Here is a 57,671-nt window from a genome sequence, read left to right as displayed (position 1 = left end):
ACAATTGATTTGGAACATACATCAATTGATTATAATGAGCTGCAAATACTCATCGGTTTTATACAATCGCATAATATGGCCGCGCTGGTAAGGGTTAGTAAAAACGAAGAGGTGGTAATAAAAAGGGCCCTTGATGCAGGTGCTGATGGTATAATTGTACCCATGATATGTTCGGCAGAAGAAGCAAAAATGGCTGTTGAGTTTGCAAAATACCCACCTGTAGGCAAACGTGGTGTTGGTTTAAACCGGGCACAACGATATGGTTATAATTTTGAAGGCTATAAAGAGTGGGTAGATAAGCACCTGGTAGTAATTGCACAAATAGAACATATTGACGGCGTGAAAAATATTGATGCCATTATATCTACACCCGGAATTGACGGAATTATAATAGGGCCGTATGATCTGTCAGGCTCTTTAGGTATACCAGGGCAATACAATGAACCTGTTGTGCAGCAAGCACTTAAAAAAGTAGAACAAATATGTAACGACAGAAAATTCTCGATGGGATACCACGTAATTGACCCTAAAATAGAATTGGTGAAAGAGAAAAACGCTGCCGGTTATAATTTTATAGCCTTTAGTACTGATTTCTTTTTTATGGGCAGAAAGGCGAGCGAAGAAATGAGCAAAATATAATCACTCTTTTTTATAAAGTTGAAAAATAAACAATTAAATTTTAACAGAATATGGAATTCAACTACTTTAATGACGTGGTTGAGTTATTTTGCTAAATCGGGTAGTTTACTTTTAGTATTACCATTAGTTCTTAAAAAGCTCTCAACACCGGAAATTGCCGTATGGACGTTCTTTTCTGTAATACTATCCATGGCTGGTCTTGCTGATTTTGGTTTCAGAAACACTTTTGTCCGTTTATTTGCACTTGCACGCGGAGGTGCAAAAGATATAGGAGTTTTTAAATTAGAAAAAAAACAACCTGCAGAGAATTTAAAACCCCAAGCAAATTGGGATCTTATCGAAAAATTGTACTCAGCAATGGAAAAGATATATTTAAATGTATCTGTTATATTGCTCGTGGTACTATTAAGCGCGGGTACATTTGCCATTATTACTCCCATTTCACATGTTGTAAACAAGCAACAAGCCTGGATATCCTGGGCGTTAGTTGCCGCCTCTATAGCTTATGATTTTTACGGAAAAACATACAGCAATTACCTGGAAGGAATGAATGAGATAGCTCTATCAAAAAGAGTAGAGTTTTTATCTAAAGTAGGATTGATAACTACCAGTTTTTTGGTATTGGTTTTTGCTCCCACCCTGCTTAATCTTATAATATCTAACACGTTTTGGATGGTGTTTAATGTAATAAGAGATTACTATTTATGCCGTTATATTGCAGATGGCAGATATAAAAACTTTAAAAAGCATCCATTTGAGAAACAGTTTTTTTTGAAGATATGGCAGCCGGCGTGGCGGGGAGGAATATCCGGACTAATGTCACAAGGGTTAACTAATTTATCAGGAATATTATATGCACAAGTAGGAAATCCTGCAGCTGTTGCCTCGTATATGATCGGATTACGGATTATTACCGAGATAAGAAACGTATCAAACGCACCTTTCTACAGCAAAATACCGCTTATGGCAAGGCTACGTGCCGAAGGCAATTATGTAAAATTAACACAAGTTGCACAACGCGGCATGCGTATGGCACATTTAGTTTATATAGGCGGAGCTGTGTTTGTAGGTTTGTTTTTTAATTTATTTTTAACCGTAATTGGCAGCCATATACATTTTGTTGACCCTAAGCTTTGGTTGATGCTCACCTTTGCTTTTTACATACACCGTTATGGTGCGTTACATATGCAACTTTATAATACCACCAATCACATCATATCACACATAGTTGATACTGTAGCTGGTGTAATTTTTATAATAATGGCATTGGCTCTTATTAAACCAATGGGAATTTATGCCATACCGGCTGGTATGCTGTGTGGATATTTAGGGTTTTACGCATGGTATGCAGCTATGCATTCCTTAAAATCGTTGAACGTTAACTTTTTCAAATTCGAATTTAAAGTTTCCGCTATACCGGCCGGGATATTTGTGCTTTACACTGCTTTTCAATTAATAATTAAAACATAAATTATATCACATTAATTTGAGTATTAATATATGGCATCAATAATAGTTCGGGGTTATAAGCTCTTAGATAAACATATTAAAGAAATTGGAATAGGCGGCACATTTATAAAGCTGTTCAAACAAAAAACTTTTAATCATGTAAAAAAAAGTGTTACCCGTGAATTGACAATGAATAAAAGAAGCCTGCGTAACTGGAAAACCCTAAAAGGTAAGTATGCCGGCAAAAGAGCTTTTTTACTAGGTAACGGCCCATCGCTTAACAAAACCGCGCTATACCTCTTAAAAAATGAGTATACTATTTGTTTTAACAGATTTAATATCATGTTTGAACGATTATCATGGAAACCAACCTTTTACATGAATATTGACCCTTTGGTAGCGCAGGATATGGCCAATGAGATAAACGAAATCACCCCTCAGGTCAAAATAGCATTCTTTCCGGACATCCATACTAATATGCTTGATTTTAGAAAGTTTATAAAAGACCGCGAAAATGTTCAGTGGATGTTTCCGCAATATAAGGGGTTTTATTTTGATCTTCCAAGGGTAGGTTTAGGTGGCACAGTGGCTTTCCCGGCATTGCAGGTACTAACTTACCTGGGCTTTTCTGAGATTTATTTAATTGGGGTTGATATGAATTATCAAATACATAAAACCGTTAAAGATATAGCAGGAACTGATGTTGCTTCAACTAAAGATGACGATCCCAACCATTTTGACCCTCGTTATTTTGGAACAGGCAGAAAGTATCATCAACCGGTTCCGCAGATTGTAAATAACATTATGAACTCATTTGAATTTGCGGCAGATAAAATAAAACAGAACACTATTACTAAGGTTTATAATGCCGGAATAGGAAGCAAGGTTGAATGCTTTGATAAGGTGAAATTTGAAAACCTTTTCAACTTTAATGAGGAGGAGATTTACCGGCTTTTCTCCCTTTCAATTTCAAATAAATGTTCCCCCGAAAAGGTAAAGGATTACCTTACGGCAAACCAGCCAGAAGTTGAAATTAATGCTGATATAGCAAAGGAGATATTTATACTTGAAGGTGAAACAGCAATATCTTTTATACCTAAACTTGTTATGAGGTATTTACCATACGGCCCAATAGAAGGCAAGCATCTTTTTATTCGCAGGGATGTTTGGGATAAAGTAGTAAGAGAGAAATTAACAAATTAAATATATGGCAATCAAACTTAGTTGTTTGCAAAATAAAAGCATGAAAAGACTTAAATCCTTAGAAATTTTAAAAGATCAGGGACTGACAGAGTTTTTTAAACTTTGGAAAAATATTTTCACTACTAAAATAAAAAACAAGTTCTATTACAATAAGTATAAAAGCGACTGGAAAAATCTGAAGAATCTGTATCATGGAAAAAGAGTTTTTTTAATAGGCAATGGCCCCAGTTTAAATAAAACCCCATTATATTTATTGAAAAATGAATATACTTTAAGCTTTAACAGATTTAACATCCTCTTGGAAAGATTAAACTGGCTGCCTACTATGTATATGTGTGTTGATGGTCTTGTAGCTGAAGATATGGCTAACGAAATTAATCAAATGACTGATTTAGTTAAGCACTCATTTTTTACTACATCCTCTTTAACAACCAATACTGATTTTACTCAATTTGTAGAGAATAAAGCTAATGTACATTGGATGCTTCCCAAGGGAGTAAACAGTCCGTTTAACTTTGATCTGCCTTACGTAAATGTTGGTGGCTCCGTAGCTATTGCCGGCTTGCAGGTTTTGCGATACCTGGGTTTTAAAGAAATTTACCTGCTTGGTATTGATATGAACTATAAAGTACATGAAACCGCTGAGGTTATAAAAGGTAATAATATAAAATCAAAGGATGATGACGATCCTAACCATTTTGATCCCCGTTATTTTGGTGCAGGCAGAAAATATCATCAACCCAAAAAATCCATTGTAGATACCATCCTTGGCTCGTTTGAAAGAATAGCAGGAATTTTTAAACAAACTGATACCAAAGTTTATAATGCAACAGTGGGCGGTGTTTTGGAAAGTTACGAACGTAAGGAATTTAATTCCCTGTTCAACATTACCGCTACAGCAAAAAAGGATATGTTTATTGATAACTTACAATGCAAAACAACACTTAACAATATACTTAATTTACTAAACACCCCTGCAAACAATGATTACAGTGAAAGTGATGATGTAATTATATTAAATACTGATAAAGGCTGTAGTTTATTAGCAAAGCTGATATACACACATATTCCGTTTGGGCCATATAATCATAACATTTATTTTATAAATAGATCTTTTTTAAAAAACTAAATAAACTACTGTTGCATGAATTTTATTACCAGGCAAATATTCAAATCCATTAATGTATTTAAAAGTGTATTTAGTTTGGATACTAATACCCAAAAATGGAACTTACTAAAGGATAAATATAAAGGCAAAAGAGTATTTTTAATTGGCAACGGACCAAGCTTAAATGAAACCCCGCTTTATTTATTGGAAAACGAGTATACACTTTGCTTTAACCGTTTTCATTTACTTTATGAGCGCCTGAATTGGAAACCATATTTTTATATGTGTATTGACCCGGAAGTATTGCCTGATATTGCAGACGAAATTAACGCTAACCTTAATAATTATCATTATGCATTTTTTCATGCATTGCATTCATCTAAAATAGAGGATAGAGAAAACGTACTGAAAATGCATCATGTGATACAAGTGCCTTATTTCTCTAAAAGGTTGCCTTTATTCGGCTCGGGGGGTACGGTTGCTTACGCGGGCTTGCAGATGCTGTTTTACATGGGATTTTCAGAGGTTATACTTGCCGGAGTGGATCAGAATTATGTAATACACCAAACAGCCAAAAAAACCAGCGGAATAAGGATTGAGTCGCAGCAGGATGATGACCCTAACCATTTTGATCCGAGATATTTTGGAAAAGGCAGAAGATACCATCAACCCGTACCTGCAACGCAGGTTAGAATGATCAGGGCTTTTACCAAAGCTAAACAGGTAGCCGGATATTTGGGCATAAAGGTTAAAAATGCAGGTATAGGCGGCAAATTGGAGGTTTTTGAACGAGTAAACTTCAACGCTCTTTTTCATTATACAACCGAGCAGGTTTATAAACTATATGCAAAATCAATTTCAATTGAATGTTCATGGCAAAAAGTTAAGCTCTTGCTGGAAAACACCCCAAAAGCAACCATGGTTTCTGAAGACATTTCGTGCGATTATTTTGTAACTGACAAGGCTATTGGTTTAGGGACTATTCAAAAATTAATTCTTGTTTATATTCCTTATGGCCCTATTGATGAAAAATATCTTTTTATTAAGCGTTCGGCAAAAAGAAAAGTTATAGATAATTTATTAACATAGCAAAAGCTTTGTTATGTAATGCTTTAAAAGCATCATTAAATACTATTTTTGAAATTATATTTACTTCTTTAAAAAGTAACAAATCTAAATTTATTTATTTATATGCAGCCGAATTATAAGTACGCCAGTTATATAATGTTCTTTTTTCCGGCAATAATATATTTAATGCCCTTTTTTAACCGCCTGAATGTTAATTTAATGCTTATTGCATTGTTGCCATTAGCAAGTGTTGTTTTAATTAACTTCAGATTAAGTTCTGAACTAAAAACATATACCTTACTGCATATGTTTGTTTTATCAAACATGCTATACTCAGTCAAGACAAAATCTATACAAGGTCTTGCAGTAATGGCGGTTTTAATTATATATCTGCACGCTACCACCTCGTTTCCTAACATGACCTTTAATAAATTCAACAATTTATCTAAACGATTTTGTTATGGATTAGCTTTTATGTATATATTCCTTATATATATACCTCTGTTATCCCGTTACTCCTATACATTTGCGTCATGGTATCTTATCGCGTCTGGAGAAATACCACTATTGCAAACAACCATGGACGGCCCACTTCTAATAATTCTATTATCAACCCTGGTTTTCATTAGTTTAAAATTTAAATATAAAAATGTATTTGAAGCTATTTTATTGACATCAATTTTAATGATAGGCTTTTATACTTTACTGGTTTTCAATCGCAGGACTATTATTCTAATGTTTTTATTACTGCCTTTTTATATTCTTTTAAATAAACAAAAAGGTAATGCGGTACCATGGCTTTTATTTATAGGTACATTTTTAGTGCCACTAAACTTTTTGCTGATCATTAAATATGCTGCCTCCATTTCAAACACATCGCTTTTTGTTGACTTAATGGGTAGATCAAATGACTTGAATGATAAAAATGGAAGATTGGCGGGCTGGATATTGGCTACCAACGCTTATACAAATGATTTTTCGTTCAGTCGCGACTTTTTTGGATATCATGCAAATCTGATACGTAATACTGACGAACGTTACAACCACTTTCATAATGGTTTTATACAACTATACTATGAGCAGGGAATTTTCGGATTCACAACAACGGTTGCTTTGTTAATCCAGTTAGTTAGGCGCGTTAAATATTTTAAGTTATTAGATCTGAAAAGGTTTAAATACACCTACATTTTTGTATTTATGTTTACTGTGTTATTAATTTTACTGAATACAGAATCTATCTTCCGCAAAACATCTATCTTCTGCGTGTTTTTTGTAATATGTGCATTTTTTATTATCAAATTAAGCAATCAATTAAAACGTACTATTACTGTGGCAATAACAACTACTGAAGATGAAGTTACTACAATTGAGGATGTTGATTCAAACACTGATACTAGTAATAAAATATCCAAATGATCCCTATACTTAACAAAGGAATAAGTACGATAAAAAATGACGGATTGATAGTTTTTGCATTAAGAACTTTCAATTTTTCTATCGTTAAGTTCAAGCGTCTTATTGGTAAAGGAGGAAATATAGATTACAAAAAATGGGATAATCTGAAAGATCGCTATAAAGGCCAGAGAATATTTATCGTGGGTAATGGGCCCAGTTTAAATAAAATGCCTTTATATCTATTGAAAGATGAATACAAAATGTGCTTTAACAGATTTAACCTGATGTATGACCGGTTAAACTGGAAGCCGGATTTTTATACAGTTATAGATGACCTGGTGGTAAAGGATAATTATAAAGAAATAAATGAAGAAATACTTCCTTATGTAAATGAGGCCTTTTTTCCTGATATACATCCTTCCAATGTTGATTTTTTCAGATATATTGATAATCGGCCAAATGTAAATTGGTTTATAGCAGATGAACCGAAGTTTCATGCGGATTTGCCCAAATGCGGGCATAATAAAACAGTGGTTAATGCCGGACTACAGATTGCAGCGTGGTTGGGATTTACAGAGATTTATCTGATAGGAGTTGATATGACCTTTGGCGAGCAAAAAGTTAAAAAGCTAAATTCACGGGACTGGGAAGCCGGAGAAGACGACCCCAATCATTTCGATCCCAGATATTTTAAAAAGGGCCGTAAATACCATAATCCAACTGTACATGAAATGATTGAAAAATTTGAAGATGCTAAAATATTCTTTGATCAGCTTGGTGTAAAGGTTTTTAATGCAGGCGTTGGAGGTAAATTGGAGGTTTTTCCGCGAGTGGAATTTAACTCTTTGTTTAATTATACAGATAGCCAATTAATAGATTTGCTTAACTCCATTGAGAATTTGAAAAAAATTGGCAAAACGTTCACGTATATCGAGCAAAACACTGAGCATTATAAGTCTATCGAAAGTTTACCAGATATGTTTAAAACAGGAACTGATATCGGTGCTAAATTAATCCCCCAATTAATTGGAAAATACAACCCAATTGGACCGTATAAAAACCTCTATTATTTTGTAAAGGCCGAAAGTAATATCCAATTATAACTATTTGTAACCAGAAATAATTAATCTTAAGATCATAGTGCTTTAATAATATTCGTCACCTATAAAGAGAGGTGACATTATTAAACACTTTAAAAATTAATGATAGTAAAAAAAGCTTCCTTAGGCTTTAAGCCTGCTCCAAATATATATGGATAATTTCTTTTATTAAGCTTCTTTTCTAAAAAAGTTTTTCCAATTCCATCATCTATTCCCCAAAACGTAACACCCTTTACCACATCATGATTTTTCCTTAAAATTTCGAAAATATCGCCATAAATACGAGCTTGCCTATCCTCTAAATCCTTTGAATATTTATCATTGGTATGAAGTACACTTTTTATTGTAGCATTTCTGTTAAAGGTAGAAACATCTAACTCTGATATCTGAACGTCAAGCCCGAGCGATTTAAACGCATCTATATCCTGTTGAATATCCTCTTTGCTTTTACCTTCAATCCCTAGATGGTATTGAATACCCATTCCATCAATTGGAACCCCTTTTACTTTCAATCGCTTAATCAATTCATAAAATTTTTCACGTTGCTTGGTATTGTAAACACCATCATTATAATAAAGTTTAGCCTGAGGATCAGCTTCATGAGCAAATTCAAAAGCCTTCTCTATATATTCTTCTCCTAATAATGCAAAAAGTTTATCAGTGGGTCGTTCAGCCTCGTTTACCACATCCCAACTGTAAACCTTACCTTTATAACGGCCCATAACTGTAAAAATGTGTTTTCTCATCCTTTCCAGTACTACCTCCTTTGATGCAGGCTTATTTCCATCTTTCAAAAACCAGGCAGGCATTTTCAAATACCATATCAGGCAATGCCCGCGTACTAACAAATTATTTTTTTGAGCAAAATCAACTAAACTATCAGCCTTAGCCCATCGGTATTCATACTCTTTAGGATGTATCCAGGCGGGTTGCATAGCTTGTTTACCAGTTAAACTTGAGAATTGTTCCTTAATAAATGTAGTGGTTTTGGAATCTTTAAAGTCGGTCTCAGGTCGCACCGCAGCACCAATAGGGAAATAATCTTTATAAGCACCTTTTAACGTTTTATCATCTTGCTTTAAATTATAAATTTCGGTTGATTTACTTTGCCCGGATGTACGTTTATAATTAACCGCAAAAAACACACACGATAAAATAACCACAGGCAATATTACATTCCATATAAATTTCATCATATCCTTATAAATACCTATCCATAACGTTAATGCGAATTATCTATTTTATGCAAGTCAATTATTTATTAATCATATCAATATTTTTACATATAGTTTATGTATTTAATTTTAAAGATTAATACTAAACGTCAACCTCACGTTAAATGAAATTTAATTAATATTCAACTCTAGTTGTTTAAAAATGTTTAAATTTATGCCAGAAAAGTAGAAATTTTAATAATAAATAGTTGCCTATAAATTAGGATGTTATTAGTTATTAATCATATAAATGGAAATAAAACATAGTTACCGCCTAAATGCCTTTCGCTTTTTTAATGAGGCATCTTTAATTACTTTAAGCTTTGCTTTAGCCTGTTCATTACTTCAATATATTTTTCATACCAATTTACATCTGATAAATTTATGGATGTTGCCAATTCTAATTATTGGTTGGTATTTCTCATCGCGCTCAAAAAAAACCGAAGATTTAAGTACTCGTGGCATTTTGCTTGGCTTGTATAAAACTGCCAATAGTATTTTTATACAATTTTGCCTGGTAATATTATTTTTCTTTTCAGCTCATCAAACCTATAACACCCGCCGTTTCATCATAATTTATATCGGCTTATTAAGTATACTCATCCCGCTTGAAAAAATAATTTATCGCCGAATAATGCTTTTTTTGTACAAAAAGGGAGTCAACAAAAAACGCATACTTATTATAGGCGCAGGTAAATTAGGGATTGAATTCTCTAACATAATTACCCGCAACAAATATTTAGGCTATGAAGTGATTGGATTTTTAGACGACGAGCAAAAACCCAATCTTAACGGCCAGTATTTAGGTAAAACAGATATTATTGACGAATTTATTACAAATAATATTACAACCTTTGATGAAGTTGTAATAGCATTACCTAATAAAGCCCATAAAAAAATAAAAAATATAGCCGAAAAAGTAAGCAATCATGCAGTTAAGCTTCGAATAATACCTGCTTATCATGATTTTGTGACCTCCCAATATAAGGTAGGCATGTTTAATGGGTTACCGGTTATTACTATCCGGAACGAGCCGTTAGATGATATACACTTACGTGCAATTAAGCGGTTATTTGACGTGATATTTAGTTTAGCTGTTTTGATATTTGTTTGTAGTTGGTTATTTCCGTTAATAGCACTAGCTATAATTATCGACTCAAAAGGTCCGGCTTTTTTTGTTCAGGAGCGTTGGGGGCGTAAAAACATGAAAATTAATTGCTATAAGTTTCGCTCAATGTACACAACTTCAAAGGATGTTGCTGAAAATGGCAAATACCAACAAGCTAAGAAAGACGACTTACGTATAACTCCAGTGGGTAAGTTTTTGAGGAAGAGTAATTTGGATGAATTTCCACAGTTTATAAATGTTCTGTTAGGAGATATGTCTGTTGTTGGTCCTCGGCCACATCCTACCCCTTTAAACCTGGAATCAAAGGAAATAATTGATAGATATTTAGTAAGACACCTTGTAAAACCCGGCATTACCGGCATGGCGCAGGTTAACGGTTTCCGTGGCCAAACAGATGACCCCTCGTTAATGCGTGCACGTGTTAACTATGACATTTGGTATATCGAAAATTGGAGTTTATTTTTAGATGTCAAAATAATATTCCTTACCTTTTGGAAAACAATAGTTGGCGATAAAAACGCCTTTTAATAAAAATTCATAATCATTCATGTCTAAAAAAATTGCCTTAATAACCGGGATTACCGGTCAAGACGGAGCCTATCTTGCTGATCTATTATTGTCCAAGGGATATCAGGTACATGGTATCAAGCGTCGCAGTTCATTATTTAATACTGATCGTATAGATCATCTTTATCATGACCCACATGATGAAGATCAACGTTTTGTACTACATTATGGGGATCTTTCAGATTCTACTAACCTCATACGTATAATCCAACAAGTACAGCCCGATGAAATATATAACTTAGGTGCTATGTCTCACGTAAAAGTTAGCTTTGATACGCCCGAATACACAGCTAATGCTGATGGCATTGGTACATTAAGGATATTAGAGGCTGTAAGGTTATTAAATTTAACAAAAAAAACCAAAATATATCAGGCATCTACTTCTGAGTTATATGGCTTGGTACAGGCAGTTCCCCAATCAGAAACAACACCTTTTTATCCGCGCTCACCTTATGCCGTTGCTAAACTATATGCTTATTGGATAACCGTAAATTACCGCGAAGCATATGGAATGTTCGCCTGCAATGGTATTTTATTTAATCATGAAAGCCCCCTGCGAGGCGAAACATTTGTAACCCGCAAAATAACGCGTGCAGTTGCTAAAATAGCCATGGGTTTACAGGAAAAAATATTTCTAGGTAATTTAGATGCGCAACGCGACTGGGGACACGCAAAAGATTATGTAGAGGCCATGTATCTGATATTACAACAGGAAACCCCTGAAGATTATGTTATAGCAACAGGCATAACAACCCATGTACGAGAATTTGTACGCCTGGCATTTGCGGAAGTTGGTATACAAGTAGAATTCAAAGGTAAAGGCGTTGACGAAAAAGGATATATAGTTTCCTGCAGTAACCCAGACTACCAATTACCATCAGGTCAAGAAGTAGTTTCTGTTGATTCAAAATATTTCAGGCCCACAGAAGTTGATCTGTTAATTGGTGACCCATCAAAATCAAATAAAAAATTAAACTGGACACCTAAATATGATTTGCGGTCGTTAATAAAAGAAATGGTTGCTGCTGATGTTGTTTTGTTTAAGCGCGATAAACTTTTAAAGGATTCCGGCTACAAAATTAAAAACCAGTTTGAATAATATGGAAAAACAAGCGAAGATCTACATCGCAGGTCACCGTGGCATGGTGGGTTCTGCTATACTTAGGAAATTGCAAAACGAAGGATATACTAACTTTACTTTGCGTACCTCAACAGAACTCGATCTTCGTAACCAACAAAAGGTGGTTGATTTTTTTGCCATGGAACAACCTGAATATGTTTTTTTAGCTGCCGCTAATGTTGGCGGAATTGTTGCAAACAATACTTACCGTGCCGATTTTTTATATGATAATTTACAAATACAAAACAATGTTATTCATTCCTCATATGTAAATGGCGTAAAAAAATTAATGTTCTTAGGGTCAAGTTGTATTTATCCTAAATTGGCTCCGCAACCTTTAAAAGAGGAATACTTGTTAACCGGCTTACTCGAACCAACTAATGAACCCTATGCTATAGCGAAAATTGCTGGCATAAAAATGTGTGATGCATATCGTTCACAATATGGTTGCAATTATATCTCTGTGATGCCTACAAATTTATATGGTTACAATGATAACTATCATCCGCAAAATTCACATGTTTTACCTGCAATGATACGCCGTTTTCATGAAGCAAAAATCAACAATGCATCCTCTGTAACCATTTGGGGTACCGGAACACCAAAACGTGAGTTTTTATTCGCAGATGACCTGGCAAACGCCTGTTATTACTTAATGCAAACTTATAACGAAGCGGGTTTGGTGAATGTTGGCACAGGAAAAGATATTTCTATTAAAGACCTCGCTTTATTGATTCAAAAAATAGTTGGTTATGAATGTAAGCTATTATTTGATGATAGCAAACCTGACGGTACACCCAGAAAATTAATGGATGTTACCAAACTACACAACCAGGGCTGGAAACATACTATTGATTTAGAAGAAGGTATAAAACTTGCTTATATCGATTTTTTAAAACACCACAAATAGCGATTTATTAATAGTTATTTTTAATTTCATTTCCGCATATTTAACCGATTTTCTTAGATGTTTTAAGAATAAAACTAATCACATTTTTGCTCTTTTTATAAAATATTTTTAATATTCTAAGCAAAATATTATGCATATTTGAAAATTAATAAACTTACACGGTAAGTTTTTTAGACTTTAATAATGGTTCATCGTTACGCTACATTCATAAAAACTATTAATCTGACGGGTGATTATTTAGTTTTAAACATGAGCATGCTTGTAGCTTATTATTATCTTGCAGGTAACGTACATTTCTCATGGCTGCCTAATAAAACCTATCTTCCTATTGTTCTTATTTTTAACATTGCCTGGTTTATTGCAGCCCGTATAACACAGTTATATAACGAAGTATTAAATAAAGACTCGGTAAACACATTCAGGAACGTAATAAAAACATACCTTACTTTTATTTGCCTTATTAGTGCTATACTTATAATTATAAGCATAAAAACTTATTTTATTACTCGTGAATATTTAATCTATTCATCCGTTTTATTTGGGATATTCATAGGATTGTGGAAGTTGATCTTCCTCAGTATACGGAAAAGCGATCGTGCAATACTATATGATACACGCAGAGTAGTTATTGTTGGTTACGGTAAAAGCAGTATAGATCTTTATTATTACTTTGGATTAAACCCCGACCGCGGGTATAACATGGTAGGTTTTTTTGCAGACGACCGTGAAAGCGTGAAAGAACAGCATTTATACATGGGAAAAGTTGACGATTGCATAGATTATGTATTGGCCAACAAAATTGACGAGATATTTTGCACGTTGCCCGTATCCGAAACCGAAAAAATTGAAAAACTTATTACCAGCGCCGATAAAAATCTCATACGTTTCAAAATTATACCGGAATATTATGATTACGGTATTAAACCGGTGCTCATCCAAAGCTTTGGGCATATACCAGTAATATCCGTTAGATCGGAACCGTTAGAGAATATGCTTAACAGGTTTATAAAGCGGGTATTTGATATTTTTTTTTCTATTATCATTATACTTCTCCTGCTAACCTGGCTATTCCCGATACTGGCAATTCTAATCCGGTTGGAATCAAAGGGGCCTGTATTATTTAAGCAACTACGCTCAGGCCGTGATAACAGTCCGTTTTGGTGCTATAAATTCCGAAGCATGTATATTGATAACAGTAATGAAGAAAAACAGGCCGTTAAAAATGATCAGCGTATTACTAAAATAGGCACATTCTTGCGCCGTACAAGTATTGACGAACTTCCTCAGTTTTTTAATGTTTTGATGGGTAACATGACCGTTGTAGGCCCGAGGCCGCATATGCTAAGCCATACCACTCAATATGCACAGCTTATTGACAGATTTATGGTAAGGCATTTTCTAAAGCCGGGAATTACAGGTTACGCACAGGTTAAAGGTTTGCGGGGTGAAACCCGTACAACAGAAGCCATGCTGAAACGGGTAGAAGCTGATGTGTGGTACCTGGAAAACTGGTCGTTTTTGCTGGACCTTAAAATAATTTTCCTTACGGTTTGGAACAGTATACGCGGCGATGAAAATGCTTTTTAACTAACTTATAGTTTATCCCATCCTGAGGTATTATACCTGCCATGCCAATTACTGATTATTAATGCCGATATCATACCGGGTGTTTTGAATTTTTGCGCGTTTAAATACCTCAAGGCTGCTAATAATTGCTTTCCCATTTTTTCATAGCTCATCAGGTCAATAATTTGCAATGCCTTTTTATTCATTTCTTCTTTTTCAGAAACGGGAAGATCAATAAATTTCAACAGCGTTTGGGCCATGTCGTCTATATTATAAGGGTCAAAACTGAAACCGTTTACGCTGCTTTTAAGCAGATCGCGTGCTGCATTCACCTCTTTACTTAATAAAACCGGCAAACCGGCAGCCATCGCCTCGTTCACCACTAATCCCCAGGTTTCGGAAAAACTCGGCAAAACGAAAGCATCAGCATTATTAAAATAACTGCTCAACTTATCGTTATCAACAGCAGGTAATATAGCTGCCATTTTTAAATCAAGATCCGTTATTAGTCTCTCTAAATTTTCCCGCTCAGGGCCATCCCCTATTATTTTAAGGTTGTATCCCGTATTATTTTTTTCAACTACTTGCCAGGCTTTCAATAAACCGCTTAAGTTTTTAACAGGTACCAGCCGCGCCACACAAATAATATTTTTATTCTTAAACTGCTTTATTGTTTCAGGCTTAAAAGCATTATTATTTATACATGCAAAGCCATAAAAAAATAACATTTCCGCAGTTTTAAATTCAGGATAATCTGAATCATAACTTTTAGATGGCAGCCATAGCCCGTCTGCCTGCCTTATAATCGTATCCTTTACCCATTGTATTATTTTATTTCGCTTAACTTGTAATGGACGCGCATCATCAAACATTATAAACTTGCTCTTATGCTTTTTTGCCCATGCAATGCCTATTGCTCCGGCATAAAACACAATTGACGGGCCAATGATTATATCCGGTAACAACCTATCTAAAGCTTCAAAAACCGCCGCTTTTATTTCCTCTTTATTTAAATCAGGAGCGCTCTTATCGGGGAAAAGACAGGTCCACCATGCCTGAGCAGTATTAACCGAATCAAAGGTGTAAGGCGATCCCTTACCAAATAATTCAATAGCATTTAGTGACACACCTCTGGAAGAAAGAAACTCATGCAAATACATTAGCCGCCCTTTCCAATAGACCCTGAAATCGTTATTTAATATGACAACCTTCACTGGAGCATCTATTGTTTTTTAAATTTATCCCATATAACCGGGAACAAGGTTTTGAGCCAAAGTTTAGTAAAAGCGCCAAAATAATCGGCCGGAAAATGTTTTTTTATATAATACAGGTATTCCTTATAGGCTAACCCTTTAACGTTATATAAATAATTGATACGTTTTTTTAATGAATATTTACCTGACAACCAGTTTACTCCGTGATCATCTTCGCAGTAACCGTAATAACCCGGGGCCACCAACACATCAATACCTCCCTTATGGGCACTTAAAGTGTAATCAAAATCGGCAAGATAATGCGTAAAAGCCGCGCTGAAAATACCTATACGCCGCACTGTTAATGCATCAACCAAAAATATATTTGCATTGCCTAACTGACACGGAATTGCTTTCACCTTATCGGGCTTTAGCATATAGTACGCCGCGCGATCGGGTTTATATAAAGCATGGCCACCATAACTAAGTTCATTGGTAATAGGGCTTAAGGTAGACCCTACCAGCAATGTACCCTCAGCATTCCGTTGATTATAGCAAATCATAAGTCGCTCAATGGCGTCATCCATCAGCACAACGTCATCATTAAATAATAAAAAAAGGGTGTATTCTCCTTTACTGATAGCATATTGCCAAATGGTTCGCATTCCGCCCGCCCAAAAAAGATGCCCCGTACCGGTAATTATACTTACTTGAGGATACTTATATTTAACCGCTTGCGCAGTACCATCTGTTGAAGCATCATCCAGTAAATATATATCAGAATTCAACTCGGCAAAAGCTTGTTGATTTATTAAACTGTCTAAAAAGTTTATGGTTTTGTCTTTGCGATTAAAACAAGTTATTAGAACTGCAACCTTGCGTGTGGTATTTTTTGTCATCGCATATTTCAGCTATCTAAAGTATCTATCTTATACTTAATAAACGGAACCTGCTTATCCTTCAAAAATAAAAAGATCAGTATAAAAGGTAAAAATAATATGGGTTCGCCAAAGCTTGTTATCAGCAAAATCAGGATGCAATAAATCAAATTCTCTCCTCTTACTATGTATTGCACGCAAACTTTAGCATATTTATACACCAGATAAAGGAAACCGATAACACCGAATTTGGCCAAAAAGTCGAAAACACCGTTGGATATATTCACGGTGTAGGCCTTATCCAATATCTCATTATATTTATTACTTACGCCCAGTATCAACTTACTACCGAAGGTGTCATATATATACCACATACTTGAGAAACGGTTTAGTGGTATCTCCATACGGTTGTGATGGTAATATTTTTGCAGTACCCTTAAATGGTTAAGATCGCGCATATCCTCTTTATAAGTATCTACTATTTTATCAGCCAAGAAGGGAATAAAAATAAATGCTAAAATGATAGCAGGGATTAAAATAAGTACCCATATGTTTATTTTAGGCACCCTGTACCTATACGCCATAAAAAGTAATACTAACAACCCCAAATAGTTAGTAGTGGAAAAAGTGGTAAGGTTGGCTATAATTAATATTATAGCTATTTTATCAAACTTAAACTTATTCAGGAAAAAATGATACATGAGGGTGAATACCAGGAAACACCCAAATGCACCGGGCTCCCATACAAAACCCGAGTTGCTGAAATCATGAAAGCCTTGTGTATAAGTAAACAATAAAATGTTAGTGTAACCAGGTATAGTGTTGCCTGTAGGAAAATTTAATGCCGAGAACATATTATACATCGTATCGCCTGCAATAACCTGAAATGCAAAGAATACGAACGACAAAAGCGTTAGATGTGTCATAACCTTTACGATATTGGCCAGTGCCTTTTCTTTTAAAATAACACATACTATAAACGCGAGATAAATGTACTTAAACAAAAAGATAACGTCACTTGTCAGGTATTCAGTCTCTACATCATTTACTGCCAAAAAACGGAATGCCATATAAAACAGGTAAATACCGGAAAATATGCTGATCAGTTGTATATCCCGTTTAGTAAACAACTTTTTTGATATGGCCATAGTAATCATCAACACCAAAATTATTATCCATCCTAATGTGCTTGATGATAAAACATTCGCGTTGGCCGATAGTAATAAAAAGAATAGGGTAACAAAATAATTAAGGTCGAAATTTTTAAAATCCATTTAATTAAACTTTTATGCCGATTTAGTAAGGCTATATCTAACACTCAAATATTTTACTTTGTTGCACTATATTGGTTCTTCCTCTGCAACCGAGGAGATAAACGATTGAATATCGTTAAAAAGTTGACTCTTATTTTTTATTTTTCCTACATCCCAGTTCCACCATTTGATGGCCAAAAGCTTTTCGATCTGTTGTTCGGTAAAGCGTTGCTTTAAAATTTTAGCGGGTATACCCCCTGCTATGGTATAAGGAGGTATATTTTTAGTAACCACAGCTCCGGCGGCAATAATGGCCCCGTCACCAATAGTTATTCCATCCATTATCAATACGTTATTACCTATCCACACATCATTACCTATCTTAACTATGCATTCTTTATCTTCATCAACAAATATATGATCCGGAAACAATGTTTTTTCTGTAAATGTAAAACCCGCCTGTTTTTTGGTTGAAAAAAAAGCAGGATGCGTGGAAACGAAGGTATTTGACGGATGCACACCCAAACCGGTTTGAACATTGCTCCCGATGGAGCAAAACCTGCCTGTGATGGTATTTTTTATAACTGCACCATTTGCTATATAAGTGCCGTAACCAATATACGAAGTACCGATAACAGCATTATCCCCAATTACATTTTGCCCCTCAAAAGTATTATGGATATTAAATATTACGTTACCACCAATTTTTACTTGCTTGCTGCGATTAATCCACCTGTAATAACATCTTTTTAGCAGGTTCCTCATTTCAGGATAGTAAACATGGTTAATAAATTAAAAAACATATACGCTGCGTAAAGATAACAGAATGGTATAAAACTTAAGATATATGGAACACAGGTTTAATGAAAAATTAAAAATAATGTCATTAATTTCAATAAATTAATACCGCTCATTCTTTTAAAACCAAGTATAAACATCTACTTTTAGGCAATTTTGTAGCCCAAACATACATTTATAATTACTTGCACTTTATTTGCAAACATGAGAGTTAAAAAAAGAAAAAAACAACTACTTCTTATTGATAAGATTTTCTTGACGCTAAATATTATAGTTGCCTTAGCGCTCCTGTTAAGTTATTTGGCCCCAAGTACTGATCCTCGTGATTTTTGGATAATTGCAATTTTGGGTTTTGGTTATCATTTATTAATTATTGCAAACTTATTTTTCATACTCTACTGGCTTTTCCGCAAAGCGATCTTCATATTAATCTCGGCAATTTCTATTTTTATCGGATTTAGCTTCATAATGGCAAATTATGGTTTCAGAAGCGCTACTTTACCGGCCGAGAATAAACCAGCCGGGAGTATAAGAATTATGCAATATAATGTACGGAAGTTTAAAGGAATAGACAGGTTTTATGAATCCCCGATACAAAATGAGATTTCAGAGGTTGTTGAAAATAAAAATCCCGATATTATTGACTTTGAAGAATTTTCAATTACTAAAGCAAATAAAGACTCAATTACCAACATATTTAAGCAATCAATAAAATCTAATTACTATTATTTTAAGATTTTTGATAATACTCGTTACGACTCTACAGGTAATGCGATTTTTTCGAGATACCCTATTATAAATACGGGTTACGTAGAGACAAATGGGTTTTTAGATACTAAGGCAATATTTGCAGATATAAAATATAATAAAAAAACAATTCGGGTTTATTGCATTCATCTTGCGGCTGTTAAAATACAAAAAAGAGAAAAAGGAAATATTTTAAAAGGTGATTTTGATATTAATAATTCATCTTTTATACAAAACAAATTAACAGCTGCTTTTATTTACAGAAGTTACCAAGTATCAAGAATAAAAAGGCACATTGAAAAGTGTCCGTATCCGTATATTATTACTGGTGATTTTAATGATACACCCAATTCATTTGCAGTTAATGAATTAAGCGATGGAATGAAAAATGCTTTTATTGAAAAAGGAAGCGGCTTTGTTACTACTTATTACAGCAAGTTCCCAAAGCTTCAGATAGATTACATATTGGTTAGTCCGCAATTTAATGTATTAACCTACCAGGCAATTGATAAAAAAATATCTGATCATAAGCCGGTAATAAGTGATATTGAGCTTAAATAATTACAGCGATGAATTGATAAACTAATTCAGGAAGCTTTTTTCAAACTTACTCATTACCTTATCAACATTCAGATACTCTACTGCGTACTTACGGGCGTTACGGCGTTTTTCCTCCAGTTCATCATTCAATTTAATATCAAGTATCTGCTTGGTTAATATATCTTGAATTCCTTTATCCTGTGGTTCAACAATATAGCCTATGTTATGATCTTTCACCATATCATACAAAGTAGTACCCTTAGTAGCTGTAATAATGCTGGCACCACCTACTGCCACAATAGTGGCCAGTTTTGATGGCATCACTAAATCGCCTGCATCTGCTATTTGCAAAACCAGGTGAATATCGGCCATGTTTAAAAATTCATTAAACACATTCTTTTCCTGTACCTGCAAAAACGAAATATTTGTTAGGCCTTTACGATTCGCCTGTTTCCACAATTTATCCTTATACGGCCCTGATGAACATATAATAAATTTTATATGTTCATGATCCTTCAACTCCTCGGCAGTTACCAGTATCCGCTCCAGCCTTTGCTTAACCCCTACCGCACCCGAATATAAATAAACTATGTCATCGGGTTGATAACCCCACTTAATCTTTAATTCGTTACGATTAGGCAGAGGATAAAAATAATCGGTATCCACCCAGTTCGGAAAAAATTCAATTTCCCTGTCTACCTTTTTCTTTATCTTTTTTATCATTCCCTCAGAAATACTGCTAACAAAGTCGGCACTTTTTAAAATATTATGCTCTACCTTAAATAAACCAGCCAATATCCTCTTTTTTGAAAATAGCTTCAAGTCTCGTGCGGCCTCTATCTGCATATCCTGAATATGATAAAGAAGTTTGCCACCTGTTAATTTACGCAGCATTAGCCCCAGATACGCTAAATGGAATGGCGGGGCTACAGTAACGATCAAATCAAACCGCTTATTTAATAAACCCAACTTAAATACAATAAAAAATTTTGATATCCAGTACGAAAAATCCTGCAGGGCCCTGCGTTTACCCGTTGGATTTTTAGGAATATATGATGGGCAACGGTAAATAGTTATGGCAGCATTAGTTTGCTCGGTATATATAATTTCCTTTTTATACCATAAATTATTGTAAGGTTTTTGAACCTTCCAAAACGGATAATACGGAAATGTGGTAATCACAGTACATTCATAACCACGATTTGCCAGCCACTCTAACATTTCGCCATTATATTTTCCAATGCCTATCGGCTCCGGAGAAAAGTTATGGCTAATTAATAGAATTTTTTTATTGTTCATTTATAATTATAGCACTTGGCTGGTAAGATATTTAGTTAGTAACACTCAACTTTGAAGTAAAACCCTAAATATAAAAGAATTTATGTATCAATAACTGCAAACTCTGCAACTGTTAAATATTAATACCGTTTTTCTTTTAAAAGTATATGGATTTTCACTTTATACGGTATCAGAAAAACTGAACCGTTATATTACATAATTGTTTTTTCACCTTTCCTTATTTGCAATTTCATTAGTTTTTAACACAATAAAATATTCATATATAGATTGCAGATTAGCATATGTAATGCCTGTTATACCATCAAGAAATGCCATTTTGTAAAATATCATATATAACCATTTAACTAAAGGCCTGCAAGGCAGCTTATAAAAAATCCCTTTTTGATGATACCGCCTTTCTGTAAAATCAGTACAAAAAAAAGCTTTTTTTAAGGAAAATTGCTTCGCGGTACCAATTTGTTCCATACGAATGGCAGCCTCCATCTCGGCATAGTTTAAATGTCGTGCAAGCCAAAATTTTATACCCTTACTAAAAGGGTAATGATCTATATAGCCATTTAACCTTCCAATACTTCCATCAGCCATCGAAACCGGGTTCACTAAACGTTCGTAACGCATTTTATCAGGCCGGAATAACCGAATATAATATGGTGACATTTGTGCGTGTTTTAACCATTTCCCGTTCCAGGCAAAATCTCTGCGTTGTATTTCAAATGCTACATTTACCGTATTTATAATATTAACCGATTGTAAGGATTGCTGCAACTCCGGTGACACTCTTTCATCGGCATCAATATACAGTACCCACTTATGCTTAAATGAAATATTTTTTAAACCCCAATTTTGGTGTGCCGACCAATTATCAAACTGCCGTTGGGTTATTTTTGCACCTGCGGCAAGCGCAATTTCAATAGTTTTGTCATTACTAAAGGAATCAAAAACGTGCACATCATCGCTCCAGGTAACTGATTGCAGGCACCCCGGCAAATCTTGCTCTTCATTTTTAGTTAGTATTAAAACCGATATCATTTATACTGCAGGCTTATTTAACCATCACACGTTTTTTAATAGGTTTACACGGATGCCCGGAGCATACCATCCATTCCGGCATATCCGTAATCACAACCGATCGGGCACCAATTACGCACCCATCAGGTATGGTTATCCCGGGGTGTATAAAAACCTCAGCCGCTATCCAAACATTGTCTCCAATAAAAATTGGCCGTGTAATTAAAGGTGACCCGCTTTTTGTATAATCATGCGTGCCGGTACATATATTTGCGCCCTGCGAAATAACAGAACGTTCGCCAATAGTTATTTTTCCCTGTGAGTAAAGCGTAGCTCCGCCTGCCACTCCGCATTCCTTACCCAGATCAAGATTCCAGGGCGCCCATATTTTCACACCCGGATATATGTGTACACCTTTAGCTACTTTGGCCCCAAACAATCGCAGCAAAAATGCACGCCATGCATGTAAAGGCTTAGGCGATGATTTAAATAAAAGTATATCAACAATTTGCCAGATCACTCTGGCCGCGCGATTCTTTACTGAAAATGAAGGGCCCGTGTGCGTATCCTGATTGATCATGAATGAACCGAAAATATTAGATTATAATTAATCCTTTTAAAAAAAATCAAACCCTTATTTATAAACGGCCTCACATTATTCGGCATATTATACAATTATATTATTTACTTAAACCATTACCATGATGGTTTTAAAAATTATGCTAATACCGTTTGAATGTTGGCATATATATATATCATCAAAGTTATTATAATAATATAAATACTACATCTGATGTTATTATAGTAATATTTATTTTTTAAATACTTATAGCATCTTTAAAAGCAACAGATGCCGGCCCAATTTGAAATTTATTCAAATATACCTCTATAGCAAATTTACCCATTTGTTCCTGTTCGGCTTGTGGCAGGTTAACCCAGGTAGTTAAAATATCAAAAATCCCATCCAACTTATCATTACCTATTATTCCGCCTTTACCTTGTTCTACTTCCTTATAAATATTAACCTGATCGGTTATTAAAACGGGTTTACCGCAAGCAAGCGCCTCAACCACCGCTATCCCAAAATTTTCCTGATGACTGGGTAATATAAAGGCTTCACTTTTATACAAAGCGCCCCATTTTGCAGCACCGGTAAGCATCCCCGGAAAAAAAACCTGATGCTTCAGTTCCGGATAGGAGGCAACAAGTTTTTGGATTGACAGCCCGAAAGCGGATTTTATACCCGGCCCTGCTATAACCAGCAACGGGTATGGCTTATTTTGCCTTAAGCATTCGTTAACAACAACCGCATAAGCTTTTATTAATAAATCAACCCCTTTTTTGGGGTGTATACGGCTCAGAAATATTAAATATGATTTATCTGCGACTTCGGGACATTTCTTAATAAATTCCTGATTCATAACTTCGCTATAAACCGGAGGGGGCAAAATACCATATCCTACATTAAATTCCCTTTTAGGATTATAGTTAGAGAAAGTTTGGCGTGCAAGCTCTAACTCTTTTTCACAGGTAAATAAAAGTCCATCCGCATCGTTCACAACCTTTCTTTCAAATATTTTCCAGTATAGCCAATTACGAACAGCCTTAAATTTACGATCAGGAGCGCGCTGAAAATACGGGTCGAGCATACCGTGTGGCATCACAAAAAAGCGGGGTACATTAACACCCCTGTTTTTTTTAGCGATCCTTTTCAATTCTTTCATAGCTTTCCAACCGGCATAGCTGGGATATATCCATAACCCATTTATAACAACGGCATCAAACCTTGCCAGGTTAGCCATTAACCATGGTTTTAGTTTTGGTGCATACTGCCATAAGCCTTTTGAAGGTCCGAGTGCATGGATTACAAAGTCATCTGACCCAATAAAAGGAGCATTGGGATCATCCAAACTTACAACTTCCCTGTTAATGCCTAAACGCAATATCTCGGGGTTACTGTTTCTTATACCCTGACATGGCCCGCCGCTCGCCGGATCCATTGTAGCTATAATATGCAATAACTTCATTGGCTTATATATTATAGTTATTACGAGCCAGTACACTCATAACAGCGCTTTGCACTTCACTTGCTGTTATAGATAATATGCACTTCTTTTTTTGTTCGATGCATATATCTAATCTGCAACCCGCACAATCTGTTTGATGGTATATGATATGATTAAAATTGCCCCGCGGATACCATTGCTGTGGAAAATTACGGGCAGAAAACACCGCGACACACGGAGTGCCCACAGCTGCGGCTAAGTGCATAGGACCGCTGTCGTGTCCAATAAAAACATTAGCCCTTTGTAAAACTGCTCCGGATACCCTTGGCGATGTTTTACCACAAAGGTTTAAGCCTTTGCCACCCCATGCAGCTAAACATCTATCGGCCCTTTCCTTCTCATCCGGTCCACCCAGCATTATCAGGGGCCATTGCGGTAACTGCTCTGATAATTGTTTAAGTAATGTTTCCCAGTTATGCTCCTCCCAATCATTAGCCTGCAGCTTTGTTCCGGTACTTGCAGCTATAAAGGGGCCAGGGTCGTTTAAAGCTGACAGTTCATTGCCTGCCGCTTTTAATTCTTCTTTGGTTAAACGCAGATCCCAAAAGGCATCTTCGTTTAAGGGTATATCGCCCAATACCTGCAAACGGCGCGCAAGCCTTTTAGCTTCCCACTCGTATACACCGGTTTCTGCATCAATACTTAACTGAAAATCCTCAAGAACAGCAGGAAAGCCGATCAGCGTTTTTGCGCCTGCGGCTTTAAAAAAAAGCCTGTCACGCAGGGCGGTAAGTTTTGTTTTAAATAACGTTAAAGACACACGCACACCAGCCAAATAGATAACAGTGTCAATTTTCAACGCTCTTATTTGTTTTAAAAGTTGAATTAACAAGGCCGGATCGCGTGTACCAATCGGGTAGCTAAGTACCCTGTTAAAAAAATAACCACTATTACCCAATATGCTTTGCAAGGGTGCTGCCTTACCATTTATTGGCACATTGGTTAGCAGGGTGATATCTGCCTCGGGATAAGTTTTTCGTATTTTATGAAATGATGGTAACACCATTACAGTGTCGCCCAAACTACCCAATCTATATATTAATATTTTTTGCTTTGCGCTAACCATAACTAGTTATGCATAGTTACTTGCTCGGCAAGTTCAGTATCATCTTCGTCCAAATCCTCCATCGGTGCCGGCTTTCTCATGGCCGCAATAGTAAGTCCGCCCATTAAAACACCAAAACCTAAAGCAGTTGGTTGCGCCCATTGCCCCTGTGCTACCGCCTGAAAGCTTACACTAAGCATCATCCACGGCAAAAGATTGTTTATTCTGATACGTTTAAAGGCTTCATAAGCCATTTTTAAGCAAAGATGTATACGAATACCTATGGTTAATAATCCTAATATCGCTCCCATCTCTCCTATTAACCGTCCCCATTCTCCCTCAGCTATCAAAAATTCGTCTGAGCGGCCTACTAAAAGTTGTGCACCTGCATTTGTACCCATACCTATGCCATATCCGAAAAATGGTAGTTTTCCTTCAAAGGGTTCGTTGATCCCTGCAAAGATACGGCTGATCACTGAGTTTTGAATAGATCCTTCGCTATCACTTGCGCTCTGAAACCTTGAAGTGAGCACTTCTATAGCTCTTTGAAAAAAATCAACATTACTTAACAGGGCGGCAAATATCAGTAATCCAATTCCGGCTATAGTAAACTTACCAAGGTATTTTGCATTTCCGGAAATTGATAATAAAGCAAAAAAACCAGTTAAAACAGTTTGAACGAATAAACCGCGGCTAATTGAAATAGGAATGGCTACAATTAAACTAATTGTAGAAGCAATTAAAAGCAACCGAGTGATATTATGAGGAGTTAACCAGAAATAAAATACATATACACCAACTAAGCCAAAAAACTGGGCATTACCTGTCGTGAAAGAAAATGTACCGGGTGGACGGTAATATCCCAGTGCACCGCTAAAACCACCACCCTGAGAGTCGGCACCGATGCCCCGGTTTACATAGGCAGATTGCGGACTATAAAACTGCAACACGATCAACATTGCCATAGGGATTGACATCCACAAAACTACTTTCCCAATTTTTACTACATCCTCATGGTTAAATATCTTGCCAATTAAAAAGATCAACGGAAAATGGAACATTAAAATGCGCGCGCCATACACAGCAACTACAATACTGCCGTGCCCTACAGATATAGCTGTAAACATGGCAATTACAGCTATAATTATGATCAGATAAAAATACCTGTTATTAGGCAGCTCGTTATCTCTCCAGGCTATGTATAATAGCCACATTGCCACAGGGTCGCGTACTACAAGCAAAGGAGTAGCCAAACTTGGAAAAACCCATTTACGTAAGGCTCCCTCAAATATCAGTAACACAAAATATACCCAAATACCTTTTTTTAATAAAGCATGGGTATATTCTTTATTAACAGCATTTGGTCTTGATCTTTTATGTTCGTCTAATAGTAGCTCGTCACTTATATCAATACCATCGTTGGTGTGGTTCATGCTTTAAAAACTTTATACCTCGTTATTTAGTATCAATTATAGCGTTTAGCAGTTCTTGCCCGTAAACCTGCCATGTGCGCTTTTTAGCTGTCTCCATTGCAGCACGCCCATTAAGTTCTATCTGCTGCGGATGCTGTAATATATATTCAATAGCATCTTGCAGCTTTTGTGTGCTGCCTGCATTTATTAACCAGCCGTTCTCTCCGTTATTAATTATATCAGGACCGGCGGTTCTCTCGGTGGTAATTACCGGTGTGCCTTGTGCCATAGCCTCTGTTATTACTAAACCAAACCCTTCAAATTGCGAAGGAAAAACAAGCACATCATGCTCACGCATAAGCTTTAGTACATCTTCATGCGGCATACTGGGTATCCATCGATGCTTAGCTAACTCCTCATCCAATACCCTGCAGTTGGCAGTCACTTTACGGCCAACCACAGTTAGCTGCACCTTATTACCAAAATGCTTTACTGCCTCAAAAACATCCGCTATACCCTTTCGTTGCGACAAGCCACCAACAAATAACAACTTTAATGGCCTGCGGGCCGTAATATCGGCATAATGCCTTATTTTCGCAACCTCGGGGAAAGCATAAGGTATTATTTTAACAGGTGGCAGCTCTCCCTTATAATATTTTAAAGTATCGGCAGTAAAACCACTTGCTACAAAAATACGATCTGCCAGGCGTATTTCTTCGTCTTTACGCTGCAATTTGGCATCGGAATCCTCAAAACCTGTAAGAGTCACCGCCCAATCAGGCCAGCGCTCACGCTCTGCGCCCAATAACTCTCTTGCCGCCCGCCAATAGCCTATCGGCAGATCATACAAACATTTAATATGTTGTTGTTTAGCGGCATTAAAAGTATAAGCGGCTCCGTCTTCATAGGCATAGACACTATCAGGTCTATTTTCCGAAGACAGATCCATTATTGCTGAGGCTACTTTTTTATCCAGGTCACGATAAACAGCGTCTACACTTGCCCATCCGGTTTCATGCTTCACCACGCTTTTAAGGCCCAAACGCGGCGAAAGTGTACGTGCCAGCTCTAATAAGGGATAAGAACGTATTTGATTTTGCGGAATAGGGTAACTGCGTCTTAACCATTCCTGTTTTAAGCTCGCAGGCAAAATATTAAGCCAATTTGCATTAGGGTTTGCTGCTATGGTTGTATAAAAATCACTTAACATATCCGCTTCTGATAAAGCCAGGATAAGTGCTCTCACAAATTGGTTCCCTGTAGGATGCGAAAGAACTATTTTCATAGATCTCCTGATAATAAGTTAATGCGGATCACTGTGGCTTTATACTTCAAGGCAACGTTTATATCAATTATACTATTGCAAGTATAATAATTGCATTTAATTAATTGGTGCAAATGCAGCAAATGCACTGCTTTTAACTTAGCTTTAATTTGATTTCACCGCTGCACTGCCAGCAGCTACCTTGTCTTTTGCATTACCTACCAGCCATTTAAAAAATGCGGACCATAAATGCCGCTGTTTTTCTAAAATTACCCCTATCAGCAACGAGGCTATAACCACCGAAATGATCACCTCCCATAACTGCGTTGCATCATTAAGCCTGAAACCAAATACGGCCCGCCATAAAACCAGTAGAGGGAAATGCAAAACATATAAAGGGAAGGTAAGATCAGCAATTTTTCGCACCCAGGCTGATATCCTGAGATCGGCGCTTAACGAATTACCTGTGGGTAATATCCACAAAGCAGCGGCAATAAAAACACCCACTACCCAATCAGTAACAAATTGATTGGCGTAATAAAGCGGTACATATCCTATGCGGTAAGGGTACGATGGTACAAACTCAACCGCCAGCCACGCCAATAATAATCCACCTGCCACCATCAGCCATGCCGTTACTGTTTTTACAGATGGACGTGGTAAAATGTAGGCTACATAGCCGGCCAGCCAAACAGGCATCATCAGTAATATTTTTGGGCCGGCAATTATACAGGCCAGTACAGGTAAAATAAAAGATTTCCAGCCCCCCCTTCTAAAAAACCATAAACCAAAAATGGCGTAATACCAGAATTCAAAACTAAGCGACCATAACGAGCCATTGAGGGGCGGTGCGGCAGAAAACAGCCACACCTCGTTCACGAAAAAACCGGATAGTACATATCTTACGCCCGAATGACTACGGGAATAATCCATCAATAACTCCGGATTTAGATATCCAATTACAAACTGAATAACCGCGGTTATCACCAGGGCCGGTATCACTACCGAACATAGCCGACTTAAACGCGCCTGAGCATATTGGGCGCCGCCCCGGTTTTTACTGATAGTGGTGTGAGCGATAACATAACCCGAAAGCACAAAAAATATAATTACTGCGGCGTGTGATGGTTCGCCGGGTTCATACTCCGGATGCGCCTTTGTTGGGAACCAGCGGTCAAACGCGTGGATGTACAATACGGTAAAGGCCGCGCAGATACGGAGGGTATCTAAAAACAAGCTGGAGCTTCCAATAATTACGCGCGGTTTAATTTTTAACATCCTGCAGCAGGTTGGTTATCATTACTTGCCTGGAAAAAATTGTTCATCACTTTCAGGTTATTCTCTCCAAAATATCGTTCACGGGCAAACTGCCATTGCAACGGTTCGGGGTTTAAAATACTTATTTTTTCAAGAGCCTCAAAACCCTTTTGCTTATCGTTATTGCTCCACATTACGCCTAATGCTGTGGTATTAATAAATTCGGCCAGGGTACTATCTGCAGGACCGTGGCCAAAAATTGGCCTGCCTGCCTGCAAATAGCTCGTTAACTTGGTGGGCAGGCTTGTTGTTGCAAAGGTATGTAATACATTACTCTGCGGATACATGCAATAAACAAAATTACAAGCCGCAAGCCTGGGTATTACTTCGTTCTCAGGCAGGGTGTCATAAAACAGCAGGGTGTCTTTTAAATCCTCAGGGAAAGCAGTTGTGTTTAAATGGCAGCCCCACATTTTAAGCAATACCTTTTTATTCTGCTTTGCAAAGAATTCTTTCAGCAGATGTAAAAAATCAATAAGGTCACTTTTATCATAAATTGAACCAATATGCCCCAAAATAACTTCTGATTTATCATGGTTTCCGCTACCGGGAATGATGGTATCTGCTTCAAGGTAACGGTGACATACTACACCTTCCCTGCCACTTAGCTGGCGGTAATAATTACGCATACCTTCACTTATTACATCAAAAGAATTTACGGCTTTAAGGGTTGTAACCGTAAGCTTATTAGCTAAGCCTGCCATAAAACGATAGCGAATTGATCGGGCGCAAAGCGCGCCCGCCCAATCATCATGCACAGTGAGGTGTACCGGACGGTTATTTTGCTTTTTTGTTAACTCCAAAGCAATACGTAAACCCTCGTTATGTGATACTATCCAGTAGCTGTCGCAAGCTATTGCTAAAAGCTGCTTAACTATACTATCAATGGCATCAACTTTTTTACCGGCCAGCATTTTTGCCGATAGTAAAATATCCTTTATAACAGGGCCGCCCATTACGGCTTTGCCTAAATATCCTGGCTCATAACCTGACACGGGCTGGTTGCCAATATAGCACCAGTTAACCGCTATTTGCGGCATATGGGCAGTAAGGCTACGTAATATAGCCCCGCCACCGCCAACATTTGGCGCATGAGCTGTAAAAAGGCATACTGTAGGTTTTTCCATTTAATTATTTGCAGGATTATAACCTATAAGGGCATCAGCAAATTTAACAGAAACATTTATAACGCTGTTAATATGCGGTACGCTCCTGTTAAAGTTTATACACTCCTCAAAATTACCCGTACGATATTCTACAACTCCCTCTGGTATAGCAATTGGCATCATTTTATGAGGATGCCAGGGTTTTGCAACGGATATTACCGTTAAGCCGTGTTCGCGCATAGCAGCAACTGAACCGCTCTTTTCTATTACTGCCAGCGCGGTAGCCGAAATACCATAGGTTGAATTGGCTAATATTTCTGAGATACGCTCCGGAGACTGCTCTCCCAAAACATCTACCGGCATACCATTCATTTTCCATACATTGGCCCACCGCTCCTGTTCGGCATTACCCCTGCCGATTATGGTAAGCGATACTGGTGTGTTATGTGCTTGAGCATACCTCGATGCTTCGGCCGCAAATAATTCTATAGGTGCTTTATCATGTATAGAGCCAAAAATCACCAGGGCTATTTCTTTCCTTTCGGATTCAAAAGAACGGGTTGTTACAGGTATATTGCTAAAAAGCGGCAAATAGTCCGCATTAAATCCCATTCTTTGCAGATGGCGCTGATACAAGCGCGTTTGCGTATGAATAACCTGCGGATGGGTTATTTTTATCAGTTTACGAATAAACTGTCGCTGCAATTTGCCCCACAAAACAAGCTTATTCGATTCCTCCATAGCCATACCCACCCACAATTCATGAAACATGATATGCCATTTTCTACCCTTGCTCAGCGAAAACATGAATCTACTTAATCCTAATTTTAATCCTTTAGGATGATACCCGAATGGTACATATTGTAAACTGAGCCATTGAGGATCTATTTTGTTAACAAAATCTTTAGCTATAGCTAAACGCTTTTGTTTATCATAAACAGATGGAATACGTATTACCGGTATCTGTATATTGCCCGTTTCGCTGCTGCCTTCAACTATTTCATTTATATATATATCATTAACCGCGGCGATAGCGCATTGATGACCTTTACTGATCAACGCAGCCGACAGCCGACGTGTATAATCGCCTACCCCATCCGCTCCTTCTTCAAGCGAACTGCATATAAAAATTATATTTAAAAAATTACTTGTCATTAATATTTCTTACCACTATTCGGTTTAATAGTCATTCAATTGTAGTATTAATGTTACCTAAACAAATAGTTATACTTTTATTACAAATTCTACATTTTTGAATTATTAACTTTATCGCATTAAAACAACATTTTATTGCCTTATAGGCATTATTTAACTATAACAACCTAAACATCTTATCTATGTATCATTTATATGAGTAAGCCATTTTTATATTGCAGTAAGTGCAAGCAGCCGTTCCACTATAAATTACCTACTCCGCTTATTTTTAAAACCTTACTTTTTTTTATACCCATAAAAAAGGTCTATTGTGCCAAGTGTATGAAAGCGCATTATAAGATAATGAGCGACAGTGAAATACGCAAATACCACATTTAAAACTATTGAAACAACCTGCGATAGTTTATCTCATATTGCAGATCGGTACTACGATGGCGTATCAACTTTGCCGGCACGCCCCCCACAACAGCAAAAGGTGGTACATCCGCGGTTACTACCGCTCCTGCCGCTATCACAGCGCCCTTTCCTATATGCACCCCCGGTAATATTATGGCACGCGAGCCTATCCATACGTAATCATCAATGATAACCGGCAGATCTCTTGCCGTAAAATTTGGCGAATCGGGATCATGATCTGCTGATAAGATCATCACCTCCTGCGATACGGAAACATTTTCGCCAATAGTTATCCTGCTTTTGTTATCTAAACAACACTTACCATTTATCACCGAGTTTTTGCCCAACGAAAAATGCCGGGTACAATCGAAGGTACAATCCATAAATATAGCGGAGTTTTCGCCTATGCTATATTTCATTACCCTGCGATAATAAAACAGCCTGATGGTATGGCTGGGTATACCTGCTATCCACCGGTTACAAAAATAAAGCCTGAACTCCGAAAGTATGCGCCTCATACGGTTAGTTTACTTTGACCTATTCCTGCCAAAACCTTTTTTGAATCTGCTGCAGATCAAACCGCTCCATTGCAAGTTGTTTAGCATTAGCAGCAATATCGGCTTTATTGGCTATCAAATTTAAAATATCTATTGAAAGTTCATCAGCATCCAGTTTACCGCAGCAAACAGCCGCGTTATGCTGCTGTAGCAAATGGCAAGCAGCGCTATCTGCCGGACCATGATACAGGATTGCACCCGGCGCTCCTAAATAACCCACCATTTTGGTTGACAAGCTATATAAATAGAAATCAGGGATGCTGAATTTTATGGGCAGGTACAATATATCGCTGCTATCCAGCTCCTGTTTTAACTCCGCGTCATTTAAAGATACTTCGCGATATGTAGTGGCAAACAACCGATTATCTAAAAACGGTATGCGTTGTGTTCCCCGCAAGATCAGTTGAAAAGAATGACCCTGTTTGGACAGTGCATCAAGCGCATCAGCCAATACATTAAACAGGGGGATGTAAGTAATGTGTAATAACCCCGCGAAATAGATAATCACCGGAGAGGATCCGGTTGTAGCGGGCTCTTTTATTTCCGATGCCTTTACTCCGTCAGTAATAATCTCGTAGTTATAATCACCAAATAAACGGCGGTATTCTTTGCCTAATTCGTCAGATATCACCAACCGCCTGTCGGCTTTGTTCCATAACAACTTGGCATCATCAAAAGAGGTATGGGTGGTAGTATAATGATCATGAACAGAAAGCCAGAATTGCTTATTTATGATAAATTTATCGGTACATAAAGCTGCGCAAAACGGCCCATGCTGTACCACATGCAGTACATCATACTGAATTTTTTTTGCAGCCTGCTGAACCTTACGTATGGTTATCGGCTTAAAGGTATTATACCGCAGCCATATCAGCAGGTTGCGTAATTTCCAGCGTGCCCACTTACGGGTTAGCGGTGAAGCGTAAATAATAGTTTCATCGATATTTCCCTGATGCGGTTTCAACGGTGTACCCTCCACTACCAGCGTACTTACATTTTTTTCTCTCCCCAGGTATAAACGCCTTAATATGCGGTTGCCACCGCCATTGGAGTATAAAGAGAATGGGTGAAAGGAGAGCAGTTTCAAGTTTCGGGGTATTATTGTGGCTAAAATTATCTTCCGGTAGTGTAGGCCTCTACAATTTGCCGGATGGTTTCTTCGAGTGATATAGTGATATCCCAACCCGGATAATGCTCCCGCATTTTGTTTAGGTTAGAAATATAACAAATGTGGTCGCCTATACGGTTCTCAGGTACATAGGTATATACCTGTTGTTTTCCGGTGAACTTTTCGGCTATTTTAAAAGCTTCCCATATGGAACAGGAATTATCACGCCCCCCTCCAATGTTATACACCTCGGCAATGCGTGGCGCATTTATAAAAGCATCAATAAAAGCGGCAACATCATGCGAGTGTATATTATCGCGCACCTGTTTGCCTTTATAGCCGAATACTTTATACTCCCGGCCTTCCAAATTACATTTAACCAGGTAGCTTAAAAATCCGTGCAATTCAACTCCGGAATGATTGGGACCTGTTAAACACCCTCCGCGCAGACAGCAAGTAGGTATATTAAAGTATCGGCCATATTCCTGCACCATAACATCGGCAGCAACTTTTGAAGCACCAAACAAGGAGTGCTTACTTTGATCAATAGAAAATTCCTCGGTAATACCGTTATAATAAGCCGGATCGGCATAGTCCCAACGGGTTTCCCCTTCCACAAGATCTATTGAATTTGGCCTGTCGCCGTATACTTTATTGGTAGACATATGAGCGAACGGAGATTCCGGGCAATACTGGCGCACGGCTTCCAGCAAATTAAGCGTGCCTACCGCGTTGGTATCAAAATCATCAAAGGGAATGGCAGCCGCCCTGTCATGCGAAGGTTGCGCGGCGGTGTGCACCACTGCATCGGGTTGTACCTCTTTAAGCAGGTTAAGTATGCCCTGCCTGTCGCGTATGTCTACTTCATGATGAATAAAATTACCACCGAGTTGCGTTTGTATGCGATTTTGGTTCCAGCGGGTATCGCCCTGGGTTCCAAAGAAAACCGCACGCTGGTTATTATCTACTCCATGTATCTGCCATCCTAAATTTGCGAAATGGATACATACTTCTGATCCTATAAGTCCTGATGAACCGGTTACTAGTAATTTTTTAGCCGAGTTTGCCATTAAGTAAGCGAAGAATTTATATTAATTATTCTGTTAATACCGCAATAAATTTGAAGCTGCAATTTAACCATTTATAACGGATAACCATTTTTTACGCATGGGTTGCGTTCCAACTTCATTCAACACTAATTTTTTAGCATTGTTCAAAATTTCAACAACCTTATACTGATCACGTAATAACGCAACTGATGTTCTGATATCTTTTACATTGGCAGATGTTGCCGTAAATGCTGCTTTTTTAATGTGTAAATAATCTATCATGGCTGCATATGGCGGACCAACAGCCAATATAGGCACACCGCTCGCCAGGTATTCGCCCATTTTGGTAGCGATATTAAATTGAGACATATTACGGATTTTTTCCTGAAAACTTATGGGCAATAACACCGCATTGTAATTACGCATAGCGGGCAATACCTCTCCGGGATCTATTCGCCCTTTAAAAACTACCTCTTTTAAATTAAGCGCATCGGGCAGTTTTTGTACAGTCGAGTAAATATGCAACTCATCTTTTGTTCCCTTTAAGGCATCAGCAAAAATCTTCAAAGCATCTAACTGCCAGCTTGCTACCGCTCCAAAATATCCTATCTTTAACGGACCTTTATTACCTGCATTGGTAGTGGCACCGTTCAAAAGATCGGACGAACCAAATAACACGGTGGAGCTTACGCCAAAACGATCCAGGTAAAAGTGCTGCATAGCAGGGCTTATTACAAAAACATGATTGGCTTCCTGTAAATGTTTAGCAAATACCTCTTCCACCCCATCCGGATAGCGCCATTGGTTATCGGTAAATTCTATCAGATGATCATCCATCACCCATGTTACATAGTTTACCGCACGCAAAGCTTTAAGTGCCTCCAAAGTAAACAGCGAATTGGCCCCCTGCGGACATATTAATGCAGAAAGCACCTGCTCACTCTCAAATTTTTCATTGATGATCTTGGCGGCACGTTGTGCATGCTTTTTAATAGCAGGTAGTTTTTTTGCCAATTTGGCCGATAGGGAATTACCTATTGTTTTACGCACCGTATCCCTTTCCCAAAACGATGGAATATCAATAGTACGGTTAAAAAACTCATCCGCTGCAGGCACATCAGTTGCAAAACGGTTAACATGTATGAACCACGATATATCTTTGAGCCCATCTCCAATAATGCGCTGCAGGGTTAAACCGCCCCCGTGCAGGTCGGATACCGACATTTCCGAAAGGTAAAAATCAAACTTCATAAATGGTGATCATGTGATGGATCGCGTATCAATATACCTGCTCCAAAATTCTAAATGTTTGTACCAGGCATGGCAGCCCAAAGGTAATCTGCCTTTATTTAATTTCAGTGAATCTTCTAAATTATACTCAAAGCTAAAATTCAATGCGGTAATTGGGTCGGCTACTTTAAACCAGGGGAATAATTTGGGGATAACCTCCGTCCAAACCACATCTTCGTTCAAATGGAAATCAGCAAAATAAAAGCCGAACCGACCGGTAATGAATACCTCCAACCTGCCTTTGGTCAACCCGTTAAGTTTTAACCTTAACCGCGAGGAGTGCGATAAAAACAACCGGTAAAGTAACCAGCGGAAACGGAATTTCTTCATCCCTGATAATGCCCTTATACACGAATTAATATTACGTACTGAAAAGCCCGAATTGCAGCCATGCACTAACTTAGCGCCTGGCTTTGCTTCCCAATAACCCTCAAAAAAGGGTGCACCTATAAAATCGAAATCAAAAGCCCCGGCATTTTCCAGATCCTGACTAAATATATAAGCATCCAATTCATAAGTAACCATGTAATTATAAGCAGCAAACAGGCGGTAAAACTCAAGATTCAGCTTCATTTTATTATACTGCTCAACCGATGCCAGCCAACCGGGGTCTACAGGCTTTAACAACAAACCTTCAAAAGCTGCGGTATAAGCAGAGGTATCCATCCCCTGCGGAAAAATCAGGTAGCAATTATGGCTGCTTAAATGTTTTTTGCATGCGTTTAGTGCTATTAACTCATCGGGCTGCGGTGCAGCTTTATGAACAGGTATGATTACGCATATTTTCCTTTTATTATCCATAAGCATTTATGCGGCACCTGTTATTTCAGCATCAAATTTAAACGCCGTCGCGTACGTATTTTTAAGAGGCTTAATTTGGCATTCACTTTTAAAAACCACTTATAGGATTCATTATCATCGTTGTAAAACGCTTCTCTAATTTTTATTCGTACCTCCGGTGTGAATTTAGGGCTAAAAACAACAAACTTGATGTATTTGAACAGCAGATGTGCCTTATATTCCCCTAAGGTAATTAAACGCTCCTTTTTTAATATTTTGAGTATCGCTATTTCCTCTACATAATTATTACCGCTACTGTACATTTTACCGCTTACATCCTTATCATGGTTACGGAAGTAGTTAAGCACCCTGCCTGATATGAACACTTCGCCCTGCTTAGCCATTCCTATATAAAAGAGCCAATCGCCGCACATTTTAAAACCTGTGAACTCCGGGGAAACACTTTTGTAAGCATCCTTTTTAAACAGTACCATGCTGGCATTCCAAATATCACAGCGTTCGGCCAGATGTGCTTTTATGTAGACTTTTCCGTTAACATATTCGCTGAGTTTATCATGGGTTGATATCTTCTCTATGGTATTATCGCCGCTTACCACATAACTTTGTACATAGCCTAAAACACAATCAGTATTATTATCCAACCCCTGCACAAGGGTTTCCAATAGTGTTGTCTCACACCAGTCGTCGCTCTCTGCTATCCAAATATATTTACCTTGCGCCAGCTCTATTCCCTTTTTCCATTGATGGAAAGGCCCACCACTATTTTGTTGGTTAAAAATAATATGACTCACCCGTTCATTCCCGCGATAGCTTTCTATTACTTGCCGGCTATTATCCGTTGAGCAGTCATCTAAAATTATCAATTCAAAATCCTGATAAGTTTGCGCCAATACCGAATCTATCCTCTGTTGTAAATAAGGAGCATGATTGTAATTGGGGATGACGACAGATACCATTGACATTTAATTTCCGTTTATTAACTGCGTAATTAAGTGTAAAATTGGGGGTGCAGCAATACCGATATCGTAGTTAACACTTAATTTACCGGCTTGTTCGCCCATATTTATGCGCCGGTTGTGGTTATCCTGCAAGGTCAGTATTTTTACTGCCATATCTTTAACATCAGCATACGGAACAATTAAGCCCGTTTCCCCGTCTTTAACAAACTCCTCCATACCACCAGATTGCTCAAAACACAGTATTGGTTTATTAAGCGATGCAGCCTCAATGGCCACCAGCGGGAACGGATCTTCACGAGAGGTAAGCGCAAACACATCAAACAGTTGGAAATAATTTTGAGGAATAGTTTTACTGCCGGTGAAAATAACCATATCCTTAATCCCTAACCTTTCGGCTTCGTAAGCAAACCTGCAACTAAACTCGTGCGTTACCGAGCCTACCCAAATTAATTTTATACCATTATCGGGCTGTATTTTGTTAATCTCTGCCGCAAGTGATAAAAACAGGTCTATTCCTTTACGCCAGGAGGTTAAACCACTACCGCCTACAATAAACTCATCGGTTAACCCTAATTCCTGCTTCACTTCATCTTTAGTTACAGACGGCTTTTTTATTTTATCAAGATCAATAAACTCATAAACCAAGCTTATTTTATCCGCAGGTATAGCATAATTAGTTACCAGATTATGGAGCGTGCTTTTTGATACCGCGATAAACCGGTTTACCGCAAGCAGATTTTTTGCTGCCACAAATTCCGGATAATAGTTATTTATCGTGAAATCGTTCTCGTGTACGTGGCAAATAACCGGGCACTTGAATTTTTTAAGTAAAGGTGCAATATCCAGGCATACAACTGTATTCAGGTAAACCAGATCAAAGGATTGATCCATTAATTCGGATGGAATTTGCGCCCCTTCTTCATTCTTTTTAAACACCCGCTTTACAACTCTTTGAGTAATTGTTTTTTGAGCAGGCAAATAGGTAGTAGCAAATTGTTTAAAATTATCCTCAAGGTCACCGCCGTGTTTCAGATAAACGGAAATTTCATACGCTTTCTGTTGTTTTAGCCAATTCAAAAAACTCAGCAAAACTATAGGAGCGCCGGTTCTTGAAGCATCATGACTAACAAAAAGCAGTTTTTTCATGGAGATGAATTATACGTTTATTGTAAGTGCATTTAAAATGTCCTTAGCGTAATTATAAATATTTTCCTGATAATTTAAAGGGCTGATCACAGGTGAATGCTTAAGACATGCTATGATTTTATCTGCCAGTTGCTGCGCATTATGCGGGTCAAAAAAATCAACATTTTCACTTATCTGCTCCTTATGTACAGGTAAAGCCGACAAGATAATGAACTTATTTAAAGCTTTAGCCTCTTCTACCAGGGTACTCCAGCCTTCATATAACGATGGCTGTAACAAAGCATGGCTCCCCTTCATTAACAGTAGTTGATCTTTTCTGTCTAAAACTCCTAAAAACTCTATATAATCACGTAATCCGTATTCCTCAACTTTATTACGTAAAGTATCAATATACAAGCCTTTACCCCTGTTTACTTTAATACTTCCCGAAAAAAGCACCTTAAACTTTAAATCAGGTTGTTTTTGCCTGATGATATTGAGAGCATCTAATACCATTCCCTGATTTTTATGCTCCCAAAGCTGATTAGGGCTCATCAGGTAAGGCACATCAATATGATGATTTTTTTTTACTGCGGGAATATCCTGCTCATTAAGCTCAGGCAACGAACTCGCAAATCGCATTAGTTTAATATCACATTTATAGTTAGGGTAATATCCTTTTAATTCGTTAAACAGCGCATTTGAACTAAGCACCACACGTTTATCTGACGAGGTCAGCTCCTGCTGTTGTTTCAGCATATTTGACCCCTTATCATCATAATGATCCGGAAACGCCCTGTTATTAAAATCCACCAGCCAAAACACCCTGTTTTTATAATCGTCAAAGTTGATGTCGTTAATAGTAAAACAAGGGTATAAAGTGTCTATTTTGCTATAATATTTTACTTCTCTATAAATATCCTTTTTAATTATCCGCCTGGCCAAACCATTTACCTTCCGCAAAAAAAAGTTTAGCGGATAAGGATGAAATAACCGGTAAGTTATAAATGGATATTGGATAGTTTTCAGGTAATCAACAGGTGCGTTGGCTGAATAAAATACTACAATTGCCGGCTTTTCATCTTTGGGAAGAATATTAAGTGCCGCTATTATATTATAAATGTAGTTAACAATGCCTGAATTAGATTGATTATCAAAAAAGTAATTTAACCCTATGGTAAATCTTTTAGCCATTATACGGTTGCTTTAATTTCTTTGATAAAGATTTATTACAATCAAATACAATATATTTATTTAAATGGACCTTCAATTATTGTGAATTATTTTTCTGCCAAGCAAGCTATATTATCTCTATCTGGTTTGTTTCTATATTCAGCATCTTTTTACCCCGTATAAGTTCCAGGCGTTCTTCGCCATATAACCTGTCCCAGTTTTCATCAATATATTCCCTGTAAGTAGCTTGCATAAAGCCTTCGGCACATGACAGGGGTTTCAGGTCTGCTATCTTATCCTTCCTTATAAAATAAGCATTATTTCCATTGCTGTTGCATCCTATAAAATAATAGCCTTTTTCTTCGGCTAAAATGCATAAACACTTTAATGAAGCGCCCCAGTATTGAGAGGTGGGGTCAGCATCTAATCTGTAAAAATCTTCCTGATATGGAATTGTCCACGCTTTTTCGGCACCAAAAACAGCATTATATTCTGCTATAACAATTATGGGGTTAACTGTATTTATTTCTTTCCAGACAAAATAGTCATTACCGTCAATATCAACGCTTAATATACCTATCTCTGAAGGATACCCCTTAGCCAAAAACCCGCCAATTATCTGGTTGATATTTTCTGTGGTGATAAAAGCGTGCACCGCATGCAAATTATTTGCCCATGATACAGCATCACGTTTAATATAATCTATATTTTGTTTACCGCCATCAATTACCAGCCCGCTCCATTTATTATTTATCAATAAAAATCTTGTATTGGATTCTTTATAATTTTCAACGCCAAATTCAATAAAAACCTTATTTGGAATATCTAGTTTGTTTACCAGATATTGAATTATACCATCATCTCCGAATTGGGAAAAAACCTGAAATTCAACATCAGTTATTGAATTAATTGCAGTACGCTGGTTGTTTAGATATGCCTGTATTTGACCTAAATTAACTTTCGGACTTTTCAGATCGTTACCAAATAGTTCTTTTAAATCACGCCTAACCTCGTGTACCTGATCAATAGCATAACTTTTGCCGCGTAAAAACGCTTTTATTTTTGAAAACATATTTTTTTAATTAGCAATTAACGCCGTAATCAATATTTAGTTTATCAGGTAGTTTGTTTTATTATTCGTGCCGGGTTACCCACTACAACGGCAAATGGGGGAACATCCTTAGTAATAACCGTGTTTGCGCCAATTATTGCCCCTTTACCTACAGTTACCCCTTTAAAAATGGTGGCGTTAAATCCAACCCAGGCATCATCTTCTATAATTATCTCTGCTTCGCTTATATTTACATTATCCTGTAATCCAATTTTCCGTACATGCAAAAAATCCTGATGCCGTTCTATTGAATTCAGTGGATGTGATATATTGTCGTGAATATTAACCCCGTGTGATATTAATACGTTATTGCCGATACTCACCTTAACTGATGACCATATTTTTGCAAAATCACCAATAAAACAATTTTCACCTATACTAATTTCACCGCCATGTTTCCAGGTTAACAACTCGCCTTTTATCCACGAATTATTGCCTATACTTATATATTTCTTGTCGCCACGGTTGTTAAATATCTGCACTGTGTTATCCAACCTTACTGATTCAGGATCAAAAGTAGCTGCATTAAGATAGGCCAATTGCTTTTCCTGATGTTTTTTATATTGAATTTGGTTTACTACCGATTCAATATAGCCAGCTATATATCGCTTTATTCCCATATCGCTTTTAAAATTACCGCGCCGTAATCTTTACCCTCATACAACGACAGATCAGTACCATTATCAACAATAGTTACAGAGCCAATATTCTCATGAATATCATATACCTCACCATTTTTGTTCCAGATAGCTATTACAAAATTATAATTGTTTGGAGCAATAATGCTGTCGGGCAATTTTATGCTGCCTTCAATAATATCACCATTGCCCACATTTATTTCTTTGGTAAAAGTACTTATCCGGTTCTGTAGTTTGTCTTGCAGGCCTATCCCAATTTGTATACCGGGTATATATTGCTTTACCTGTAAACGATAATTTAACCGGATAGAATCATCAAAAGATATTTTATCTGCAACTGCTCCTTCTGCATTTACGATCTCAAAATTCAGAAACTGCCCTACGGTTTTTTTCTGATCGGCAGGGAAGACAAACGTATTTAAACTGCTGTCGTTGTTATCGGCTAAATAACGGGCAACAACTTCTTGTGTTTGGTTATAACTTATAATATTACCATTTTTTAATAATATTCCTTTATTACATAACTGGCTTATCATTCCCATGTTATGACTAACGAATAAAACGGTACGGCCCTCTCCTTTGCTAACATCATTCATTTTGCCTAAGCATTTTTTCTGAAATTCCACATCACCTACTGCCAATACTTCATCAACAATTAATATTTCACTCTCCAGGTGCGCAGCAACTGCAAAGGCGAGGCGCACATACATGCCGCTGCTATATCTTTTTACCGGCGTATCTATATACCTTTCTACTCCGGCAAAATCAACTATGGCATCAAAATGTTTTTTTATTTCGGTTTTGCGCATACCCAGTATGGCACCATTTAAAAATATATTTTCGCGCCCGGTTAAATCAGGATGAAAACCAGTACCTACTTCCAGCAAACTGGCAATCCGGCCTTTAACCTTTACCGAACCAACGGTGGGTGTGGTAACCCTGCTCAAAATTTTTAACAGCGTACTTTTACCGGCACCATTCCTGCCTATAACGCCCACGGCATCACCCTGCTCAATATCAAAGCTGATATCCTTAAGGCTCCACACTACATCGCTTATACCTTTTACGGCACGGTCATTTGCTTCGCCTATTTTTAAAAATGGATCTTCTTTGCCTCGCATTAGTGCCCACCATCGTTCCAGATCACGACTTAGTGTGCCGGTGCTAAAGTCACCTAACTGATATGCTTTAGATAAATTTTCAACTTTAATAGCAATATCACTCATGCGGTGTATTAGTAGTTTATAAATAAATTTCTTTAAATGGTATCAACAAAACTTTTTTCTACTTTATTAAACACCACTAACCCTATTATAAAAATAACCACACTGGCTATAATACTATATGTAAATGCACCCGAATAAAAATGGCCCGTTCCGGTAAAACCATACCTGAAGGTCTCAATCAATCCGCTCATAGGATTAAGGGCTATTATCGTTTGATATTTAGCGGGAACGCTTGATAACGGATATACAACCGGGGTGGCATACATAAACAACTGCATACCAAAGGTTATTAAAAAAGCCAGATCGCGGTATTTTGTTGTAAGACCGGTAACTATTAACCCTAAACCTAAACCTAAAACTGCCATTACCATAACCACTACCGGAAACAACAGGATATAAGAGTTAAGACCAACATTAAATCCCTTAAAATAATAGTAGATGAGTAATAGAACAAATACCAGCAATTGCACCCCAAACTTAACCAGATTAGAAAATATTATACTTAACGGCATAATTAATCTGGGGAAATAAACCTTGCCGAAAATATTGCTATTATCCCTGAAAACTGTTGAGGTTTTAGTAAGGCAATCCTGAAAGTATGCCCAGGCAACCGTACCCGACATATAGAACAAAGCGGGTGGTGTACTGTTAGTGCTTAGTTTTGCAAGATTTGAAAATACAAAGGTGTAAATAAGCGTTGTAAATATAGGCTGTATAAAAAACCACAACGGGCCCAAAACGGTTTGCTTATAAAAAGATACAAAATCACGCCTTACTAACAGCCACAGCAGATCACGATAGTTCCATACATCCTGCAAATGGAGATTAAAAACGGTATCATGTGGTTTAATCTCCAGGTCCCATTCCTGATCCTGTTTATTTTTCTCCATTATACTTTAATAGTTATAACCATACTACGCCTGTTATGGATAATCTTGAAAAATGGTGTATTAATCTTTTTTATTTTTTTTCTTAAACATTCCACCTAAGTTCCCTAAAAAACCTTTTTTTACATTTTCATCTTCCTGTGTATAGCCGTAGCTGTAGCCGTAACCGTAACCATATCCCGCGCCGTAACCATAACCTGCCCCATAACCTTTTCCTGTGCTATTTAAAATACCGCGCATTTTTAAGCCGTTAAAAATTATATTGATGTTGGTTAGTTCGTTATTAACATATAAATGGTCGATAAGGTTAAGATAATATTTAGGGGTATATTTATGTCTTACCATATATAAACAGGCATCAACATACTTGTTAAGAATTTTAGCGTCAGTCACCAAACCTATTGGCGGTGAATCGATCAGTATATAATCAAACTCTTTCTTCAATCTTTCCATAAAAGTATCAAGCCTGCCGTTCAGCATTAACTCGGTAGGGTTAGGCGGTATGGTACCCGCCGGAAATATTACCATCCCGTTCAAACTCTTATCATCCATAGGCAATGCTATATCATCATACTCCACAAGCCCGGCCATATAATTACTGATTCCCTTTTCCTGCTTAATATCAAGCATCTTACTTATCTTAGGTTTACGCAGGTCAAACTCCAGTATAGCTACCTTTTTACCGGTTAAAGCTAAACTTACAGCCAGGTTAATAGCAGTAAAACTTTTACCCTCACCAGATATGGAGGAGGTTACCAGCAGCGTTTTTTTATCGCCTTGAATACCAATAAAATTCAATGATGTGCGCAGTGCCCTAAACTGTTCAGCTATAACCGTTCGGCTGCCATCTTTTATTACAAGGGTTTCCCCGCTATCATCATGTAATATCTCGGCCAATACAGTTGCATTGGTAGCCTTCTCAATTTCCGACCTGAACAGTACCTCCCTGTTATATTGCTCCCTTATCAACACAAATGCTACACCTGCAATAACGCCTACGGTAAGGCCCATTAAATATATATTAATTGGGATAGGCTTAACAGGCCCCCTGCTTTCCGCATAATTAATTATCCGGCTATCTGCAACGGCTGATGCTTTTGAAAGCTGCACCTCTTCCCTTTTGGTTAGCAATAGGGTATATATATTATTTTTTATGGATTGCTGTCTGCTTATCTCTAAAAATGTACGCTCTTTTTGTGGTACTGATTTAAGTAAGGCGGTATTTTGCCCGTTAGTAGATTGCAGGCGGTTCCTTGTAACAATCAGGTTTTGCCTTAATGTGTTCAGGTTTTCCAATAAACCGGGTTTTATTTGGGCTATTCTGTCCTTTATGGCTATAATGGTTGGTGAGTTTTCTCCTGCGGTTTTGCGAGCTGTGCTTAATTCTAACTCTGCACTATATAATTTATCGAGCAATTGCAGGAACAAAGGATCGGTAATACCAAAAGTAGATGGTACCAAACCGGGGGCATCACCTTTTTTTACAATGTATTTTTCAACCTGGTTCAACACATCTAATTGGAGTTGAATCTCCGAAAGCTTATCTACATTTTGCTGTTCATTACTCATAAAGGTTCTGCCTTCGGCAGATAGGTCAACAATACCCTCATCAGTACGGAATTGTTGCATTTTATTCTCCACAGCAGACAGTTCCTTCGCTACTACAATTAAACGGTTGTTTATAAAATCAAGCGTGTTGGCTGCAGTCGCGTTTTTATCATCAATGCCAGCTTTATTGTACACACGTACCAAATTATTTAATATATCTTCGGCACGTACCGGTACCTGATCTAACAATTTTAAGGCAATAAGTGATGATTGCCTTGCAGCTGAACCTACGCTTAAAGAGCCTAAAATACCTTTCGCTGCGGTGTTTAAACTACGTATTTGTAAATAGTAATCTCCCTTATATTTAACCGGGGCATCATCAGCATGCTTTACCGGATTAATAATAAAATCTCCGTAAGGTGTACGTACCGGCGTGCCCAGTTTATATTGTTGTCCGCCTATTAATACATAGTTTTTGGTGGGAACAAACTCAAATGAGATAGGAATATTACCCGAGTTTTTTAAATCATCCGGATTAAGGGCTACAAATTCAACCGGACTGGGATATATCAATATATCGCGCAATGTGCCTTTGTTAAATACCTGGGCATACAAACCTACATCCTTAGCCACCTGTTGTAGTAATATACGCGATCTTAAAACTTCTATCTCATTCTCTACAATTTTAGCCGAGTTTGATATCCCTAAAGCCTGCAAAACATCCGCATCGGTACCTCCGCTTCTTTGGTCTTTAAGTAAAATAGTAGCATTTGCCTCATATATAGGAGTTTGATATTTGATATAGAAATAGCTTACGAATAAGGATATTACTATAGTAATTACAAATATCGGCCAAAATGGTAAGTACCTGAATGCTATAGTACTGAGTGTATTTTTGGTGTTCGTTCCTTCAAAAGGATTATCAAGATTGCTTTTTTTGCCGGTGTTTTTCATTAACAAAAAGAATATTATTTAATCAATTGAAGATATATAACTAACAAAAGCGAAACAGCGCTAAAGGCGATAGGAATTAATTGGGTGGCGCGGTCTGAGCTTCCCGCCCTTGCTGCATTAGGCTGAACATAAATAATATCTTGATTTTGAAGATTATAAAGTTCCGGATCAAATATTTGGCTTTGGTTAAGGCTAAAGCGTTTATAAATTCGCTGACCATTACTCTCTCTTATCAGCAATACATTGTCCCGCTTTCCGAAGGCCGTTAAATCACCCGCGCTGGCCAATGCTTCGGGCAGGGTAATATGCTCATTAGGTACGGGTATTACCCCCGGATGGGTTACTTCACCTAATACGGTTACCTTGTAATTAAGTATACGCACATTAACTATAGGTTCCTTTGCTATTTTTCTTTTTAATAATTCCGACGCTATTTTTGAGGCCAGGTCAAACTTGGTTAAACCTTCTGCCTTTATTGACCCTAGTAGCGGCAGTTGCACTATGCCGCTTTCATCAACCAAATACCCGTTAAGAGACCCTGAAGATCCACCTGTGCTAACAGCTGTTGGCGCATTAAGCAAATGTGTGGTTGTTTCATCCAGTACTGATATGTTTATTTGTAATATATCATTTTTATTGATACTGGTTTGCAGATTTTGTGGTTGTATTTGCGAAATACTATCCCGTGCTATATTATTAAAATATGCCAGATTTTTTGAAGTCAGACATGAATTCAATGAAGTCAATACTATTAATGCTAAAAAAATATTGATTGGATAGGATGTGGTTCTTTTCATATAAAAATAACAGTTACTATGACTGCAATGTCATTATAACTAATACTGCGCAACTGCAAACTTAAAAATTATTGTTTACTAAATTTACTTTACTTTTTAAATATAAATCCGTTCGCATTTAAAAATAGTAAAATATTTCATATTTATTCACTTCTGTGCTTCTCAGCATTTTAACATCACAATTAAAATTTTCTAAAGCTCCTTTTTACTGCATTTTTAGCCAATTTACCTCTACGCAGCAAAAAATTATAATAGCCTGTAATATTATTTTTGAAACGTTCAACACCTTTGGAATAATTACCATAAACCGGTATCAAAGCCTTTGTTAAATATCCCTGAAAATGAAGTGTATAAAATTTAACCGAAGCCGGAGATTTTACATCGTCCTTTACAAGTCCGTATAAGCCGTCCCTTCTCTGTATCAGTTTTTTTATTCGGGTATATGCTGTACAGGCAAAATAATGCTTATAGCCATTAAAAGATGCATTTATATTAAAATCAAAGCCCATGCCAATACCTTCAAGAGATAATAACGGCAATGTAGCCGGCAGTGTCTCCGTTCTGAAAACATCCAGCAGTATCATATCAGATACGTTTTTATTATCAAAAAACTTACCTGCCGCGGCATCAGTTACAATAGTGCTTAATTGCTGCTCATCGGTATATTTAGCAATTACAAAATCGCAAAAACTATTAAGTAATTTACTATTCCAGAACGAGGTGTGGGCCGATGTAATACTGTTTTCTCCCTCGGCAAAAAACATCATAGTACCGTCGTAATAATCTTTAATAAAATTATTAAAAACGGGTTTAATATCTTCTAATATAAGTACATCACAATCGGCATACATAAAATTTTCTATAGCATGCTCCTTTATAAGCTCATTAATAATGAACCAACGATCAAAACAGGTTTTTTCAAAAAAGTAAGGATTAGTTGAATGATGCTTATAAACTTTATCAAATATTCGCTCCCGGTTAGCGTATCCGGATATATCAATACAGTTAAAGTTACTATACTGCTCAAAATTGGTATCAGTTAGTATAAATACATTTTCGGTACCATTACTTAACACTGCCTGCTTTAATATCCTGTCAAAAAACAGGCTGGTTTTTGCACCCAATTGCAAAAAAAAGATGGGTAACTCTGCGTCAGATAACTTCTGTTTTGTACTTAAATCATCCTTACTTTCGGCAGCATTAATACCCATTCCATTGCATTTGCTCACAAAAATAATATTTAAACGCTACTAAACAAGCTAATATCAAATACCGCAAAACCATAATAAATTATTGATTCTTTAATATCCTCTCTTATTCAGATTGGCAAGTATTGGTAAATACACTTAACTGTAAGCATAAAATATATCCATGCTTTTTGTACGGCAGGGGTGAATATGTTGGCGGAAGGTATGTGTTATATTATGCAGGTAAATTCAATCGGTATTTCCTAACACTTCATCTATAATTCCATGCGCTTTAGCTTCGGCGCCGGTCATCCAGTAATCGCGGTCAGAAGCCTTGTGCACCCAATCATAAGTTTGACCGCTATGCCTGGCGATGATCTTATACAGATCATGCTTTACTTTTATTATTTGTTGTGCGGTAATTTCTATATCTGCCGATACACCCTGTATACCTCCCGAAGGCTGATGGATCATTACACGCGAATGCTGTAGGGTGGCCCGCTTACCTGCTTTGCCCGCACAAAGTAAAATAGCACTCATTGAACATGCCATGCCAATACAAATGGTACCCACATCGGGTGTGATCAGTTGCATGGTATCATAAATACCCATACCCGAGTAAACATCTCCCCCGGGAGAATTAATATAGAGCTGGATATCCTTTTTTGGATCTACAGATTGCAGGAAAAGTAATTGCGCCTGTATAATGTTTGCCATCCGGTCTGCTACCGTTTCACCTAAAAATATGATCCTGTCCATCATCAGGCGCGAAAACACGTCCATTTGTGCTACGTTGAGCTGACGCTCCTCGGTGATGTAGGGTGTCATACTTTGAGGGATGCCTGTTGTGCGTGCCATATAGCTATCCACATGCTGGCTGCCTATACGATGGTGCTTAACCGCGTATTTTCTGAATTCGTTATCATTTAAATCCATGTTTTATTTTATTTAAACAGTTTAGCAATGCGTTGTATATAAGCCTTGTGTTTTGGCTCGGCAGCCAACTTGGCCTGTACGGCAATAATTTCGGCCTTTAAGCATTGGCGGCCATACTGCCGTATAATTTTATTGGTTACTCCCTGAACGGCCACATCCTTTGACAGATCATTATTTAACAGCATTTTGGCCTCAAACAAAAGCGCATCACCGTGGGGCATACATCCTGAAAGGTAATCGTCAATAATTTTAATATTGTTCAATGAAGTCCGCATAGTTCAATGATTTTTGTTTAACTGTTTCTCTTACTTTTTCCAGGCATTTATATTTCCCTACGGTTGCGGAGTGTGTTCCCGAATAACCAAAAAGCGTAGCGATATCACGCACAGGCAATTCATCATAATAATAAGCTTTAAGCAATTCCATGCATTTCTTGCCGGAGGTTTGCAGATAATGCAGGATTTTCAGGGTGGCAGGTTGTTCATCAGTTACCGCTACAGTGTCAAAATCATTTAAGGGCTCGTGCTTACTACTGGCTTTATAATGCTGCAGCCATAGTTTTTTGGCTATACCTAATAAATAAGCTTTCTCATTAACAATAATTTCGGCCGGTGAGGATGTGATTTTTTCATAATATATCACCAGTGAATCCTGGAAAATATCCTGGGCTTCTTCAAGGCTGCCGCCCATTCGTGCGATATAACGGACGACAGCCGAAAATGCTTTTGTGTAAAGCGCTGTAAAAAACACTTCACGCAACTCAACAGTTGATAATCTGTTTTTATTCATTGGTCATGGCTTTATAGTTAGGTGTACTTTTCATCCTAAATATCACCCATGAAATTGCAAAATATTTTTAAAGTAAAATAGTATAGGTTTTATCTATAAAATTTGAACCGGATATTAACTCGGGTCGAATTCCACTATCCATTCAATACCATATTTGTCCCTGAACATTCCGGCGTAGGTACCCCACGGGCTATCGCCAATTGGCCCTTCAATATTTCCCCCTGCCGATAATCCGTTAAATATATTGTCAGCTTCTTCACGGCTCTCAGCATTTACTACTATCTTTGATCTGTTTTCTTGTTCGTTTACCTTACCCATAAATTCTGGTACATCATTAGCCATTAACACATTGTGTTTACCAAGCGGCAGGGCAATGGTCATTATTTTGTTGGCTTCCTTTTCCGGCACCTTAAATTCGGCACTTTCCAGATCCTTGAAACGTACCACCTTTGTGAATTCGCCACCAAAAACTGATTTGTAAAAGTTAAATGCTTCTTCGGCATTTCCGTTGAAATTGATCCATGGATTAATTGTTCTCATGATTTTTATTTTTTAATGTGATTTGAATTTTCCTTTTATTGTTTTTCCGACAAGCTTAATAACAGATTTTCCAGATTTGTTAAAGTCATAGTGAAACCTATCTTGAAACCTTCCAATAATTTTTCCAATCGCTCAAACGATTCATTATAAATGGTAATGTTCACTTTTGTGATGCCATTTTGTTCGCTGAAATTATAATCCCAGTCCGAACCCGGCAGTTCCCGATTTTCGTTTTCATCTGAAAACGCGTTGTACATTTTAAAATTGGTTTTTGGAGTAATGGAAGTAAATTCCTGCACCGCCCAACGCTCCTGTCCATCAGGGCTTATCATCGCGTAAAATCGTCGGCCGCCTACCTTAAAATCCATGTATTTGGTTTTGGCGCGCATAGGTGCAGGTGCGCCCCATTGGTCCAGTAGTTCGGCCTTAGTAAAGGCATCCCATACCAAAGGCAGCCCGGCATTAAATTCCCTGGTGATGTACACCGTTTTAGCTGCTTTATCAACGTTAAAATCAAATAGCAAATCGTTGTTCATTATTTCTGTGTTTTAATTGTGGTTAATAATTGGTCAAGTTGGTTAAATTGAGTTTCCCAGTTTTGCCTGAATTGGGCTAACCAGTGGTCAAATTCCTGCATCTTTTTAGCGTTAAAATGATAATAAATCTCCCTCCCACTCTGCTCGGACTTAATCAGTTCGCAATCGTGTAATACCTTAATATGTTTTGATACCGCCTGCCTGGTCATTTCAAATTTTTCGGCCATTGCATTTGGTGTTAAAGCCTGTATGGCGAGTAAGGTCAAAATAGCACGCCGTGTAGGATCTGCTATGGCCTGGAATATATCTTGTTTCATATTTTATAATAAATTATGCAACCTTCAGGTTGCAAATATATATGCAACTTTTGAGTTGCGCAAATTTATTTTACATTATTTCCCCAAAACGTAATTCAAAGGAACATAGTTGTTTGATGGAATAAGATACGCCTGCCAGAAAGTTAATACATGCAAGTTGTCAACCTATTCAGCAGAAATTATATAACATAAAGCTGAGTAATTATATAGAAGAGTAAGTTTCCCCGCATGGGCTCGAACCACGATCATCTGAACCAGAATCAGAGGTGTTACCATTACACCACAGGGAAATACGCGGGTTTTTAACCCAACTTTTGGTAATGCAAAAATACTAAATTTTAAACACTCCAAACGCTTTTCTAAATAATGTATGCAGTTTTTCATTTAAAGGCTTTGTATTATATTCGCCTTCAACATATTGTTTGCATGAAAAGCATATTACACCCGCATAACCGTTCTGTTCTGTTCATTTTACTTTTGGCGATTATTACTATAAGTGCCTGCAACACCGAAACTAAAAAAGAAGAAACCAAAGATGCCCGCCCGTCATTTAAGTCGGTTTTTGGCAGAAGATTTACCGAAGTACGCCGGAACTTTAAATCCGGACTATCCTTTAATAATGAAGGGTATCAACTGGAACCTAACTGGCACTTCTCCTTCCCTTCCGATGATTCGGTTAATATATATAACCCCAAGCGCAAAATGTTTGTGAATGCCCCGGTGCTATTTGATCACGACTCCATTTTTAATATTGCCTGGGCGTGGCTGCGGTTGCGTAAACTAAGCCACGACAGTATTATATTTCAGGTAATGAAGGTAGAGGATCGTGCGCTACTGCGCGAAAGATCGACCGTGTTTATGACCATGTACGCTGATGATTATATTAAAAATACCCTGCATACCGATGCAGCGCATCTGATTAAACCAAACCATCTGGATACGCTGTTTATCCGCAAAAAGGTGGAAGAATCTATTAAGGATAGCACTAAGGCATTTGCTGCCCGGCAACCGGTTACGCTTACCAGTAAAAATAAATTGCTAACGGTAGAAAGAATAAGTAATACCGACGCTTACAAGTCGTCGAACGTGGTAATGGAAGATTATCTGTTACCGGAATTTAACATTGTTATCAACAAAGCGTATGATGATTTTAACTATTCGTTTTCGGCCATAGTGGACGAGAACGGAGAAATTCATTTTCGCAAATCGGTAAAATTTATTTTCCCGGAATTTGTAGAACCATCAAACCGGGCAATGCATGGTATTATCAACGGTTATTTTAAGGCGTATCTTAAATCTACTCCCGGTAAAACATTAGGGATGCCACACCCCAGTATAATTATCATTAATGTGGAAGGGTATAAATAGCAATCATTATTCATCCTTTTCCTTCAACTCGTATTTCACGGCTGATACCGCTTTAGTAATGGTAAAACCCTGCACAATTTCTTCGGGATTCTTTATTTTAGCGAGTGAGTTTATATAAGCCTCTGCCATTAGTTTAGAAATATATTCCTGCGGAAAATCGGCTTTATGTTTTACTAATAAATACCGATACTGTTTACCCTCACCTATCAGTATATTTTTGGGGTCGGCTATTTCACTGCCCCAATAAAAACCAAACTGTATATTTTTATTGGCACGACCTATGGTTATCTTACAAAATATATGCTCCATCCGCTCCGTAGGCGACCAACCAAAAGCAAGTTCATTATCGTTATCATAAATTAACTCGTTGGCGGTAGGATATCTGTCCCATACAAAGCCGCGCAGCCACAGCACCAGTTCGGCAATCTCTTCGCCAAAGGGTTGTAAAAATTTAAGCAGATCGGTAGTTTGGTCTTTACTCATAGCAAAATATTTATGCCTTATATTTTACAAAAACTACGCCATCATATATTCCACCAATAGGTCCACTTTACTACCAGCTGCCTGTTTTTTACCGTGAACGGCGAGGGGATGGAATTATCGCCATAAACAATAAAGATATCTGAAGCCGGGCGATAGCGCCATTGCAGGCGGGTGTTAATATTTACGTTATTAACCTGCTGATTATACTGCACAAAGGTGGTAAAGTATAAAGAGTTGGTGAACGTAACATCTGCACGCGGGCCAACCAGCCAAAAACTGTTTTGCCCGTAAGGCAGCGGCAGGTGCAGATCAATATAGGTTGTATTAAGTGTTAAATTAACATACGGCTGAAATCGGTACCCCACCTGCCCGCTAAGGCTCAGGCGCGTTCCTTTATCATAATAACCTCCCCACGATGCATCAAACAGGTAAGTAAACACATTTTGCGGTTTAGATACAAACTGCACATCGGCGGTGTTCCAGTGGTGCTCGGTTCCGGTGGCCAGGCTGCCCTGCCCGGTATTAGTTGGATCAAACGGGCGCAGTAGCTTTACATAAGTATCCAACCCCGAAAAGGACAGCGAACTGCGGTTACGGAAGGTGATCACGTAACTTAATATACTTTCGTTATCGGTACGTTTAAATGCCTCATCAAAATAATAGGTGGATGACAATTGTATGCCATGTATAAGCACAGCGCCTGATTTAGGGAAAAAGTTATGAAGTATAAGCGGACTGATTTTATTATATCCGCTGCGCGGCACGTAGCCAACCTCGGCATTATAATTTTTGCCTACATGTTCATCCTGCAGGTAAAGCGTCCAGTATTTACTAAGGTATTGCAGATGTCCCGCGGCTACAAAATCATGGCCTTTTACCCCCGGCGAAAATGATTTTAACCCCAACAGCTTACCCGTCCATATATTATTGGACGATGCCAGGTTATACTCCACTCCTACATTACGGTTATAAGCAGAACCCGCCACCCCGCTTGCAGGTGTGCTGCCGGTAGCATCGCGGTTAACAAATAAGATACCGATGTTAGAGCGTGAAAACACCCGGCGCTGAAAAGTAAGGATACCATAATTTTGCGCCGCTGAGGCACCCACGGTAGCCTCGCCGGTTTGCAGATCCATCACCCCTACGCGCCAATCCTTATTGATCTTGCCCGTTAAACGTGTACCAAAGCGAATAGGTGCATTAAGCCCTATCCTACGCGAAAAAAACGGGCGGATATCCGAATAACCAAAATTACTGAACAGGTCGCCGTTCTCTAAAAAGAACTGCCGCTTTTCAGGAAAAAACAGTTCATAACGGTTCAGGTTTATCACCTGCTGATCTACCTCCACCTGCGAAAAATCCGGATTTACGGTAAGGTCGAGGTTTAGTGAGGATGTAAGCGCCACTTTAGCATCGCCACCTGCATCTTTGCGCCAGCTAACAGGTGTGCCTTTCTCAAAATCTTTACTTAATCCGCCAAGCAAATAAGGTATCACCGATATATTACTACTGGCAACCGGCGGATCCTCATCCCAAACAAGTGTACCTGTGTAAGCAAGCGCGGCCGTAGGGAACTGCCGCGGTATAGGTGTCCAGCTTGATTTTTCACTGTTTACCAAATCGTTGCGGCTAAAGTTGATCCCCCAGTTACGAGTGCCTTTTTTATACCGGATACTTTTGAACGGTATAGCACATTCAAAAACCCAACGGTCGCCATAGTTTTTTACGGACGACGACCATATATTATCCCAACTCAGGTCAACCTTTCCGCCTTCGTACATGCTGCCGTCCCACTGCCCCCCAGCCGCATTGGCCCCAAAGCTAAACCCATCCGTACGGGCATCAAACGGATCAATAAAGAATATAAAATTATCGTTCTTCTGAAAATCAAAATCACGCTTAAGCGACTGCACCATATAAGGCCCGGCTCCTGGTGTATAACAAACCGCCAAAACATACAGGTTGTTATCATCATAGGTCATCCGTACCGAGGTTTTTATATTTGCACGGCTGGTATCCATCGGTAGCACCATAAAAAAATCGGCGGCGGTATCGGCGCGTTGCCAGGCGGCTTCGTCCATTACTCCGTCAATTTTAATGGCCGATGTTGCCCTTTTAATGTGATACTGATAAGCAGCGTTCTTTTTTTGGCCCAAAGCGTAGTTGCCCAAAAGGCAAAAGCAAAGCAGCAGTAAGGTGAGTTTTCCTGTTGACAATGTGTTAGGTTATGGTTCTGTTTATTTAGAAATGTGATATATACAATAATAACACTATTTATTTTAAAATGACAGGCCAATAGCCTTTAAGTATTACTTTTATATACTGAATATGAAGCAAACAGCACAACAATTATACGGCAATATCGACATTTACCTGTTCGATCAATTATTGAAGGGACGGTTTGGTGACTGTAAAAAAATACTGGATGCCGGATGCGGCGGCGGCCGTAACCTGGTTTATTTTTTACAGAATGGTTTTGAGGTTTTCGGGGTAGATAAAAACGCCGAAGCAATAAGCGATATAAAGGCACTTTCCAAAAAACTATCGACGCATAATTCCGTCAAAAACTTTGTGGTGGCCGGTGTAGAGAAACTTCCGTTTGCTGACCATACTTTTGACCTGGTGATTTGCAGCGCAGTACTGCATTTTGCTACCGATAGCAACCATTTTGATGCCATGCTGCGCTCTGCCTGGCGGGTATTAAAACCGGGTGGTTACTTTTTCGCAAGGCTGGCATCAGATATTGGTATAGAGGACAGGGTTATTCCGCTGGGTAACAGCCGGTATGCCCTGCCCGATGGCAGCGAACGCTTTTTGGTGAATGAACAAATATTAATGGAATATACCCGCGAACTGGATGGCGAATTATTTGAACCGATAAAAACCACTAACGTGCAAAACCTGCGCTGCATGACCACCTGGTGCCTGCAAAAGAAAGTGCCGAGGGTTTTTTAGATAGCTACTCACCCGACTGCGCTGTGCTGGTCCACCCTCTCTGCTACGCAAAGAGGGTGGAGAAAACATAACATTTTTTGCTATGCTAAACGTTTGCAGGGTGTATAAGATTCTTCACTATCGTTCAGAATGACAAAATCCCTCTTTCCGCTTGCGGAGAGAGAAGGTGGTCGGGCGGAGCCACTACCGGGTGAGTTAATACAAAGCCCCCATCATTACCGACAATGACTTTGCAAGTTGATATCGCGGGCAGATTCGAACTGCCGTAAAGGGTTTTGCAGGCCCTTACCTCGCCACTCGGTCACGCGATGTAATTAAAACAAAAAACTATTTAAATCAATAAAATACTATTTATTGGGCTGCGGTGTTAAACGCAGATAGGGTTTCACCTCTACAAATCCCTTAGGGAATTTTGCAGGGATATCCTCTGTTTTTATGGATGGCAGTACCACCACCTGCTCGCCGTCCTTCCAGTCGGCGGGGGTAGCCACACTGTGGTTGGCGGTAAGCTGCAGGGAATCAATCACCCGGAGTATTTCCTGAAAATTCCGCCCGGTTGATGCCGGATAGGTGATGATCAGTTTGATCTTTTTATCCGGCCCGATGATAAATAAAGACCGCACCGTTGCCGTAAGTGAAGCGTTGGGATGTATCATATCATAAGCCTCAGCTATTTCGCGGCTCTCATCGGCAATAATGGGAAAGTTAACTTCTACGTCCTGGGTTTCGTTGATATCCTTTATCCAGTTTTTGTGCGATTCTACACTATCTACACTTAAAGCGGCAACCTTTACATTACGTTTTTCAAACTCCTCCTTTAAGGATGCTGTTTTACCCAGTTCGGTGGTACAAACCGGTGTATAATCTGCCGGGTGCGAAAAAAGCACGCCCCAACCGTCACCTAAAAATTCATAAAAATCAATATCACCTTGTGATGTTTTTGCTTTAAAGTTGGGGGCGGTATCGCCTAATCGTAAGCTCATAATAATATTATTAATGGTAGTTAATATTTTAATTAATGTTCCCGAAATTTTAATATTTATCCGTAAAGTGAGCGTGCAGATAGTAACGCCTTACAACGTTATTTTCTTTTTTTAATCAGCTTATCTGTCCCCGTTTGGCGGAGCAGGAATTAGCACCTTTTACTTGCTTTTACAGCCGGTACAGGTTGCTAAGACATCATAGGGCCTTTCCCTCTGTCTTTCTGGATAAGTATTTAAAAGAACGATAACACTGCAAATGTAATTATAAAATCTATAATTCCTATAGACTTTATAATTTTTTATTAACAATGTATCTTTTATATGTTATTATGAATTGTTAAGGGGGATTATTTGCCGTTCAGTTTCTTTATCAGGTCAACTTCATCCTGTTTATAAGGGGTTCCGTCTT

Annotated in this window: 53 protein-coding genes, 1 tRNA gene, 1 pseudogene and 1 riboswitch (2 of these 56 only partly in view); of the genes and pseudogenes, 14 read left to right on the top strand and 41 right to left on the bottom strand. The window is 37.9% G+C overall.

Annotated features, from left to right (window positions below):
- The 7 genes from I5M19_RS15280 to I5M19_RS15250 form a co-directional block, all read left to right on the top strand.
- On the top strand, positions 1-639 hold the 3' portion of the coding sequence (locus I5M19_RS15280; RefSeq protein ID WP_200067228.1) for an HpcH/HpaI aldolase family protein. It extends 186 nt beyond the left edge of the window; the window shows 639 of its 825 coding nt (coding positions 187-825); its start codon lies off the left edge, out of view; its stop codon occupies positions 637-639.
- An 18-nt stretch (positions 640-657) separates the two neighbouring features.
- Positions 658-2,109, top strand: a complete 1,452-nt coding sequence (locus I5M19_RS15275; protein ID WP_200067227.1) for a lipopolysaccharide biosynthesis protein — start codon at positions 658-660, stop codon at positions 2,107-2,109.
- A gap of 30 nt (positions 2,110-2,139) precedes the next feature.
- Positions 2,140-3,291 carry a 6-hydroxymethylpterin diphosphokinase MptE-like protein gene (locus tag I5M19_RS15270; protein WP_200067226.1) on the top strand — a complete coding sequence of 384 codons (1,152 nt, stop codon included), beginning with the start codon at positions 2,140-2,142 and terminating at the stop codon, positions 3,289-3,291.
- A 40-nt stretch (positions 3,292-3,331) separates the two neighbouring features.
- Positions 3,332-4,420: a 6-hydroxymethylpterin diphosphokinase MptE-like protein gene (locus I5M19_RS15265; RefSeq protein WP_200067225.1), complete on the top strand. Its 1,089-nt coding sequence runs from the start codon at positions 3,332-3,334 to the stop codon at positions 4,418-4,420.
- A 15-nt stretch (positions 4,421-4,435) separates the two neighbouring features.
- Entirely contained in the window at positions 4,436-5,488 is a 1,053-nt protein-coding gene (locus I5M19_RS15260) for a 6-hydroxymethylpterin diphosphokinase MptE-like protein (protein WP_200067224.1), read from the top strand.
- A gap of 348 nt (positions 5,489-5,836) precedes the next feature.
- Entirely contained in the window at positions 5,837-6,883 is a 1,047-nt protein-coding gene (locus I5M19_RS15255; RefSeq protein ID WP_200067223.1) for an O-antigen ligase family protein, read from the top strand.
- Positions 6,880-7,965 carry a 6-hydroxymethylpterin diphosphokinase MptE-like protein gene (locus tag I5M19_RS15250; RefSeq protein ID WP_200067222.1) on the top strand — a complete coding sequence of 362 codons (1,086 nt, stop codon included), beginning with the start codon at positions 6,880-6,882 and terminating at the stop codon, positions 7,963-7,965. Before I5M19_RS15255 ends, I5M19_RS15250 begins: the two co-directional genes overlap by 4 nt.
- 89 nt (positions 7,966-8,054) lie before the next feature.
- On the opposite strand, the gene I5M19_RS15245 is transcribed toward I5M19_RS15250, so the two are convergent.
- Positions 8,055-9,158, bottom strand: a complete 1,104-nt coding sequence (locus tag I5M19_RS15245; RefSeq protein ID WP_200067221.1) for an endo-1,4-beta-xylanase — start codon at positions 9,156-9,158, stop codon at positions 8,055-8,057.
- A 268-nt stretch (positions 9,159-9,426) separates the two neighbouring features.
- Between I5M19_RS15245 and I5M19_RS15240 the strand changes: the two genes are divergently transcribed.
- From I5M19_RS15240 to I5M19_RS15225, 4 genes are all read left to right on the top strand, one after another.
- Positions 9,427-10,833, top strand: coding sequence for an undecaprenyl-phosphate glucose phosphotransferase (locus I5M19_RS15240; protein WP_200067220.1), 1,407 nt, complete (start codon positions 9,427-9,429; stop codon positions 10,831-10,833).
- A 19-nt stretch (positions 10,834-10,852) separates the two neighbouring features.
- Complete coding sequence (gmd, locus tag I5M19_RS15235; protein WP_200067219.1) at positions 10,853-11,971, top strand: GDP-mannose 4,6-dehydratase; 1,119 nt, start codon at positions 10,853-10,855, stop codon at positions 11,969-11,971.
- 1 nt (position 11,972) lies between these two features.
- Complete coding sequence (locus tag I5M19_RS15230; protein ID WP_200067218.1) at positions 11,973-12,902, top strand: GDP-L-fucose synthase family protein; 930 nt, start codon at positions 11,973-11,975, stop codon at positions 12,900-12,902.
- Between the two features lie 183 nt (positions 12,903-13,085).
- Positions 13,086-14,489 carry an undecaprenyl-phosphate glucose phosphotransferase gene (locus I5M19_RS15225; RefSeq protein ID WP_200067217.1) on the top strand — a complete coding sequence of 468 codons (1,404 nt, stop codon included), beginning with the start codon at positions 13,086-13,088 and terminating at the stop codon, positions 14,487-14,489.
- 5 nt (positions 14,490-14,494) lie between these two features.
- Here I5M19_RS15225 and I5M19_RS18815 read toward each other — a convergent pair whose 3' ends face one another.
- The 4 genes and pseudogenes from I5M19_RS18815 to I5M19_RS18845 form a co-directional block, all read right to left on the bottom strand.
- Positions 14,495-15,682: a glycosyltransferase gene (locus I5M19_RS18815; protein ID WP_214653071.1), complete on the bottom strand. Its 1,188-nt coding sequence runs from the start codon at positions 15,680-15,682 to the stop codon at positions 14,495-14,497.
- A gap of 8 nt (positions 15,683-15,690) precedes the next feature.
- Positions 15,691-16,560, bottom strand: a complete 870-nt coding sequence (locus tag I5M19_RS15215; RefSeq protein WP_200067215.1) for a glycosyltransferase family 2 protein — start codon at positions 16,558-16,560, stop codon at positions 15,691-15,693.
- Positions 16,561-16,568: 8 nt separating this feature from the next.
- Positions 16,569-17,813 (bottom strand): hypothetical protein, encoded by a 1,245-nt coding sequence (locus I5M19_RS15210; protein ID WP_200067214.1) that lies wholly within the window; start codon positions 17,811-17,813, stop codon positions 16,569-16,571.
- A gap of 66 nt (positions 17,814-17,879) precedes the next feature.
- Positions 17,880-18,173: pseudogene (locus I5M19_RS18845) on the bottom strand (CatB-related O-acetyltransferase); the annotation flags it as partial.
- A 621-nt stretch (positions 18,174-18,794) separates the two neighbouring features.
- Between I5M19_RS18845 and I5M19_RS15200 the strand changes: the two are divergent.
- Positions 18,795-19,898, top strand: a complete 1,104-nt coding sequence (locus I5M19_RS15200) for an endonuclease/exonuclease/phosphatase family protein (protein ID WP_200067212.1) — start codon at positions 18,795-18,797, stop codon at positions 19,896-19,898.
- Positions 19,899-19,919: 21 nt separating this feature from the next.
- On the opposite strand, the gene I5M19_RS15195 is transcribed toward I5M19_RS15200, so the two are convergent.
- From I5M19_RS15195 to I5M19_RS15045, 31 genes are all read right to left on the bottom strand, one after another.
- Positions 19,920-21,176 carry a WcaI family glycosyltransferase gene (locus tag I5M19_RS15195; protein WP_200067211.1) on the bottom strand — a complete coding sequence of 419 codons (1,257 nt, stop codon included), beginning with the start codon at positions 21,174-21,176 and terminating at the stop codon, positions 19,920-19,922.
- A gap of 207 nt (positions 21,177-21,383) precedes the next feature.
- Positions 21,384-22,205: a glycosyltransferase family 2 protein gene (locus tag I5M19_RS15190; RefSeq protein WP_200067210.1), complete on the bottom strand. Its 822-nt coding sequence runs from the start codon at positions 22,203-22,205 to the stop codon at positions 21,384-21,386.
- Positions 22,206-22,218: 13 nt separating this feature from the next.
- Positions 22,219-22,764, bottom strand: a complete 546-nt coding sequence (locus tag I5M19_RS15185) for an LbetaH domain-containing protein (RefSeq protein WP_200067209.1) — start codon at positions 22,762-22,764, stop codon at positions 22,219-22,221.
- A 238-nt stretch (positions 22,765-23,002) separates the two neighbouring features.
- Positions 23,003-24,211 carry a glycosyltransferase gene (locus I5M19_RS15180; RefSeq protein ID WP_200067208.1) on the bottom strand — a complete coding sequence of 403 codons (1,209 nt, stop codon included), beginning with the start codon at positions 24,209-24,211 and terminating at the stop codon, positions 23,003-23,005.
- A 4-nt stretch (positions 24,212-24,215) separates the two neighbouring features.
- Positions 24,216-25,316 (bottom strand): glycosyltransferase family 9 protein, encoded by a 1,101-nt coding sequence (locus I5M19_RS15175; RefSeq protein WP_200067207.1) that lies wholly within the window; start codon positions 25,314-25,316, stop codon positions 24,216-24,218.
- 2 nt (positions 25,317-25,318) lie between these two features.
- Positions 25,319-26,728: a hypothetical protein gene (locus tag I5M19_RS15170; protein WP_200067206.1), complete on the bottom strand. Its 1,410-nt coding sequence runs from the start codon at positions 26,726-26,728 to the stop codon at positions 25,319-25,321.
- Between the two features lie 22 nt (positions 26,729-26,750).
- Positions 26,751-27,992: a glycosyltransferase family 4 protein gene (locus tag I5M19_RS15165; protein WP_200067205.1), complete on the bottom strand. Its 1,242-nt coding sequence runs from the start codon at positions 27,990-27,992 to the stop codon at positions 26,751-26,753.
- Positions 27,993-28,136: 144 nt separating this feature from the next.
- Complete coding sequence (locus I5M19_RS15160) at positions 28,137-29,249, bottom strand: acyltransferase family protein (protein WP_200067204.1); 1,113 nt, start codon at positions 29,247-29,249, stop codon at positions 28,137-28,139.
- Entirely contained in the window at positions 29,243-30,415 is a 1,173-nt protein-coding gene (locus I5M19_RS15155; protein ID WP_200067203.1) for a glycosyltransferase family protein, read from the bottom strand. Before I5M19_RS15155 ends, I5M19_RS15160 begins: the two co-directional genes overlap by 7 nt.
- On the bottom strand, positions 30,416-31,549 hold the full coding sequence (locus tag I5M19_RS15150; protein WP_200067202.1) for a glycosyltransferase family protein: 1,134 nt from the start codon (positions 31,547-31,549) through the stop codon (positions 30,416-30,418).
- A gap of 380 nt (positions 31,550-31,929) precedes the next feature.
- Entirely contained in the window at positions 31,930-32,463 is a 534-nt protein-coding gene (locus I5M19_RS18810) for an acyltransferase (protein WP_200067201.1), read from the bottom strand.
- 19 nt (positions 32,464-32,482) lie between these two features.
- On the bottom strand, positions 32,483-33,589 hold the full coding sequence (locus I5M19_RS15140) for a glycosyltransferase family protein (protein WP_200067200.1): 1,107 nt from the start codon (positions 33,587-33,589) through the stop codon (positions 32,483-32,485).
- A gap of 26 nt (positions 33,590-33,615) precedes the next feature.
- Positions 33,616-34,680 (bottom strand): NAD-dependent epimerase/dehydratase family protein, encoded by a 1,065-nt coding sequence (locus I5M19_RS15135; protein ID WP_200067199.1) that lies wholly within the window; start codon positions 34,678-34,680, stop codon positions 33,616-33,618.
- A 63-nt stretch (positions 34,681-34,743) separates the two neighbouring features.
- Entirely contained in the window at positions 34,744-35,910 is a 1,167-nt protein-coding gene (locus I5M19_RS15130; RefSeq protein ID WP_200067198.1) for a glycosyltransferase family protein, read from the bottom strand.
- Positions 35,911-35,919: 9 nt separating this feature from the next.
- Positions 35,920-36,750, bottom strand: a complete 831-nt coding sequence (locus I5M19_RS15125; RefSeq protein ID WP_200067197.1) for a DUF5672 family protein — start codon at positions 36,748-36,750, stop codon at positions 35,920-35,922.
- 20 nt (positions 36,751-36,770) lie between these two features.
- Positions 36,771-37,712 carry a glycosyltransferase family 2 protein gene (locus I5M19_RS15120; RefSeq protein ID WP_200067196.1) on the bottom strand — a complete coding sequence of 314 codons (942 nt, stop codon included), beginning with the start codon at positions 37,710-37,712 and terminating at the stop codon, positions 36,771-36,773.
- Positions 37,713-38,855, bottom strand: a complete 1,143-nt coding sequence (locus I5M19_RS15115) for a glycosyltransferase family 4 protein (RefSeq protein WP_200067195.1) — start codon at positions 38,853-38,855, stop codon at positions 37,713-37,715.
- Positions 38,856-38,864: 9 nt separating this feature from the next.
- Positions 38,865-40,028, bottom strand: a complete 1,164-nt coding sequence (locus I5M19_RS15110; protein WP_200067194.1) for a glycosyltransferase — start codon at positions 40,026-40,028, stop codon at positions 38,865-38,867.
- Between the two features lie 106 nt (positions 40,029-40,134).
- Positions 40,135-41,079, bottom strand: coding sequence for a hypothetical protein (locus I5M19_RS15105; protein ID WP_200067193.1), 945 nt, complete (start codon positions 41,077-41,079; stop codon positions 40,135-40,137).
- Positions 41,080-41,123: 44 nt separating this feature from the next.
- On the bottom strand, positions 41,124-41,738 hold the full coding sequence (locus tag I5M19_RS18805; RefSeq protein WP_200067192.1) for an acyltransferase: 615 nt from the start codon (positions 41,736-41,738) through the stop codon (positions 41,124-41,126).
- Complete coding sequence (locus I5M19_RS15095; RefSeq protein WP_200067191.1) at positions 41,729-42,982, bottom strand: ABC transporter ATP-binding protein; 1,254 nt, start codon at positions 42,980-42,982, stop codon at positions 41,729-41,731. Before I5M19_RS15095 ends, I5M19_RS18805 begins: the two co-directional genes overlap by 10 nt.
- A 32-nt stretch (positions 42,983-43,014) precedes the next feature.
- The gene (locus tag I5M19_RS15090) at positions 43,015-43,872 is read right to left on the bottom strand and encodes an ABC transporter permease (RefSeq protein WP_200067190.1); all 858 of its coding nucleotides are present in this window, start codon (positions 43,870-43,872) and stop codon (positions 43,015-43,017) included.
- Between the two features lie 60 nt (positions 43,873-43,932).
- Complete coding sequence (locus I5M19_RS15085; protein ID WP_200067189.1) at positions 43,933-46,371, bottom strand: GumC family protein; 2,439 nt, start codon at positions 46,369-46,371, stop codon at positions 43,933-43,935.
- 14 nt (positions 46,372-46,385) lie between these two features.
- Positions 46,386-47,168, bottom strand: coding sequence for a polysaccharide biosynthesis/export family protein (locus I5M19_RS15080; protein WP_200067188.1), 783 nt, complete (start codon positions 47,166-47,168; stop codon positions 46,386-46,388).
- 182 nt (positions 47,169-47,350) lie between these two features.
- Positions 47,351-48,397: a hypothetical protein gene (locus I5M19_RS15075; protein ID WP_200067187.1), complete on the bottom strand. Its 1,047-nt coding sequence runs from the start codon at positions 48,395-48,397 to the stop codon at positions 47,351-47,353.
- Between the two features lie 207 nt (positions 48,398-48,604).
- Positions 48,605-49,291, bottom strand: a complete 687-nt coding sequence (locus tag I5M19_RS15070; RefSeq protein WP_200067186.1) for an ATP-dependent Clp protease proteolytic subunit — start codon at positions 49,289-49,291, stop codon at positions 48,605-48,607.
- Between the two features lie 8 nt (positions 49,292-49,299).
- Positions 49,300-49,566, bottom strand: a complete 267-nt coding sequence (locus I5M19_RS15065) for a hypothetical protein (RefSeq protein ID WP_200067185.1) — start codon at positions 49,564-49,566, stop codon at positions 49,300-49,302.
- A complete protein-coding gene (locus tag I5M19_RS15060; RefSeq protein ID WP_200067184.1) occupies positions 49,541-50,080 on the bottom strand; it encodes an RNA polymerase sigma factor in 540 nt (179 codons plus the stop codon). Before I5M19_RS15060 ends, I5M19_RS15065 begins: the two co-directional genes overlap by 26 nt.
- Positions 50,081-50,194: 114 nt before the next feature.
- Complete coding sequence (locus tag I5M19_RS15055) at positions 50,195-50,620, bottom strand: VOC family protein (protein ID WP_200067183.1); 426 nt, start codon at positions 50,618-50,620, stop codon at positions 50,195-50,197.
- Positions 50,621-50,655: 35 nt separating this feature from the next.
- Positions 50,656-51,156, bottom strand: a complete 501-nt coding sequence (locus I5M19_RS15050) for an SRPBCC family protein (protein WP_200067182.1) — start codon at positions 51,154-51,156, stop codon at positions 50,656-50,658.
- The gene (locus I5M19_RS15045) at positions 51,156-51,473 is read right to left on the bottom strand and encodes an ArsR/SmtB family transcription factor (RefSeq protein ID WP_200067181.1); all 318 of its coding nucleotides are present in this window, start codon (positions 51,471-51,473) and stop codon (positions 51,156-51,158) included. Before I5M19_RS15045 ends, I5M19_RS15050 begins: the two co-directional genes overlap by 1 nt.
- Before the next feature lie 426 nt (positions 51,474-51,899).
- Here I5M19_RS15045 and I5M19_RS15040 point away from each other — a divergent pair, with 426 nt between their 5' ends.
- Positions 51,900-52,841, top strand: a complete 942-nt coding sequence (locus I5M19_RS15040) for a hypothetical protein (protein ID WP_200067180.1) — start codon at positions 51,900-51,902, stop codon at positions 52,839-52,841.
- A gap of 6 nt (positions 52,842-52,847) precedes the next feature.
- Here the strand turns inward: I5M19_RS15040 and I5M19_RS15035 are convergent, their stop codons facing one another.
- Both I5M19_RS15035 and I5M19_RS15030 read right to left on the bottom strand, forming a co-directional pair.
- Entirely contained in the window at positions 52,848-53,324 is a 477-nt protein-coding gene (locus I5M19_RS15035) for a hypothetical protein (protein WP_200067179.1), read from the bottom strand.
- A 41-nt stretch (positions 53,325-53,365) separates the two neighbouring features.
- Positions 53,366-55,540 (bottom strand): carbohydrate binding family 9 domain-containing protein, encoded by a 2,175-nt coding sequence (locus I5M19_RS15030; RefSeq protein ID WP_200067178.1) that lies wholly within the window; start codon positions 55,538-55,540, stop codon positions 53,366-53,368.
- A 112-nt stretch (positions 55,541-55,652) separates the two neighbouring features.
- On the opposite strand from I5M19_RS15030, the gene I5M19_RS15025 reads away from it, so the two are divergent.
- Positions 55,653-56,279, top strand: coding sequence for a class I SAM-dependent methyltransferase (locus tag I5M19_RS15025; protein WP_200067177.1), 627 nt, complete (start codon positions 55,653-55,655; stop codon positions 56,277-56,279).
- 240 nt (positions 56,280-56,519) lie between these two features.
- Here I5M19_RS15025 and I5M19_RS15020 read toward each other — a convergent pair.
- From I5M19_RS15020 to I5M19_RS15010, 3 genes are all read right to left on the bottom strand, one after another.
- Positions 56,520-56,590: transfer RNA gene (locus I5M19_RS15020), tRNA-Cys, on the bottom strand.
- A 36-nt stretch (positions 56,591-56,626) separates the two neighbouring features.
- The gene (locus tag I5M19_RS15015; RefSeq protein ID WP_200067176.1) at positions 56,627-57,262 is read right to left on the bottom strand and encodes a peroxiredoxin; all 636 of its coding nucleotides are present in this window, start codon (positions 57,260-57,262) and stop codon (positions 56,627-56,629) included.
- A gap of 117 nt (positions 57,263-57,379) precedes the next feature.
- Positions 57,380-57,494, bottom strand: a riboswitch (SAM riboswitch).
- Between the two features lie 115 nt (positions 57,495-57,609).
- On the bottom strand, positions 57,610-57,671 hold the 3' portion of the coding sequence (locus tag I5M19_RS15010; RefSeq protein WP_200067175.1) for a glycoside hydrolase 5 family protein. 1,012 nt of this gene lie beyond the right edge of the window; only the last 62 of its 1,074 coding nucleotides appear in the window; its start codon lies off the right edge, out of view; it ends in the stop codon at positions 57,610-57,612.

It is taken from the genome of Mucilaginibacter segetis (assembly GCF_016522075.1).
GTDB classification, from domain to species: Bacteria; Bacteroidota; Bacteroidia; order Sphingobacteriales; family Sphingobacteriaceae; genus Mucilaginibacter; species Mucilaginibacter segetis.
This window is presented reverse-complemented; position numbering and strand designations above follow the sequence as displayed.

Excerpts from the sequence above, each read along its gene's own strand:
- I5M19_RS15270 (WP_200067226.1), top strand. The coding sequence starts at position 2,140 with ATGGCATCAATAATAGTTCGGGGTTATAAGCTCTTAGATAAACATATT.
- I5M19_RS15265 (WP_200067225.1), top strand. The coding sequence starts at position 3,332 with ATGAAAAGACTTAAATCCTTAGAAATTTTAAAAGATCAGGGACTGACA.
- I5M19_RS15260 (WP_200067224.1), top strand. The coding sequence starts at position 4,436 with ATGAATTTTATTACCAGGCAAATATTCAAATCCATTAATGTATTTAAA.
- I5M19_RS15255 (WP_200067223.1), top strand. The coding sequence starts at position 5,837 with ATGGCGGTTTTAATTATATATCTGCACGCTACCACCTCGTTTCCTAAC.
- I5M19_RS15250 (WP_200067222.1), top strand. The coding sequence starts at position 6,880 with ATGATCCCTATACTTAACAAAGGAATAAGTACGATAAAAAATGACGGA.
- I5M19_RS15245 (WP_200067221.1), bottom strand. The coding sequence starts at position 9,158 with ATGATGAAATTTATATGGAATGTAATATTGCCTGTGGTTATTTTATCG.
- I5M19_RS15240 (WP_200067220.1), top strand. The coding sequence starts at position 9,427 with ATGGAAATAAAACATAGTTACCGCCTAAATGCCTTTCGCTTTTTTAAT.
- gmd (WP_200067219.1), top strand. The coding sequence starts at position 10,853 with ATGTCTAAAAAAATTGCCTTAATAACCGGGATTACCGGTCAAGACGGA.
- I5M19_RS15230 (WP_200067218.1), top strand. The coding sequence starts at position 11,973 with ATGGAAAAACAAGCGAAGATCTACATCGCAGGTCACCGTGGCATGGTG.
- I5M19_RS15225 (WP_200067217.1), top strand. The coding sequence starts at position 13,086 with ATGGTTCATCGTTACGCTACATTCATAAAAACTATTAATCTGACGGGT.
- I5M19_RS15215 (WP_200067215.1), bottom strand. The coding sequence starts at position 16,560 with ATGACAAAAAATACCACACGCAAGGTTGCAGTTCTAATAACTTGTTTT.
- I5M19_RS15210 (WP_200067214.1), bottom strand. The coding sequence starts at position 17,813 with ATGGATTTTAAAAATTTCGACCTTAATTATTTTGTTACCCTATTCTTT.
- I5M19_RS15200 (WP_200067212.1), top strand. The coding sequence starts at position 18,795 with ATGAGAGTTAAAAAAAGAAAAAAACAACTACTTCTTATTGATAAGATT.
- I5M19_RS15195 (WP_200067211.1), bottom strand. The coding sequence starts at position 21,176 with ATGAACAATAAAAAAATTCTATTAATTAGCCATAACTTTTCTCCGGAG.
- I5M19_RS15190 (WP_200067210.1), bottom strand. The coding sequence starts at position 22,205 with ATGATATCGGTTTTAATACTAACTAAAAATGAAGAGCAAGATTTGCCG.
- I5M19_RS15185 (WP_200067209.1), bottom strand. The coding sequence starts at position 22,764 with ATGATCAATCAGGATACGCACACGGGCCCTTCATTTTCAGTAAAGAAT.
- I5M19_RS15180 (WP_200067208.1), bottom strand. The coding sequence starts at position 24,211 with ATGAAGTTATTGCATATTATAGCTACAATGGATCCGGCGAGCGGCGGG.
- I5M19_RS15175 (WP_200067207.1), bottom strand. The coding sequence starts at position 25,316 with ATGGTTAGCGCAAAGCAAAAAATATTAATATATAGATTGGGTAGTTTG.
- I5M19_RS15170 (WP_200067206.1), bottom strand. The coding sequence starts at position 26,728 with ATGAACCACACCAACGATGGTATTGATATAAGTGACGAGCTACTATTA.
- I5M19_RS15165 (WP_200067205.1), bottom strand. The coding sequence starts at position 27,992 with ATGAAAATAGTTCTTTCGCATCCTACAGGGAACCAATTTGTGAGAGCA.
- I5M19_RS15160 (WP_200067204.1), bottom strand. The coding sequence starts at position 29,249 with ATGTTAAAAATTAAACCGCGCGTAATTATTGGAAGCTCCAGCTTGTTT.
- I5M19_RS15155 (WP_200067203.1), bottom strand. The coding sequence starts at position 30,415 with ATGGAAAAACCTACAGTATGCCTTTTTACAGCTCATGCGCCAAATGTT.
- I5M19_RS15150 (WP_200067202.1), bottom strand. The coding sequence starts at position 31,549 with ATGACAAGTAATTTTTTAAATATAATTTTTATATGCAGTTCGCTTGAA.
- I5M19_RS18810 (WP_200067201.1), bottom strand. The coding sequence starts at position 32,463 with ATGAGGCGCATACTTTCGGAGTTCAGGCTTTATTTTTGTAACCGGTGG.
- I5M19_RS15135 (WP_200067199.1), bottom strand. The coding sequence starts at position 34,680 with ATGGCAAACTCGGCTAAAAAATTACTAGTAACCGGTTCATCAGGACTT.
- I5M19_RS15130 (WP_200067198.1), bottom strand. The coding sequence starts at position 35,910 with ATGAAGTTTGATTTTTACCTTTCGGAAATGTCGGTATCCGACCTGCAC.
- I5M19_RS15125 (WP_200067197.1), bottom strand. The coding sequence starts at position 36,750 with ATGGATAATAAAAGGAAAATATGCGTAATCATACCTGTTCATAAAGCT.
- I5M19_RS15120 (WP_200067196.1), bottom strand. The coding sequence starts at position 37,712 with ATGTCAATGGTATCTGTCGTCATCCCCAATTACAATCATGCTCCTTAT.
- I5M19_RS15115 (WP_200067195.1), bottom strand. The coding sequence starts at position 38,855 with ATGAAAAAACTGCTTTTTGTTAGTCATGATGCTTCAAGAACCGGCGCT.
- I5M19_RS15110 (WP_200067194.1), bottom strand. The coding sequence starts at position 40,028 with ATGGCTAAAAGATTTACCATAGGGTTAAATTACTTTTTTGATAATCAA.
- I5M19_RS15105 (WP_200067193.1), bottom strand. The coding sequence starts at position 41,079 with ATGTTTTCAAAAATAAAAGCGTTTTTACGCGGCAAAAGTTATGCTATT.
- I5M19_RS18805 (WP_200067192.1), bottom strand. The coding sequence starts at position 41,738 with ATGGGAATAAAGCGATATATAGCTGGCTATATTGAATCGGTAGTAAAC.
- I5M19_RS15095 (WP_200067191.1), bottom strand. The coding sequence starts at position 42,982 with ATGAGTGATATTGCTATTAAAGTTGAAAATTTATCTAAAGCATATCAG.
- I5M19_RS15090 (WP_200067190.1), bottom strand. The coding sequence starts at position 43,872 with ATGGAGAAAAATAAACAGGATCAGGAATGGGACCTGGAGATTAAACCA.
- I5M19_RS15085 (WP_200067189.1), bottom strand. The coding sequence starts at position 46,371 with ATGAAAAACACCGGCAAAAAAAGCAATCTTGATAATCCTTTTGAAGGA.
- I5M19_RS15080 (WP_200067188.1), bottom strand. The coding sequence starts at position 47,168 with ATGAAAAGAACCACATCCTATCCAATCAATATTTTTTTAGCATTAATA.
- I5M19_RS15070 (WP_200067186.1), bottom strand. The coding sequence starts at position 49,291 with ATGGATTTAAATGATAACGAATTCAGAAAATACGCGGTTAAGCACCAT.
- I5M19_RS15065 (WP_200067185.1), bottom strand. The coding sequence starts at position 49,566 with ATGCGGACTTCATTGAACAATATTAAAATTATTGACGATTACCTTTCA.
- I5M19_RS15060 (WP_200067184.1), bottom strand. The coding sequence starts at position 50,080 with ATGAATAAAAACAGATTATCAACTGTTGAGTTGCGTGAAGTGTTTTTT.
- I5M19_RS15055 (WP_200067183.1), bottom strand. The coding sequence starts at position 50,620 with ATGAGAACAATTAATCCATGGATCAATTTCAACGGAAATGCCGAAGAA.
- I5M19_RS15050 (WP_200067182.1), bottom strand. The coding sequence starts at position 51,156 with ATGAACAACGATTTGCTATTTGATTTTAACGTTGATAAAGCAGCTAAA.
- I5M19_RS15045 (WP_200067181.1), bottom strand. The coding sequence starts at position 51,473 with ATGAAACAAGATATATTCCAGGCCATAGCAGATCCTACACGGCGTGCT.
- I5M19_RS15040 (WP_200067180.1), top strand. The coding sequence starts at position 51,900 with ATGAAAAGCATATTACACCCGCATAACCGTTCTGTTCTGTTCATTTTA.
- I5M19_RS15035 (WP_200067179.1), bottom strand. The coding sequence starts at position 53,324 with ATGAGTAAAGACCAAACTACCGATCTGCTTAAATTTTTACAACCCTTT.
- I5M19_RS15025 (WP_200067177.1), top strand. The coding sequence starts at position 55,653 with ATGAAGCAAACAGCACAACAATTATACGGCAATATCGACATTTACCTG.
- I5M19_RS15015 (WP_200067176.1), bottom strand. The coding sequence starts at position 57,262 with ATGAGCTTACGATTAGGCGATACCGCCCCCAACTTTAAAGCAAAAACA.